Annotated in this window: 47 protein-coding genes (1 of these 47 running past the window's edge); 29 read left to right on the top strand and 18 right to left on the bottom strand. The window is 44.9% G+C overall.

From position 1 onward, the window contains the following. Positions 1-5,446, top strand: partial view of an alpha-2-macroglobulin family protein gene (locus B5X68_RS16230; protein WP_082216137.1) — the 3' portion only. 653 nt of this gene lie to the left of the window's left edge; the window shows 5,446 of its 6,099 coding nt (coding positions 654-6,099); its start codon lies beyond the left edge, outside the window; the stop codon is at positions 5,444-5,446. A gap of 23 nt (positions 5,447-5,469) precedes the next feature. Here the strand turns inward: B5X68_RS16230 and B5X68_RS16225 are convergent, their stop codons facing one another. Next, positions 5,470-6,684: a DegT/DnrJ/EryC1/StrS family aminotransferase gene (locus B5X68_RS16225; protein ID WP_082215820.1), complete on the bottom strand. Its 1,215-nt coding sequence runs from the start codon at positions 6,682-6,684 to the stop codon at positions 5,470-5,472. Between the two features lie 152 nt (positions 6,685-6,836). Between B5X68_RS16225 and B5X68_RS16220 the strand changes: the two genes are divergently transcribed. After that, positions 6,837-8,123, top strand: a complete 1,287-nt coding sequence (locus B5X68_RS16220) for a hypothetical protein (RefSeq protein WP_310588653.1) — start codon at positions 6,837-6,839, stop codon at positions 8,121-8,123. A 15-nt stretch (positions 8,124-8,138) separates the two neighbouring features. Here B5X68_RS16220 and B5X68_RS16215 read toward each other — a convergent pair whose 3' ends face one another. The 4 genes from B5X68_RS16215 to B5X68_RS16200 all read right to left on the bottom strand — a co-directional run bounded on the left by B5X68_RS16215 (position 8,139) and on the right by B5X68_RS16200 (position 15,480). Next, the gene (locus B5X68_RS16215) at positions 8,139-9,893 is read right to left on the bottom strand and encodes a purple acid phosphatase family protein (protein WP_229208450.1); all 1,755 of its coding nucleotides are present in this window, start codon (positions 9,891-9,893) and stop codon (positions 8,139-8,141) included. A gap of 169 nt (positions 9,894-10,062) precedes the next feature. Next, positions 10,063-11,781: a SusD/RagB family nutrient-binding outer membrane lipoprotein gene (locus B5X68_RS16210; protein WP_082215818.1), complete on the bottom strand. Its 1,719-nt coding sequence runs from the start codon at positions 11,779-11,781 to the stop codon at positions 10,063-10,065. A 49-nt stretch (positions 11,782-11,830) separates the two neighbouring features. Beyond that, positions 11,831-15,175, bottom strand: a complete 3,345-nt coding sequence (locus tag B5X68_RS16205; RefSeq protein ID WP_082215817.1) for a SusC/RagA family TonB-linked outer membrane protein — start codon at positions 15,173-15,175, stop codon at positions 11,831-11,833. A gap of 101 nt (positions 15,176-15,276) precedes the next feature. Then, on the bottom strand, positions 15,277-15,480 hold the full coding sequence (locus B5X68_RS16200) for a hypothetical protein (protein WP_082215816.1): 204 nt from the start codon (positions 15,478-15,480) through the stop codon (positions 15,277-15,279). A gap of 172 nt (positions 15,481-15,652) precedes the next feature. On the opposite strand from B5X68_RS16200, the gene B5X68_RS16195 reads away from it, so the two are divergent. The 4 genes from B5X68_RS16195 to B5X68_RS16180 all read left to right on the top strand — a co-directional run bounded on the left by B5X68_RS16195 (position 15,653) and on the right by B5X68_RS16180 (position 19,407). Then, positions 15,653-17,077, top strand: coding sequence for a BamA/TamA family outer membrane protein (locus tag B5X68_RS16195; RefSeq protein WP_082215815.1), 1,425 nt, complete (start codon positions 15,653-15,655; stop codon positions 17,075-17,077). A 119-nt stretch (positions 17,078-17,196) separates the two neighbouring features. Continuing rightward, positions 17,197-17,787 carry a hypothetical protein gene (locus B5X68_RS16190; RefSeq protein ID WP_229208449.1) on the top strand — a complete coding sequence of 197 codons (591 nt, stop codon included), beginning with the start codon at positions 17,197-17,199 and terminating at the stop codon, positions 17,785-17,787. Positions 17,788-17,791: 4 nt separating this feature from the next. Next, positions 17,792-18,499 (top strand): peptidylprolyl isomerase, encoded by a 708-nt coding sequence (locus B5X68_RS16185; protein ID WP_082216135.1) that lies wholly within the window; start codon positions 17,792-17,794, stop codon positions 18,497-18,499. Beyond that, positions 18,499-19,407 carry an SDR family oxidoreductase gene (locus B5X68_RS16180; RefSeq protein ID WP_082215813.1) on the top strand — a complete coding sequence of 303 codons (909 nt, stop codon included), beginning with the start codon at positions 18,499-18,501 and terminating at the stop codon, positions 19,405-19,407. The genes B5X68_RS16185 and B5X68_RS16180 overlap by 1 nt, the downstream gene beginning before the upstream one ends. A 3-nt stretch (positions 19,408-19,410) precedes the next feature. Here B5X68_RS16180 and B5X68_RS16175 read toward each other — a convergent pair whose 3' ends face one another. The 7 genes from B5X68_RS16175 to B5X68_RS16150 all read right to left on the bottom strand — a co-directional run bounded on the left by B5X68_RS16175 (position 19,411) and on the right by B5X68_RS16150 (position 25,741). After that, a complete protein-coding gene (locus B5X68_RS16175; RefSeq protein WP_082215812.1) occupies positions 19,411-20,010 on the bottom strand; it encodes a Uma2 family endonuclease in 600 nt (199 codons plus the stop codon). A 76-nt stretch (positions 20,011-20,086) separates the two neighbouring features. Then, positions 20,087-21,733, bottom strand: a complete 1,647-nt coding sequence (glgP, locus tag B5X68_RS16170; RefSeq protein ID WP_082215811.1) for an alpha-glucan family phosphorylase — start codon at positions 21,731-21,733, stop codon at positions 20,087-20,089. Positions 21,734-21,823: 90 nt separating this feature from the next. After that, on the bottom strand, positions 21,824-22,957 hold the full coding sequence (locus tag B5X68_RS16165) for a multinuclear nonheme iron-dependent oxidase (RefSeq protein ID WP_082215810.1): 1,134 nt from the start codon (positions 22,955-22,957) through the stop codon (positions 21,824-21,826). A 21-nt stretch (positions 22,958-22,978) separates the two neighbouring features. Next, a complete protein-coding gene (locus B5X68_RS28950; protein ID WP_170916664.1) occupies positions 22,979-23,134 on the bottom strand; it encodes a chryseobasin-related MNIO class RiPP peptide in 156 nt (51 codons plus the stop codon). Positions 23,135-23,281: 147 nt separating this feature from the next. Continuing rightward, complete coding sequence (locus B5X68_RS16160; protein WP_082215809.1) at positions 23,282-24,160, bottom strand: hypothetical protein; 879 nt, start codon at positions 24,158-24,160, stop codon at positions 23,282-23,284. A 90-nt stretch (positions 24,161-24,250) separates the two neighbouring features. Beyond that, positions 24,251-24,817 (bottom strand): hypothetical protein, encoded by a 567-nt coding sequence (locus B5X68_RS16155; RefSeq protein ID WP_082215808.1) that lies wholly within the window; start codon positions 24,815-24,817, stop codon positions 24,251-24,253. A gap of 159 nt (positions 24,818-24,976) precedes the next feature. Further along, on the bottom strand, positions 24,977-25,741 hold the full coding sequence (locus tag B5X68_RS16150) for a 3-keto-disaccharide hydrolase (protein ID WP_082215807.1): 765 nt from the start codon (positions 25,739-25,741) through the stop codon (positions 24,977-24,979). A 193-nt stretch (positions 25,742-25,934) separates the two neighbouring features. On the opposite strand from B5X68_RS16150, the gene B5X68_RS16145 reads away from it, so the two are divergent. The 3 genes from B5X68_RS16145 (at position 25,935) to B5X68_RS16135 (ending at position 32,439) form a co-directional block, all read left to right on the top strand. Then, positions 25,935-27,782 carry a 3-keto-alpha-glucoside-1,2-lyase-like domain-containing protein gene (locus tag B5X68_RS16145; protein WP_229208448.1) on the top strand — a complete coding sequence of 616 codons (1,848 nt, stop codon included), beginning with the start codon at positions 25,935-25,937 and terminating at the stop codon, positions 27,780-27,782. A 29-nt stretch (positions 27,783-27,811) separates the two neighbouring features. After that, a complete protein-coding gene (locus tag B5X68_RS16140) occupies positions 27,812-29,752 on the top strand; it encodes a c-type cytochrome (protein WP_082215806.1) in 1,941 nt (646 codons plus the stop codon). Between the two features lie 146 nt (positions 29,753-29,898). Further along, the gene (locus B5X68_RS16135; protein ID WP_082215805.1) at positions 29,899-32,439 is read left to right on the top strand and encodes a hybrid sensor histidine kinase/response regulator; all 2,541 of its coding nucleotides are present in this window, start codon (positions 29,899-29,901) and stop codon (positions 32,437-32,439) included. On the opposite strand, the gene B5X68_RS16130 is transcribed toward B5X68_RS16135, so the two are convergent. Beyond that, positions 32,427-33,797, bottom strand: a complete 1,371-nt coding sequence (locus tag B5X68_RS16130; protein WP_082215804.1) for a sigma-54-dependent transcriptional regulator — start codon at positions 33,795-33,797, stop codon at positions 32,427-32,429. The two genes, B5X68_RS16135 and B5X68_RS16130, sit on opposite strands and share 13 nt — an antisense overlap. Positions 33,798-33,930: 133 nt before the next feature. Continuing rightward, positions 33,931-34,236, bottom strand: coding sequence for a hypothetical protein (locus B5X68_RS16125; RefSeq protein ID WP_082215803.1), 306 nt, complete (start codon positions 34,234-34,236; stop codon positions 33,931-33,933). Positions 34,237-34,813: 577 nt separating this feature from the next. Between B5X68_RS16125 and B5X68_RS16120 the strand changes: the two genes are divergently transcribed. The 13 genes from B5X68_RS16120 (at position 34,814) to cysM (ending at position 47,590) form a co-directional block, all read left to right on the top strand. Beyond that, positions 34,814-35,539 carry a ferritin-like domain-containing protein gene (locus B5X68_RS16120; RefSeq protein ID WP_082215802.1) on the top strand — a complete coding sequence of 242 codons (726 nt, stop codon included), beginning with the start codon at positions 34,814-34,816 and terminating at the stop codon, positions 35,537-35,539. A gap of 27 nt (positions 35,540-35,566) precedes the next feature. Beyond that, positions 35,567-36,358, top strand: coding sequence for a ferritin-like domain-containing protein (locus B5X68_RS16115; RefSeq protein ID WP_082215801.1), 792 nt, complete (start codon positions 35,567-35,569; stop codon positions 36,356-36,358). Positions 36,359-36,590: 232 nt separating this feature from the next. Further along, the gene (locus tag B5X68_RS16110; RefSeq protein WP_082215800.1) at positions 36,591-37,823 is read left to right on the top strand and encodes a sulfite oxidase; all 1,233 of its coding nucleotides are present in this window, start codon (positions 36,591-36,593) and stop codon (positions 37,821-37,823) included. A 20-nt stretch (positions 37,824-37,843) separates the two neighbouring features. After that, entirely contained in the window at positions 37,844-38,263 is a 420-nt protein-coding gene (locus tag B5X68_RS16105) for a hypothetical protein (RefSeq protein ID WP_082215799.1), read from the top strand. Between the two features lie 5 nt (positions 38,264-38,268). Continuing rightward, positions 38,269-38,832 (top strand): thermonuclease family protein, encoded by a 564-nt coding sequence (locus B5X68_RS16100; protein WP_229208447.1) that lies wholly within the window; start codon positions 38,269-38,271, stop codon positions 38,830-38,832. A gap of 20 nt (positions 38,833-38,852) precedes the next feature. Beyond that, entirely contained in the window at positions 38,853-39,455 is a 603-nt protein-coding gene (locus tag B5X68_RS16095; protein ID WP_082215798.1) for a hypothetical protein, read from the top strand. Positions 39,456-39,552: 97 nt separating this feature from the next. Then, positions 39,553-40,710 (top strand): hypothetical protein, encoded by a 1,158-nt coding sequence (locus tag B5X68_RS16090; protein WP_082215797.1) that lies wholly within the window; start codon positions 39,553-39,555, stop codon positions 40,708-40,710. An 81-nt stretch (positions 40,711-40,791) separates the two neighbouring features. After that, the gene (locus B5X68_RS16085) at positions 40,792-42,183 is read left to right on the top strand and encodes a hypothetical protein (protein WP_082215796.1); all 1,392 of its coding nucleotides are present in this window, start codon (positions 40,792-40,794) and stop codon (positions 42,181-42,183) included. Positions 42,184-42,212: 29 nt separating this feature from the next. Then, a complete protein-coding gene (locus B5X68_RS16080) occupies positions 42,213-42,722 on the top strand; it encodes a GNAT family N-acetyltransferase (RefSeq protein ID WP_082215795.1) in 510 nt (169 codons plus the stop codon). A 143-nt stretch (positions 42,723-42,865) separates the two neighbouring features. Further along, a complete protein-coding gene (locus tag B5X68_RS16075; RefSeq protein WP_082215794.1) occupies positions 42,866-44,572 on the top strand; it encodes an AMP-binding protein in 1,707 nt (568 codons plus the stop codon). 116 nt (positions 44,573-44,688) lie between these two features. Continuing rightward, positions 44,689-45,420, top strand: a complete 732-nt coding sequence (locus B5X68_RS16070) for an alpha/beta fold hydrolase (RefSeq protein ID WP_082215793.1) — start codon at positions 44,689-44,691, stop codon at positions 45,418-45,420. 82 nt (positions 45,421-45,502) lie between these two features. After that, complete coding sequence (locus B5X68_RS16065) at positions 45,503-46,711, top strand: alpha/beta hydrolase family protein (protein ID WP_082215792.1); 1,209 nt, start codon at positions 45,503-45,505, stop codon at positions 46,709-46,711. Between the two features lie 6 nt (positions 46,712-46,717). Continuing rightward, the gene (cysM, locus tag B5X68_RS16060) at positions 46,718-47,590 is read left to right on the top strand and encodes a cysteine synthase CysM (RefSeq protein WP_082215791.1); all 873 of its coding nucleotides are present in this window, start codon (positions 46,718-46,720) and stop codon (positions 47,588-47,590) included. A gap of 75 nt (positions 47,591-47,665) precedes the next feature. Here the strand turns inward: cysM and B5X68_RS16055 are convergent, their stop codons facing one another. After that, positions 47,666-48,085: a cytochrome B gene (locus tag B5X68_RS16055; RefSeq protein ID WP_082215790.1), complete on the bottom strand. Its 420-nt coding sequence runs from the start codon at positions 48,083-48,085 to the stop codon at positions 47,666-47,668. A 106-nt stretch (positions 48,086-48,191) separates the two neighbouring features. On the opposite strand from B5X68_RS16055, the gene B5X68_RS16050 reads away from it, so the two are divergent. The 3 genes from B5X68_RS16050 (at position 48,192) to B5X68_RS16040 (ending at position 49,646) form a co-directional block, all read left to right on the top strand. Continuing rightward, positions 48,192-48,494, top strand: coding sequence for a DUF4286 family protein (locus B5X68_RS16050; RefSeq protein WP_082215789.1), 303 nt, complete (start codon positions 48,192-48,194; stop codon positions 48,492-48,494). Between the two features lie 227 nt (positions 48,495-48,721). Then, positions 48,722-49,099 (top strand): HPF/RaiA family ribosome-associated protein, encoded by a 378-nt coding sequence (locus tag B5X68_RS16045; RefSeq protein ID WP_082215788.1) that lies wholly within the window; start codon positions 48,722-48,724, stop codon positions 49,097-49,099. Positions 49,100-49,232: 133 nt separating this feature from the next. Then, positions 49,233-49,646, top strand: coding sequence for a MaoC family dehydratase (locus B5X68_RS16040; RefSeq protein WP_082215787.1), 414 nt, complete (start codon positions 49,233-49,235; stop codon positions 49,644-49,646). Between the two features lie 42 nt (positions 49,647-49,688). Here the strand turns inward: B5X68_RS16040 and B5X68_RS16035 are convergent, their stop codons facing one another. Together B5X68_RS16035 and B5X68_RS16030 are read right to left on the bottom strand one after the other, a co-directional pair. Next, positions 49,689-49,871, bottom strand: a complete 183-nt coding sequence (locus B5X68_RS16035; protein WP_082215786.1) for a BF3379 family histone-like protein — start codon at positions 49,869-49,871, stop codon at positions 49,689-49,691. Positions 49,872-50,126: 255 nt separating this feature from the next. Continuing rightward, positions 50,127-51,398 carry an aminotransferase class I/II-fold pyridoxal phosphate-dependent enzyme gene (locus B5X68_RS16030; RefSeq protein ID WP_082215785.1) on the bottom strand — a complete coding sequence of 424 codons (1,272 nt, stop codon included), beginning with the start codon at positions 51,396-51,398 and terminating at the stop codon, positions 50,127-50,129. A 188-nt stretch (positions 51,399-51,586) separates the two neighbouring features. Here B5X68_RS16030 and B5X68_RS16025 point away from each other — a divergent pair, with 188 nt between their 5' ends. From B5X68_RS16025 to B5X68_RS16010, 4 genes are all read left to right on the top strand, one after another. Beyond that, positions 51,587-53,092: an acetyl-CoA carboxylase biotin carboxylase subunit gene (locus B5X68_RS16025; RefSeq protein ID WP_082215784.1), complete on the top strand. Its 1,506-nt coding sequence runs from the start codon at positions 51,587-51,589 to the stop codon at positions 53,090-53,092. Positions 53,093-53,285: 193 nt separating this feature from the next. Continuing rightward, positions 53,286-54,335 (top strand): tRNA preQ1(34) S-adenosylmethionine ribosyltransferase-isomerase QueA, encoded by a 1,050-nt coding sequence (gene queA / locus B5X68_RS16020; RefSeq protein ID WP_082215783.1) that lies wholly within the window; start codon positions 53,286-53,288, stop codon positions 54,333-54,335. 82 nt (positions 54,336-54,417) lie between these two features. Beyond that, the gene (locus tag B5X68_RS16015) at positions 54,418-55,092 is read left to right on the top strand and encodes a 2-C-methyl-D-erythritol 4-phosphate cytidylyltransferase (RefSeq protein WP_082216132.1); all 675 of its coding nucleotides are present in this window, start codon (positions 54,418-54,420) and stop codon (positions 55,090-55,092) included. A gap of 38 nt (positions 55,093-55,130) precedes the next feature. Continuing rightward, complete coding sequence (locus B5X68_RS16010; RefSeq protein ID WP_082215782.1) at positions 55,131-56,207, top strand: winged helix DNA-binding domain-containing protein; 1,077 nt, start codon at positions 55,131-55,133, stop codon at positions 56,205-56,207. Here the strand turns inward: B5X68_RS16010 and B5X68_RS16005 are convergent. Further along, positions 56,204-57,346, bottom strand: a complete 1,143-nt coding sequence (locus B5X68_RS16005; protein ID WP_082215781.1) for an acyltransferase family protein — start codon at positions 57,344-57,346, stop codon at positions 56,204-56,206. The two genes, B5X68_RS16010 and B5X68_RS16005, sit on opposite strands and share 4 nt — an antisense overlap. Positions 57,347-57,671 lie beyond the last annotated feature (325 nt).

Below are 57,671 nucleotides of genomic sequence, written 5' to 3'. Positions count from 1 at the left end.
CTACAAGTTTGAAATCGACAAAGCCTCCGCATTTGATCCTGCCGCCGATTTCGTCCATCGGAAATTCGAAACAAACGACAGCTCGTCTCTGGAATTTTTTGCCCTTCAATTATATCAAAAACTGATTGCATTCCATCTTAATGATCCGCAACCCGACGCGGTTATCGACATTGATTTACAACGGCTTCAGTTTGTCCGTCAAAAATCCGTGCACCCCGACACGGACACGCTTTACTATATGTCCCTGAGCCATTTGGCGGATCAGTATCAGCAAACGCCCGCAGCCGCGCAGGCCTGGTATATGAGAGCTTTTTATCATGAACAAAAAGGAAGTTTTTTCAAAGCGGATAGCGATACGACGAACCGTTTTGAAAGAGTGAAGGCCGCCGCGATATGTGAAAAAGTCATCAAAGAAAACCCAGAGACAGAGGGTGGGATCAATGCTTATAATCTGCTTAACAGCATAAAAAGAAAAGAATTACAGTTTACAACCGAGCAGGTCAACATTCCCGACAAGCCTTTTCTTGTGTTTGTGGAAAGCAGAAATCTCAATTCACTCTTTCTGAAAATCGTCAAAGCCACAGACGAGATCAAAAAAAGCTTTGAGAAAAATAACATTCAGGAGACTTTTAAAATGCTCCATAACTCTTCCGCCCTGCGATCCTGGGAGCAAAAGCTGCCTGATACAAAGGATTTTCAGCAGCATTCGGTAGAAATTAAGGTAGATGCACTTCCCGCTGGCGAATACGTATTATTTGTCAGCCCTGACGCAGCACTCGCCGAAAGCAAGTCGGTTGTTGGTGTTAAGCTGCTGTATGTAAGCAACATTGGTTACGTTCAGCGAGGGGAAGATTTTTTTATACTGAACCGTGACACCGGACAGCCCCTGGTGGGCGCTAATGTTACTTTTCTGAATACAAAATACGACTATCAATCAAGGAGTTACATCAAAAAAAGAGAATCGTCATATGTAGCTGACAAAAATGGCTATTTCAAAGAAAAAATTAGCGCTAAGGAACTGCAATCACAGAGCCAGATGCTGGAAATCACGCATGGGAACGATCAGTTGTTTATTCAGCAGGAAACGCGCACTTACTACAACGTTTACGACGACACGGAGCCGGATCAAGACGCGTCCATGATCTATCTTTTTACAGATCGCAGCTTATACAGACCGGGACAAACTGTTTATTATAAGGGCATTGCGGCCAAAGGAGAAAAAATCCTGCAAGATCAGGCGGAGAAAATTGAGATTGAACTTCAAAATACGAATGATGAGGTGGTCGGAAAAACCACGAAAACGGTCAATGAATACGGCAGCTTTTCCGGCTCATTTGTGCTTCCTACCGGCTCGCTCAATGGAGAGTTTTCAATCGTGGCCGATGATGATCACATCGCAACATTTCACGTTGAAGAATACAAGCGACCACGGTTTGCGGTTCAGTTTGACACATTGCGCAATTCCTACAAGCTGGGGGATACCATTAAAGTAAACGGAACAGGGACTGCTTATGCCGGAAATCAGATCGACGGCGCAAAAGTGGTTTACAGGGTCGTACGGAGCGAGCGGTTTTTATATCCATGGCTTTACAGATCCCGCTATTTCCCCACTGCCGAGCCACAGGAAATCGCGCATGGTGAAACCGTCACCGACGCTTCCGGAAAATTTAATATTCAGTTTGAAGCGATTCCCAATTTAAAAACGGACAAAAAGCGCGATCCGGTGTTTGATTACAGGATATATGCTGATGTGACCGACATTAACGGAGAAACGAGAAGCGCACAAACAGCGGTTTCCGTGGGATACAAGTCTATTTTGCTGAAAGCGGACATTGCCGAAAGCGCCTCGGTTGACAGTCTTGCAAACTTCAAAATCCGCACTGAAAATATGAATGGGCAATTTGTTTCATCTCCGGTAACCGTAAAAATTACGCATCTTTCTCCTGAAAATAGGCTGATCAAACCGCGCTACTGGCAGCGCCCGGATCTGTTCGTTATGACGAAGGCCGAATTTGTCAAGGCATTTCCTAATGATGAGTATGATAAAGAAACTGAGAAAGAAAACTGGCGGGAGCAAAATGTAGTGTTTGAAAAAACCGCTCAACTAAAAGAGGATGAGCCATTTTCATTAGACAAAACAAATTTCGGCGCCGGTTACTATAAAATCGAGATCACCGCGACAGACAGCAGCAATGCGGAAATTAAAGACGTCCAATACATTGAAATGATTGATGATAAGCGCAATAATCTCCCCTACCCACAATACATCAGCGCACAAGGTAGCGCGACCATTGAGCCGGGAGAAAGGACGACGATAAAGTTCGCAACCTCCGCCGACAATGCATTCATTATTAGCAGTTCAGGCAAAAAATCGAAGCCGGACAATTTTACATTTTATAAGTTAAATGCTGAAAAGCGGACATTCGACATTACGGCTTCCGAAGCAGACAGAGGCGGATTTGGGGTTGATTATATATTTGTAAAACACAATCGTGTGCATCAATATCAGGATTTTGTAAATGTTCCGTGGACAAATAAGGAACTGAAAATTGAATATCAGACATTCCGGGACAAAACGCTGCCTGGAAGTGCAGAAAAATGGACGGTGAGGATTTCGGGTTATAAAAAAGACAAAGTGGCTGCTGAAATGCTCGCCAGCCTGTACGATGCATCGCTCGACCAGTTTTATCCGCATCAATGGTCGAAGCCAGCACATTGGCCTATTGCAAACGGGGTTTCCAGGTGGGAAAACGGGATCAGCTTTATGCAAAAAGAGGCACTGGCTTTCAATTTGGCCTATGCTCCTTACAAGAGTTTTGAGAAGCAATATGACGAGCTGATTTCTACAAATGCAGTGGGAGTTCAATTTCTGGAACGTATGCCAGGAAGGGGTGGGCGTAATGCGCGGAGTCGGGTGATGTCTATGAGCGTAGGTGTAAAAAAGAGCGGGCCGCCCTCCGAAGAAATAAAGGAATCGGTGGTTGCTCAGCAGACTGGTATAGGGCAGGATGCTGCTGCATTAAATGAAGTAGTGATGGTTGGTTACGGCGTTCAAACTAAACCCGGACCTCAAAAAGGAAAGGATCAGGGGGTACCATCCCCAAGAAAGAACTTCAATGAAACTGCCTTCTTTCTGCCGGATCTGAAAACGGATAAAGAAGGTGCTATAACCTTCTCATTCACGATGCCCGAAGCATTGACACGCTGGAAATTTCAGGCATTGGCACACACCAAAGAGCTCGCAATGGGTTATAGCAGTAAGGAAATTGTCACGCAAAAGGAGCTCATGGTGCAACCCAATCCGCCAAGATTTCTGCGCGAAGGAGACAAGATTTCATTCGCTACGAAAGTTGTTAATGTGTCTGATCGCGCATTAGCCGGCAAAGTGTCATTGCAAATGTTTGACTCTGAAAGCAACGAGCCGATTGATGCACTATTTGGCAATGCTAAAATTGAACAGGACTTTCATGTGGCTGCCGGGCAAAGTACAGTGGCGCAGTTTGCACTTAACATTCCAAAAAACCATTCAAAAGCAGTCACCTGGCGGATAGTTGCCACGACGGACAACCTTTCCGACGGCGAAGAAAATACTTTACCTGTGCTATCCAACCGGCTTTTGGTTACTGAAACTTTGCCTTTAACCCTGCGCGGAACGGGGAGTAAGCAGTTCAAAATGGAAAAGCTGATCAATTCTGCTAATGCTAAAACCCTTACAAATCAGTCGCTAACCGTAGAATACACCAGCAATCCGGCCTGGTATGCGGTCCAGGCACTGCCTTATTTAATGGAATATCCTCACGACTGCGCAGAACAAACCTGGAACCGTTACTATGCCAATTCCATGGCTGCCAACATTGTTGCTACCTCGTCCAGGATAGCCGGAGTGTTCGATACCTGGCGTAAAAGTGACACAACGGCCTTGTTAAGCAATCTTCAAAAAAATCCCGAGCTGAAATCGCTGCTTCTGGAAGAAACACCTTGGGTCCTCGCAGCAAAAACGGAAACTCAACAGAAAAAGAACATTGCATTGCTTTTCGATCTTTTGCGGATGACCAACGAATTGAGCAGCGCCATCGAGAAATTGCAACAGTTACAAAACCCTGATGGCAGCTTCGCATGGTTCAAAGGCGGGCCGGACGACCGTTACATGACGCAGTACATAGCAAGCGGAATCGGGCATTTGCGGAAGGCCAAAGCAATTCAGAAAAGTCAGGAAGAGAAGCTCGCGGCGGTAATCGAAACATCAATCCCTTATCTCGACGCGCGGATTATGGATGATTACAATGATCTGATCAGACATAAAGTTAATCTGAAAGATTACGCACCATCTGCATTAGTCATTCAATATCTGTATATGCGGAGCTTTTTTTCGGATAAGCCCATACCAGCCGCTTCCCAAAAGGCATATGCCTATTTTATGGCACGTGCGAAACTCACCTGGACCAGCCAGACGAAATTTATGCAGGGTATGACCGCCATCGCATTGCACAGGTCCGGTGATAAAATAACGCCAAATGCGATCCTGAAATCACTGAAACAAACGGCGATTAATCATGAAGAACTGGGCATGTATTGGAAAACAAACCAACGCGGCTGGTGGTGGCATGAAGCTCCCATTGAGCGCCAAGCATTGTTAATTGAAGCTTTTCAGGAAATTGCGAATGACATCGCGGCCGTTAATGATATGAAAACCTGGCTTTTGAAAAACAAGCAAACCAACAATTGGGAAAGCACAAAGGCCACCGCAGAAGCTTGCTATGCGCTGCTAATGACCGGCAATAACTGGATTGCAGATAATCGAACGGTGTCCGTTTATCTTAATAAAACGAAATTGGAGCCGGAAAAAGCGGAAGCAGGGACAGGTTATTTCAAAAAAGCCGTTGCAGGAAATAAAGTGAATGCGGAGATGGGTAACATTGAAGTGCAAGTGACCGGTGAGAAAAGCATATCTAATGCACCGTCATGGGGTGCCATTTACTGGCAGTATTTTGAAGATCTTGATCAGATAACCTATTCCGAAACACCTCTTAAACTATCAAAAAAGCTTTTTATTGAAAAAAACACAGATAATGGGCCTATACTCACACCCGTTAATGCAGGCGATATCCTCCACGTTGGCGACAAAGTAAAAGTCAGGATCGAGCTTCGCGCTGACCGGGATATGGAATATGTGCATATGAAAGATATGCGGGCTTCCGGATTTGAACCTGTAAATGTATTGAGCAGCTACAAATGGCAGGAAGGTCTGGGTTACTATGAAAGCACGAAAGACGCCAGCACCAATTTCTTTTTCAGCACATTACAAAAAGGCAGTTACGTTTTTGAATATCCACTTTTCATCAATCAGGAAGGCAATTTCAGCAACGGCATCACCACCATCCAATGCATGTACGCACCCGAATTCACCGCGCATAGTGAAGGAATCCGGGTTCAGGTTGGGAAATGAAGTGCAGCGGGGAGTTTTCCGGTTCAGGAAACTGCCCGCTGAATTTTCAATATTGCATGCGCGAATGCTTCCATATCCTCTTTCTCCCCCAGCATGGCATGCTGTAAGATCCAGACGGCGTCGTTGGCGCAGGCTTGTTCGGCAACCGGACAATATACATGACTGTAATCAACGTGGTCCGGGATGGCGTAGCACATGAAGTTTTTGTTTTGAAAAAGGGGCTGCTTGTATAAAGGGTGCGGATAACCCTTGAAGCTGGGAACCCCTTCCGCAGAAAGCATTGCTGCAAAATCGTTTCTTGAAAGCCCGCCAAATGCTGTGGGATCGTATTTAAATATATATATGTGATAACAATGTAGGGTGATCGCTTCACTGCGCGACAAGGGTGTAACGCCGTTCATATCCCAAAATAATTGATTCAAATACAAACCATTATCATTCCGCTTCTTAGTCTGCGCTTCCAATCTTTTCAACTGTCGTGAAAGCAAAACGGCTTGCATTTGCGTTATCCGGTAATTGCAGCCTGGATTGTAATGATCATACCATTGCCCACCTTCAATGCGGCCGACATTGCGCAGCGAACGCATCATCGCATACAACGCATCGTCGTCCGTAATCACGATCCCGCCTTCACCGGATGTCAGATTTTTGGATGACTGAAAGCTGAAACTGCCTACATCGCCTATCGAACCTAACTTTTTGCTTTTGTATTCCGCTCCATGGGCGTGTGCGGCATCTTCAATGACGCGCAAGCCATGCCTTTTCGCTATGTCCATGATCGCATCCATATCGCAGGCCAGCCCGCCGAAATGTACCGGAATGATTGCTTTTGTGCGCACGGTAATGGCTGCCTCAATCGCCTCAGGGCTAATATTATAAGTGTCAGGATCAATATCCACGAACACCGGAACGCAATTACATTCTATCACGGATGAAGCCGTTGTGATGAACGTATAGGGAGGAACGATAATCTCGTCACCCGGTTTTACACCGCAGGCAATCAATGCAAGGCGGAGCGAAACGGAGCCGTTTACGCAGGTGATGGCATATTTACTTCCGCAGTAGGCAGCGAACTCTTGTTCAAATTTTGCGACTTCATCCGCGCAATCAGGATTTCCCCATTTTCCGCTTTGAACAATTTCAGTGACTGCATTTACATCACTGGCATCATATACCGGCCACAAAAATTCCTTGTTGACAGCCTTAGGCCCGCCATTTATTGCCAGTTTCTCCTTCATTTCAATGTTTTGCAAAATCAGATTTGTTTGTGTGTACAACCTTTGATATTACTAAACCACGCCTTTTTCAGGCTACTATTTTCAAGAGCCAAATAGCTTTATAGTCCGCTTTTCATAAAGAAAAGTATTTCTCTCACATACCATTCACATTCATGATGAACAATCGACAACTATCTCATGCGCTACTCATTGCAGGCATGTCACTAGGCACGGCGTGGGCTGTCCGCGGACAATTCGGACATGAACAGGGAGCAGCCTGGGCTGGTGGAATCGGAGGTCTATGCATTATCTTGCTGGCCAAACGCCAGGACTGGTATGCAAAAGCTTTTCATCTTGCCCTCACTTCCGCAGCGGGCTGGGGTGTTGGGGGTATTATCAGTTATGGCATGGTGGTAGGTTATGGAAGAGGCGTGGAGTTTGGGAATGTCTACTACGGCCTGTTAATGCTTTTCGTTATCGGCGGATTATTCGGGCTTCTCGGAGGCGGACTTTTCGGGATAATGCTTTCGGAAAAGCAAGATGAGCCGATCCAATGGCCACAACTGCTTGTGGAATTGACGGTGGGTGCCATCATATTTTACTATTTGCTGATTGAGGAATTTGGCTGGTTAATGACGCCGCCACGATCAGAAGCCTGGGCGGCGTGCTTCGGTATAGCTGTCGCCATGTTCTGGTATATGCTCAGGCGCAAGTATCATGCGGCGATCAGACTGGCGATTTTTACCGGCCTGGGAGCAGGTTTTGGATTTGCGTTTGGCAATTTCCTGCAAGTATTGGGCAGTGCTTCGGAGATTAAATTCAATTTCTGGAATGTCATGGAATACTCCATTGGCTTTTTCGGAGGAATTGGTATGGCGTATGGCACTTTTACTTCAAAATGGCCGATAAGTACAACAACAGTCAGGAAAGAAACTGTGCTCGCGCCCTCTTTCATTTTGATAGCGATCATTCCGTTTGTAGTGTGGGAGCAATCTTTTGGAACGGAACGTCTGCTGAACATTCTCAAAGAAATTTCACCATTGGGCGACGGCATATGGACGGTGAGACGTGCTCAGCTGACGGCTCTTTTGCTAATGATTTCGTTTGTAATATTTTCATACAAAAGATATTATAAAAATTACCCCGGTAATCAATTTTCTATTACCGGGGCCGAATTGTGGTATTTTTTCTTAGGTTACCTCGGCATGTACGTAATGTTCAGCATGCTGGTTACCATGTCATTTTTAAGCTTTTATCGCATCGAGCAATATTTGTACGTTGTCAATGTGTTTATCGTGATGAAGTTCATCGGGAGCCACGAGCCGAAATTCTACGATCGCGGTTTAAATTATAATCGCTGGTTTGTAAACCTCCTATTTTTACTAGCCTTTCTTGCAATCCTGACGGCCGTAGCGGTGACTTCCCATGGCGAATTGCAAGGGGCGCAAAGCCGGTTTTGAGTGAATAGCGCCCGTTTATTTGCTGATCACGAGTTGATCTTTAACATTGCCTTCCGGATCATAGCACTTATATGAAAGTGAATTCCCTTTGATCGCAATGTGCTGGTAAAGTGGGCCGTCCTTATATCTCACCAGGGCATAGTCCTCTTTGGGCCAGCGTTCCTGTTTACCCGGAATGCTGATAGACATCGTGTAAATTGTACCTTGCGCAGGTGTAGAGACGGGCTTGTCGTTGAACATCGGCTTTGTTCTCAAATAGTAATGCATATGCCCGCTCATTACCATATCAACATGGTATTTATCAAACAACGAGCACCACTCTTTCATGATCTCATCATACGGTTCCTCAAAATTGTAAGGCGGGAAATGAAACATGACAAATTTCCATTTCGCATTCGAATTTTTAAGTTTCTCTTCAACCCACGCCGTTTGTGCCGGAACTGATAATGTTGCGTCCAGCATCAGAAACAATGCGTTCTGGTAATTGAATGCATAACTCATTTCTGTTGGCTGCTTCCCGGGACCATTTTCGGGTAAACTGAACATTTCTTTGTACATCCACGCACCCAAACCGTCCTGGCTGTCATGGTTTCCGGGAACCGGCATTAAAGGTTTACCAGAGAAAACGCTGTTCGAATAGTCCCATAGCTTATCCCATTCGTCACGGTGCAGTCCTGTGCTTACCAGATCACCGGCAATGGAGAAGAATGCTGTTTCAGGATGTCTTTTCAGCGATTTTTTAGCCATATCGCCCCATATTTTGGAATAATGCGTATCCCCAAACCAGATAAACGAAAAATCATCCTTTTTTGAAGGTGCAGTTTTGAATGCAGCAGCCTGCGACCAGCTGCCGTTATCTGAATTTAATGCATAATGATAGGCCGTTCCCGGTGACAAGTTTGTGAGCCTGGCCGTAAACCTGTTCACGAAACGATCATTTTGAAGGAGCCTGTCTTCCATTCTAAAAACCGAAGCATCTGCAAAAAGCGTATCCGTTTTGCCTTTCCCCCAATACTTCACCCTGCCGGATTTCACTTCCGGGCTGGTTCGCCATTGAATGTCGGTTGTCGTTTCAGGATTACCGCTCCATGTCAGCATTACCTGATCCGGATCTGCGCCCGACGGCGTATCCGTCTTTCTAAACGCATTCACTAAAAGTGCCTCCCGAGCGCGTCCCCGGACAGTTGTGAACAGGACCTGACCTTTTAATGCTTCGGGAAGCTCGGTAATAACGAGTCCATCCCAGTCATGATAAGTGAAAGCGCCCAATTCTAATGTATCCAAAGCGTATTGCGATGGCATTACATCGGTGATCTGCAACTGATTATCCTTATTCTGAGGAGCCACACTGATGAAATAGACTTCTCTGTGCTTGTCAAAGCCATTTATGCCCAATCCAACATTCCCTGCCGGAAAATCTTTCTGCCAGACTTCATAATCATACTCTTCATTTTTGACGACCATGGAGGTTTTCCTGAAACCACTTTTCTCAATCCAGAAAGGGATGACTTTCTGACCCGTATGCCGCATCAATGAAACCGTTACGGGCACATTGGCATGGAATGTCCAGAATTTGTCAGCCAGAACGTCCTTATCATTTTCTGAAAGGAATTGCAGTATATATTGATCGGAAATCGTATCCAGCTGCGCGGAATTGAGTGTTTTATAAAGTTTTGTTACTGCATTATCAACCACCTCTTTCACAGTCCGGGATGTGTCCTGATTATCCGTTTTGCATGCTGCGAAAATGACTGCTAAGCAGACTGTCAATAATATTTTTGTTAAACGATTAGTAAACATGGTCCTGATTTTTATTGGCGGAGGGTTATTTCAAAATATATGTTTCAAGTGTTTCTAAACAAAAACCGCAATAAGATAAAAGGTGCAAATGCTGCATTCCTTTTATCCTATTGCGGTTTTTCAAATGCTTACGGGCTAGTTACCAGGGCTTTCCTGTGCCTTGAACCAGCCACGGTTTCGACCATTGACTATTTTTCTTGCGCGGTCCGGAAAAACTGGTTTCTTCCAGTCTTTCGATGGCATTTTTCACACTTTCACCGTTGTTGTTCAATTCATTATTGCTGTAAATAAAGCGCAGGGGAAGTGCACGGGAAACTGGCGCTACACCAGGAACAAGCTTCGGCAAACCTGTTCTGCGATAGTCAAACCAACCTTCCGTAGCCGCTGTCCAGCTCGAAACCCATTTTTGTTCGATGATCTGAGCTTGTGTGCCGTTGTATGCAACGCCTTTTTGTTTGATGAATGCATCATATCCGTCTGCCACACCCCAGGTTTGCAATGATTGCTTGATTCCATTGGCATAATTTGCTGCTGCATCACCGGCTGCCCATCCTTTTTGTGCGGCCTCTGCCAGGATAAAGGACGTTTCAGCGGCCGAAGCCAATCTTGCTTTCAAAATCCCGCCTTTATTTCCCTGATAAGTGTAGCTCAATTGCGAAGCATGCTGATTCTGCACCTGCTGACCAGTCGTTGGGTTTTCATTGAAATAAGTCGGATCAATCATGCCGGGAGGAACGCCTACATACTCGCCCGCATTCAAAGGACCATTAAATTGTTCAGGTCGGCTGGGTTTATATGTATTTGGGTTGAAATGACGGGTATACTTGTGTCCCGCGGCTATTTTTGCCTTCAATTCCTGCTCTGTGAAAGATTTCACACCTGTAAGGATCTTTCCATCCTCACGAATAAAATCATCCATCCCTTTGGCTAATGTAGGATCGGCGACCCAGCGAACATGAACGGGTAAAAACCAAACTTTCAGGCGCGGATCGCTATTGGCAACCAGATTGTTGATCAATGTGGACGCTGGCCTTCTCCTTCTCCAGTTGGATTCGCTTACATCAAATGCAGTTGCATTTGGCCAGGAATTGTTTCCGTCGGTGCCAATAAAATCCATTACTGCATCGTCACTGGCATCTTTGATATAAATACCTGATGCATAAACACTTTCAATGCCCGCTTTGGCAACATCGGGAAGCTTGCTTGAAATGCGCATATAATAACGGAGTAACAATGTGTTTGCAAATTTCTGCCACTTCTGCGCGTTTCCATTGTAATACACATCATAAGCTGGTGCATCCCTTTCGTCGCCGGTTGAACCGAAAATCGCAGAAGCAGCTTTCAAGTCCTCAACAATCCCTTTGTAGATCACTTCCTGACTATCAAACTTCGGAAGCATTGTGCCTTCGTCCCCTTTCAATGCCTCTGTGTACGGCGCATCACCCCATAGATCTGAGATCGTTCCGAAAATGAATGCACGCATGGTTAATGCAACGCCTTCATGGAATTTGAATTTTGTTTCAACGGCGCGCTTGTAAAGCAAGTTGTTGTTTCTCAGGAAACCGTACCAGGCTTTCCATTCGTCGTCTTCTTCGTTCCAGTTGTAGTCGTTGAAACCGTCTTTCCAGGCATCTTCCTGGGTATGCTGGATCACACCGGCAATTCTGCCGTAGCCCAACCGCACATATTGGTTGGCAACGCCCGTCATCACGGTCGGCATGATCAGGTTGGGATTGGCGCTGTTTGGATCAACACCATTTGGGTTTTCATTGATCTCCGTCAGGTCTTCTTTACAAGAAGTTACGACCAGCAGCGCGAGCATGAAAACAAGTCTGGGGATATATTTTAAAATCTTCATTGCTTTATATTTAAAGTATGATGAGCGAAAGCATTTTTCAGTTGAATGATCAGAAATCGAAATTCAGCTTAAATCCAAATGGGATCGTCCACGGCATCACGTTTTGTCTTTCAATTCCCTGACGGAACCCGCCTTTGCTAGGATCGGCCCAGAATGCACGCTCCGGATCGATGCCGATCTTGGAAGCCGTCCACAACATGATATTTCTGGTGTAGAGCGACAAGTTGGCGTTCCTTACCACACCGAAAAGGTTTGGTATTTTGTAAGACAATGTTACTTCACGCAGTTTTACGAATGATGCGTCGAATGTAACCTGCTGGTTAAAGCTCCAAGGATAGACAGCGGTAATTGGAAGATATTTCGTTCCTGCTCCGCCGAGCCATTCGTGATAAGCGCCTGATTCGTCCTGCCACACGCCAGGAATAAATGCTCCGTCACCATCCGGACCGAAACCGCCGGTTGCGGCTGTGTGCCCTCCTACTCTCGGGAAGTTTCCGTTTTGCGGGATGATATATTTTTCAGGATCTGATTTCAGCATGGCAACAAGCTCGTCCGGAGAATAAAGGCTCCCAGGGATCAGGTTGTCGATCTGGCGTTGCGATTTCCAGTCAGATTCTCCGTAACGATACGTGAATGACATAAACTCGCCGCCTTGTCTCCAGTCAAAGCTCAAACCCAACGAAAATCTTTTGTAAGTCAGATTAGCCTGCATACCCACGAGGAAATCGGGGTTATAGTTACCAACTTTCACATTGTTTTCCCGGCCGCCCAAGCTTTGCCAGTCCATATCACCGCCTTCGCCATCATAGGCAATGATTGGCCAGCGATAGTAAGGTGAATCCTTATCCTGAACAGTTGCGAAGCCACGGCTGTACATGTTACCAATTTGCTCACCTACGAACGTGTAAGCGCCAGCTCCATTTTCTCCCCATTGTTCAAAATAGGGGAAGTTAGGTGCCAACTCTTTTACGGTAACGCGGTTACGGCTGAAATTAGCATTCAAATCCAGGCTCCATCCGCCCCGGTTGCTGATTGGCGTTCCGCCCAAACCAATTTCCCAGCCACGGCTCACCAGTTTACCAGCATTGATGTTCTTGCTCGCATAACCTGTTGACGGCGCCATGGGAACACTGAAAATCTGGTTTGTATTAGCCCTGTCGTAGTAAGTGATGTCGAATCTCAAACGGTTATTAAACAAATTCAGGTCAATTCCACCTTCTGTTGAAGTCGCGATTTCCGGTAATAATGTTGGGTTAAGCAAATTGTCGCCCAGGTTCGCAGTAACGAGGTCGCCCCAGTTTCCTGTTCCAAGGTTTGGATACAACTGATAAGGATCTGTATCATTACCCACCTGTGCCCATCCTCCGCGTAATTTCAGCAACGAAACCGCCGAGGGCATATTAAATGTAGTACTCGCCAACCAGCTTAATGACGCGGATGGATAAAAATACGACCGATTGCTTTCCGGCAGTGTACTTGACCAGTCGTTACGTGCAGTCAAATCCAGATAAAGCTGGTTTTTAAAACCGATCGAGCTTAATGCATACAAACTGTAAATGGCTTTCTTGTAACTGCCGTTTCCAACGATCCTGTTACCAACCGGAATATTTGAAATGTTGTACAATCCCGGCACAGAAAGGTCTCTTCCGCCCAGGTTCGAGCTGTTTCCGTGTTGTTGCATAATGTTACCACCACCCGAAATGCTAATGTCAAAGTCACCGGCTTTAATGGTTTTGGTAATCAAGAAATCCGCATTACTTTCATTACGGCCGATATTTTCGAGATAATAACCGCCTTTTGCCATGCTTTTATAGCTCCAAGGAATCTTGGTTTCGCGATCTTCATCGTACATGTCATGTGAGTAGCGCGCGAAAGCGGTCAGGCCCGGCGCGATAGTCCAGTCCAATTTGATGTTTCCGTACAAACGATCGCGTGTATACGCATTGGTCAAATGTTTGGCAAGGAAATAAGGGTTGTCGGTTTCTCCTTTTGCAACGGTCATTTGTTCAATTTCTTCCAGACCTGGTTTCCAAACGCTTTTCAGATCATTAATGTCATAACTGGACGAGTAATAAACTGCTTGCAACGGGTTACCATCCCTTTCGGAAGTTTGCGGGCGGCTGTTTGAGCTGGAACGAACAAAATTGATATTCGTACTCAGTTTCAGATTCTTAGCCATATCAAATGTTCCTGCCAGCGACAATCCATTCCGGTAAAGATCGGAATTAGGGATCAGTCCGCGGTTAATCATATTATTGTAGGAAACCCGATACGTCGATTTGTCCGTAGAACCAGAAACGGTTAGGTTATTGGTCGAAGTGATTCCCGTTTGAAGGAAGTTCTTCATGTTGTTTTTATATGATTTCAGCTCCGTAGGAATCGGATTTCCATTTTCGTCCAGCGGGCTGTTCCACTGTACTTCTTTATTTCCGACATCCAGCGGCAACCCGCCCCAGTATGCCGATGATTCATCCAGTTGGAAGGGCCTTTCACCATTTGCATACTTATAATGCAGGTCCAGATATCTGTAAGGTTTTTCAAAGACATTGGAAGTGGAGAAAGAAACACCAAGCCCTTTGCCTTTCTTACCCGATTTGGTTGTGATCAAAATAACACCGTTACCCGCTCTTGAACCGTAAAGTGCTGCTGCGCTGGGTCCTTTCAAAACAGACATGCTTTCGATATCATCCGGGTTAATGTCTGAAATTGCATTACCATAATCGACCCGGTTGCCACTTCCTTTTTCGCTCACATTAGCAAGGCTGTTTGCCAGAGGCACACCGTCCACAACAAATAATGGCTGGTTGTTTTTCAATGATGCCGCTCCCCGGATCACAATGCTGATCGACGAACCGATACCGCTGGTTTGGTTAATAGAAACCCCTGAAACACGACCGGATAGGGATGTAAGCACGTTTTCATTGGCTACGTTGGCAATGTCTTTGCCTTGAACTTTACCCACGTTATATCCCAGCGAGCGCGTTTCTCTTTTAATACCGAGGGCCGTCACAACCGCTTCCTGCAATGTTGCCACGTTTTCTTCCAGTATAACATCTATCACGCTTTTTCCCTGAACAGCAACTTCGGTTGTGTTGAAACCAATGTAGGAAAATACGAGAACTGCGTCATTGCCGTCGGCATCAATGCTATATTTTCCGGCCGCGTCGGTGGTCGTTCCCAGCTGGGTTCCTTTTACCAATACGTTAACACCTGGCACCACGGCACCGTCTACCGCGGACGTTACTGTTCCCCGGATTCGGGCTACGGGTTGGTCCTGCCCGGCATTTTCAGGTCTTTCGCCAGCGAGCACGGAAGCTTCCGTTCCGGTAAATAGCAGCACTGCGAGCAAACACCAAAATACCCGTCGCATACTAATAATAGAGATTGGATCCATAATCTTTGAATTTTAGGTGATTGTCATTGGTCATGATACAGGAGAAAAAGTCATTGTGAATTTGAACAGCGTTTTTCAGTTACATTACTTGGGAAATTTGCTTAAGTACTATCATTTTCGCCCTTTGAATGGCCGTTTGGTTGATTTTGCCTGAGCAGATAATCAAAATAAATTTCCAGCGCGTCAGAATATTTTTGCTGGTCCTTTTCACTGTTAATGCCTTCCAGCAATTCAGACAGTTCTTCCCCAGTGAGTTTGTTACTGATCAGTTTATTAATCAAAGTTTCAGCCCGGGAAAGTGACATAGTAATAGCTGTTAAGTCTTTGTAGGATACTCGCTGAGTTTGTGAAAAGACTATCTCTGTTATATGTTTTTTTAAATGCGCAGCTATGTCAATTCAGATAACCTTATTTTTACCAAAATTTCACCATATTCAAGGAAAGTATCGTTTTTAAGACGAAACCTGGCAGTGACGAATGAACCCAAAAAGACACTATAAGAAGCTATACTTTCCGCTATTCGTATTACTTTTTATCCAAACCGTTTACGCGCAGACAGTTGAAACCGATACGGCTGGTAAAGTCGAGATAGGTGACATTCTGGTGGAAGGAAACCACCGCACCCGGGCGAACATTATCCTGCGCGAAATGGCCATTAAAACCGGAGACACATTGCGCGCGGGCTCCTTTGCCGAAGCGCTGGAAATTGACCGCAGAAAAATTGTCAATACAAATCTCTTTATCACGGTTGATCTCATTCCAAAGAGCAATGCGGATTCTGTCCGGACCGACATTAGAATTGTGGTAAAAGAACGTTGGTATCTTATTATTGTGCCCGTTTTCCAGCTCGCCGACCGGAACTTCAACGAATGGTGGTATGAACGAAAACGTGATCTGTCGCGGACCACTTACGGCATTTATATGAGTTATGGGAATGTGACTGGCCGGGCTGATAAGCTGCGTTTTCTGGCTGAGTTCGGTTTTATTCCAAAATTTGAAATTGCTTACACGTTGCCATACATTGATAAAGCCCAAAAAACAGGCATTACAATCGGTTCCTCCTATTCGGTTAACAAGACAACGGCTTTCAGAACCTGGCGGGATAAGCTGCAATATTTTAATAGTGAGGACATTAACCGGGAAAGATTTTATTCCTATGTGAGCATTAGCCGACGAAACAAGTATTACACATTCCACACGGCCGATCTGCGGTGGAGTTACAGCAAAATTTCCGACACCATTGCGACCCTCAATCCTAATTATCTGCTTAATGGAAGGAGTATCCAGCGTTATTTTCAGCTGACTTACACATTCAGTTATGATAAGCGGGATAATGTTCAATATGCATTGCGGGGGCAAAGCCTTGCTTTACAGCTCTCTAAAATCGGGTTGCTGCCTACGGACGATGTCAACATGACCTATTTCTATGGCTCTTACCGAAAATACATTCCCATTTCTAAAAGGTGGTATTTTAATACAGGCGTCCGGGGAAGGGTGTCATTGCCTAAGCGACAGCCTTATCTGCAAACAATCGGCTTGGGTTACAGGAATGACCTGGTGCGCGGCTACGAGCTATATGTAGTTGACGGACAAGACTATGCACTGCTGAAAAATGAGTTGAAATACAAGCTCTTTTCATTCCAGAAGCATTTCTCTTTTATCCCGATCCGGCAATTTAATACGCTTCCGTTGGCAGCTTATATCAACACGTTCGCTGATGCCGGTTATGTCAAAAACAGCTATCCCGAATTTAGTAACACCAGGTTGGGTAACACCATGTTATATGGCGCTGGCGCGGGCCTTGATATTGTTACTTTTTACAATATATTGGCAAGATTCAACCTCACTTTGAATGGAAAAGGCGAGCGAAGATTCTTTTTTAACGTTTCCCGTGAATTCTGAAATCATTTTCAAAACAGGCAAATATGGCTACATTGCACATTTAATAGCCCTTTTGAAATTGAAAGGCACGACTATTGTAACATTAATACGAAAATTGAATGAAAAAAACCTCTACACGCATGAAACGTTTTAAAACCGGGTTTGCCATCATCTTTTTTGCGTTAGCAATCTCAGGGTGTGATACCAAAACCAATGAAAAAACAGAAACTGAAACCGATTCCCCAGCGGTTGAAGCGCCGGCGAAGAACGATCTGAACAGCGATCAATCTGCATTACTGAAAACGATTCTCGGAGCTGAACAAGCGGAAGGCACCGTTTTGCGTGGTATTTCCTTTGGCGATCCGGTCAGTAAAATCAAGGCTTCCGAAAATTTCGAAATGTTTGAAGAAACGGCAGACCATCTGGGTTATACGGCTGAAACTCCGCAATTGGAAACCATTGACGTGCAGTATTTCCTGACACCCGACAAAAAAGTGAACCGGATTACCATCGACGTTTATCTCAACAGCGCCGAAGCGACCAAGCAGCTTTGGAATGCAGGCAAAAATTACTTCACCAAGGGTTACGATGCGCCTAAGGAAGAACCTAACAAGGTTACCTGGAACAAAAAATCTGTTCGGGTTAATATGGAAGATGTTTCAAAAGGAAAGGATTTTGGCTTGAAATTCCAGTTTGTCCCAACCGATAAAAATGTACTCGCGGCAAATTAAATTTATGAAAAACAAAAAATCATTAGTACTGGCAGTATTATGCCTGTTTTCTGTGGGTGTTTTAGCCCAAAAAAGCTCCAAAAAGGATGAAGTTGTAACAATCAAAACGGATATGGGCACTATCCGGGTGATCCTTTTTGACGAAACGCCAAAGCATAAGGCCAATTTCCTTAAACTTACCAAAGATAAATTCTACGACGGCCTGCTTTTCCACAGGGTTATCGACGATTTCATGATCCAGGGTGGTGACCCGAATTCGAGAAACGCGAAGCCCGACGATATGTTGGGAAAGGGTGATAACGGCTATAAAATCCCTGCGGAGTTCAGCCCCAAACTCTTTCACCAGAAGGGTGCATTGGCCGCAGCACGCGACAATAATCCCGCAAAAGAGTCCAGCGGATGCCAGTTCTACATCGTCCAGGGGCGGAAGTGGAGTAAAAACGACTTGAACAAACAGGCCGCCCGCGCTGCCCGAAAACTGACTGATTCTCAAAGGAAAGTTTACGAAGAAATTGGTGGAACTCCCCATTTAGATGGCTCCTACACTGTTTTTGGTCAGGTAATTGATGGAATGGAGGTAATTGACAAGATCGGCGCGGTGGAAAAGGATGAGCGCGACAGGCCGGAGAAAGATGTTTCGATGAAAATGTCTGTCAAAAAAATGAAGAAGAAAAAGATTACCAAAAAATACGGCTGGCAATACGAAGCTTAATGCATAAAAAACGAATACTGATCACCGGTTCTAATGGCCTGCTCGGCCAGAAACTTGTGGATTTGCTGGCTGGAAATGAACATTTCGAAACGTTTGCCACTGCAAAAGGCGAAAACCGGTTAAGCGTTTCCGAAGGTTATGCTTATCTCGAAATGGACGTAACCGATGCTGCCCAGGTGGACGAAGTTCTCACCCGGGTTAAGCCGCAATTTATTATCCACACAGCCGCCATGACCAATGTAGATCAGTGTGAAATGGAGAAAGACGCTTGCTGGAAGCTGAATGTGACAGCAGTGGAAATCCTGATCAATGCTTGCAAAAAACACAACATTTTCCTGGAACACGTTTCCACCGACTTCATCTTCGATGGGACTTCGGGCCCTTATCAAGAGGAGGACGAGCCTAACCCGATCAGTTTTTACGGTTGGAGCAAATTTGCGGCGGAAAAAGCGGTCATGCATTCAGACATTCAGTGGGCCATTGCGCGTACTGTGCTGGTTTATGGCATCGCACACGATATGAGCCGAAGCAACATTATTCTTTGGGTTAAAAAATCATTGGAAGAAGGCAAGGCGATTAAGGTTGTTACAGACCAGTTCCGGACACCGACATTAGCAGAAGACCTCGCTATGGGATGCTTTTTAATCGCAGACCAACGCGCAGAAGGCATTTTCCACATTTCAGGTAAAGATTTTCTGACGCCTTATGAAATGGCAATCATGACTGCGGATTATTTTGCGTTAGACAAATCACTCATTTCCCCCACAGACGCCTCAGCATTCACCCAACCAGCCCGCCGCCCGCCCAGAACGGGTTTTGACCTAAAAAAATCCCGGAATGTCCTCGGCTACGAACCGCGCACATTCCGGGAAGGAATTGCCTTACTGGCAAAGCAGATTGGTGTTTAATAGTCAGGACTTTTCAATTGCAGAAAGATCAAGGATGAAGCCGGGAAAAACCGGATCACCTGTGAGCTGAATATCAAGACTTCTTATAGTTCTTACCTCAGTGCCTTGACTGTAAATAAACACCTGCTCCTTAAAATGGTCAATCAGCCATGCAAGTTGGCAACCGTTATCAATGTATTCCTGCATTTTATCTTGCAAGTATCTCAAACTATCTGATTTAGAGCGTACTTCAATGATGAAATTTGGGCAAACAGGTGCAAACCTGTCCCTGTCTTTTTTTGATAAACTATCCCATATCTCCCTCGGTACCCAGGATATATCAGGTGACCTTACAGCACCATTAGGAAGTGTAAAACCAGTTGAAGAATCAAATAATTTACCTGCGATTTTGTGACTACTAAGCCAAACTCCAACTTCTAAAAGAATATCAGTTGTAAAACTTCCTGTTGAACTGCCGGTCGGGGACATAAAAATGATATTTCCGTTTTTGTCCCGCTCCAAGTTCAGCGTATCGTTCATCTGGCAGAACCGGAAGAACTCATCTTCACTCATGATGTCCCCCACTTTGAAGGTCACGGGCATTGTGATCAGTGATGTATCCATGATGAGTATGTTTAAAGAAGCAATTTAGCAATTTCTTAACGCTTAATGAAGCCGGCAAATTTTTGAAAACGACCGATTAATAAAGCTTTTCATAATACTCACGAGCCATCCGGTCGGAGTTGAATTCAACATTGACGTCGTTCATGCTGTTGAGCACCATTTCCTGCCACTTTTTTTGGTCGGTATAGTACGTTGGGATTACTGTGCTTTCGAGCTTGCGCATGAGATTGTCGCAGTCCTGCTTGTTAATGTCGTCGCCTTCGGCAACTGGGAGCAAGAACGAGTTTTCTCCGTCTTTAGAGAATTCGCAGATCCAGCCATCAAATGTTGAAAGGTTCAACGAAGCATTCATCGCCGCAGTCATTCCGCTGGTCCCGGAAGCTTCGCGGGTTACAACCGGGGTGTTAAGCCACACATCAGAGCCATCTTTCAGCAACTTTGAAAGTGCCAGTTCGTAACCAGTCAGCACGGCCATATTGGGAAAATGGTGACTTTGATAAAACAAATGGTTGAATGTATTAATAGCGCCTTCGTCCTTCGGATAGGGCTTACCAGCCCAGATCACCTGAATAGGCTGCTCCTTGTTCTCCATCATTTTACGGAACCGTTCCAGATCCCAGATAAGCATATCAGGCCTTTTATACGCAGCAAACCTACGCGCCCAGACGATGGTAAGTACATTTGGATCAAATATTTTACCGCATTGGTCAGCAACTGTTTTGAATAAAACCTTTTTCAGCTCTTTTTTGCGTTCAGAAATCCTTTCAGAATCCTTCGTGATCCGGGCACTTTCCAGCTCACTATCAACCCAATAGGTATTATTTTGCGCATTGGTAATGTGGTCGATCTCGGCAATGTTCTTATGTGATTTCCACATATTCCGGGAAACTTCACCATGGAGCCTGGAAACACCGTTGGCTTTTCTGGTAAGGCTCAATGCGGCCAGTGAATGGTTGAATGTATCATCCTTAATCCCGCTGATCTTTCGAACGGTCCCAAGGTCCAGGCCTGAAAAGAAACCCAGCTTTTGCAGGAAATGAATGTCGTGTTTCTCATTCCCGGCTTCTTCCGGCGTATGCGTTGTGAAAACGACCCGCTTTTTTACTTCAGGGACCTTCTTATATTTCTTGAATAAATGAAAAATGGCGGAAACTGCATGTGCTTCATTAAAATGATACACTTGAGGCTCATAGCTCAGCTCCTCCAAAAGTCGCGCGCCGCCAATGCCGAGCACCATACATTGCGCTACTTTATAAGTAACATCCGCATCATATAATGAATAGCTGATCGCCCGCGTCGTCTCATCATTTCCGTCCGTATCGGTGGTGAGCAGGAACAATGGTGCCGATTGGAAAACGTCCGGCGGAAGATAGTAGGCTGCCACCCAGACATTTTTGCCCATTACCGGAATCTGGAAGCGGATTTTTGTATCAACAAGAAAAGAATACATTTTCTCCCGAAATTCGGGCTGCATACTGCCGTCTTTCTTCCGGCCCTGATCATAATATCCATGCTTCCAGAGCATTCCGACACCTATCAAATTCTGCTTCAACGCATATACGCTGCGCATATGCGAGCCGGCGAGAAACCCAAGACCTCCTGAGTATATTTTTAAAGCCTGATCGACGGCAAACTCCATTGAGAAATAAACAACTGACTTTTGGTATTTTTTGTCCGGAACAAATGGATGCTTATAAGGAAGTGAAAATGTTTGTTGTGACATTAACAGGCAGATTTTTAGTGGAAAAACATAAAGTTAAAAAATCAAGCCATGAATCATTATAAATCAGCATATTAGTAACAAAAGCATTTTCTACGCAAAGCCATTTTTCCATTTCTGGGCGATGGAAATGGCTGTTTGAAGCATGTAAGGAGCCCATTTATCAACTTCCCAGGCAGTATCATGTAAGTCCGAAGACCGCAGCATTGCCTGCGCTTCGCTTACACTTCCGGCTGTTTCCAGGATGTGCGAAAGTTGGAGCTGCTGCCGGTGTAACTCCTGATCTTCCAGGGGAATAGTGCCCGCAGATCGGTTTAAGAGGCCAAATGTGTTTGTAATTTTTGGATCAAAATCAGTTTTTATTTCTTTGATAATGTTGTCCATCCGAAGAAAATCAGACTGAAACACTGCCTGTCTTTCAGCTGTGTCCAGTGCGGTTCCCATTTGCTCCATCACAACATATTTCAGGTTAGGACATTTTGGAATTGCCTTTTGTAAAAGCTCAAAAACAGCCTCAGGAACAGCTTCGTCATGTGTATCTCGCCGGACCTGTCTGCCCGGACCAACCAGCGTTTCGTCCCAGCTCCCGCCTGAGATGTGCATTTCCCTTACCCTGCCGAGCGGATAAAGCTTGATAATCTCATCGAAGTCAATGTTGAAGTTATGAACCTGGCAGTAAATGTTATGGAGATCGAGAATGATGAACCCGTTGACACTTTCTACCAGTTGGGCCAGAAAGTCCCCATGTTTTTTCACTTCATCCATTGAATATGAAAATGCCAGATTTTCGAGCCCGACAGGACATTTACATGCATCCTGGATCCTTTGCAGCCTGTCTTTGCCCAACGCAAGCGTTTGTGGCGTGAAGGGAACACTAATGGGAGCGCCCTTATGGAAATCCTCCCCGGTCATGAAACCGAAATGCTCCGTGATGTGATCGAATTGAAACTGCAAGGATAATCCTTGAAGCTTATCAAGCCATTCCTGTTGACCGGAAGTCCACTTTCCCGAAAACAAAGAGAAATAGACGCCGTGCCCGATCAGCCGGCTATGGTCACTGAATTCACTGACCAGGTCGGTAAACCAAACCGGTATTTCGTTGAATTTGAAAAGCGTGTCAAAAGACCATTCGATGGCTTCAACTTTTTCCTGCTCAAACAATGGCAGCGATGCCTGTAAAATTTGGGCATCCAGATTGCAAGCAATGGAAGAATAGATTTCGGGCATGCTACTTTTCCAGTTCAGAGATCAGCCCATGCCGCAAGCCGGGCAACTGTCCATGGTTTTCGTTTTGCTGGTTTTTTCGCCGTTTGGCTTAACCGAGCTGTCTGTGCAAGCCGTAGCAAGTGCGGTAACAGTAACTGCCACGGCAACTGCCTGAAGAACTGATTTTGAAATTTTCATGACGATTATCCGTAAGGTGAATTGAATTACATTAGAAGGATTCAATTCAAATTCATTTGGTTGTAACCGCTGATATTAAATTTAATGTAAACTAAAAAAACCTGTCGGAACCGAATCTGACAGGTTTTTTTGCTAAATTAAACCTCACTATTTCCCGAACAACCTTGCCCAGAAACCTTTGGCTTTCGTTTTTGTTTCAACAAATTTTTCAGAAGCTGCTTCTTTCACCTCTTGAAATTCTTCTGCGGCTTTGGCTCTTAGTTCGTCAGCTTTAAGCTGCGCTTCTGCCAGTTTTTCCGCAGCAATAGCTTTTGTTTCTTCAAATGCTTCATTCAGATCTTCTTTCAAATCTTCATACTTGTCAATGGCAGCTTCTTTGATGTCTTCATACTTTTCCTCCGCAGCCGTTTTCATATCGCCGGCCTTATCGGTCAGGTTTTCGTAGATCTCTTCGGCTTTTACTTTTCCGGCAGCAATGTTCAGTTCAACCTCGTTTTGCAGTTGCTCCGTTTTCTGTGCAAAGCCAGACTTCACTTCTTCGGCTTTTTCAGTTGCCGCTTCTTTTACTTCTTCCGTTTTTGCTGCCGCTTCCTCTTTTATCGAAGCCACAATTTCTTTCGCTTCTTCGGTCTTATCAGCCGCCGCCACTTTAAAATCGTCAACTTTATCCGCGGCAACCGATTTTACCTCTTCCACTTTATCCGCTGCTTCTGCTTCCAGTTCAAGCGCTTCATCCTTGGTCTGATCAAATTTCGATTCGCCTGCCGCTTTCAGATCATCCAATGTTTCGTAAACCTCAGATTTGATCCCATCCGCTGCGACGCCGGCCTCATCTATTTTATCGGCCGCGGCTGCTTCCAGTTCATCAACTTTTTCTGTCTCAAATATCGCTGCATCCTCATTAATCTCCTCCGCACCATCCACGATCTCCTCCTTTTTTTCAGCAGCTTGCTCTTTCAGCTCTTCAACTTTCTTTTGAAGCGACTCGGTCACTTCTTCGGGTGTGGGTTTTTCGTTTTCGGCCATTGGAAAGAAATTTAAGGTGGAAATTGTAACAGTTGATTTCGAAAGCTACAAAGGAGTTGGCAACGTTGCAAGCAACAACACGGCTTTCTCCTACTCTAACCTTCTAATCATCAATTTTTTAATAAGCTCATAGAACGGCTCAGGCTGCAATGTTCGCCAGTTGTTGAGCTGTAATGTTCCCCCAAAATTGATATAATAATCGAGCCGGAATTTCTTCCATTGTTCCTCCACGTGCTCCCTGAAATTGACGGCTGCAATCCAGCCGTCTTCGATGTCATCAAACCATTCGGCATAATAATCATCCTCGCTTCCGTGGAAATCCAGCACATTCTCGCCAAGCAAAATAAACTGGTTAATACCCTGTTCCACGAGCGGGTCTACGACCTGGCGTTTCAGGAACATGATATCGTTGTGCAAGGCATCATTCCACTCACCAAACATTTCGATGATCGCATAATGTTTGTTGTAATCAGCGTATATAATCTTCACATACAGCGTTTCAGAACCTATTTCGTCCCATAACGGATGGATATAGTAGCCGTAGATCGCATTTTCGTAATAATCAAGATTGTAAGTGCGGCCATAAAAAGGCGATTTCTCGTCATGGCTCGCTATGTAATGTTTTTCCCAATTGTAATAAGGCTCGATTTCCTGCATGGCAACGGTTCTTAATGGCAAAATTAGTAATCCAATATAATGATAATGGAAAACAAAAAAGGCTTAAACGATGTTTCAAATCGCCTAAGCCTTCAATTATTATACCTGAGACAGATCACCGGAATGCCGGATCACCGGTCCGCCGGGTCGCCGGAGCGATTACAATTCGCGGATCCAGATGTTGCGGAAGCTTGTTGTATTGTTGTGGTCCTGTAATTTGATCGGGCCTTTTCCATGTGGCTCAATCGTTGGCTGTCCCACATAAGGAGTCGTTCCCTGGATCATGGTGTGATTTTGAACTAAGACACCATTGTGGATTACGGTGATATAAGGTGGAATGGTCATTTGTCCGTCCTTATTGAAATGTGGTGCTGTATACACAACGTCATAAGTCTGCCACTCGCCCGGCCCAACAGTTGCATTCACCAAAGGCATCGTTTGCTTATAGATAGAACCAGCCTGCCCGTTTGAATAAGTTGGGTTGTTATAGCTGTCCAAAACCTGCAATTCGTAAATGCCCTGCATGAAAATACCGCTGTTACCACGTCCCTGGCTGTTTCCTTCCACTTTTGCAGGTGTGCGCCATTCAATGTGCAGCTGGTAATCTCCGAAAGTTTGTTTGGTTTGTATATCTCCCGATTTCGGTGCAACAGTCATAGCACCATCTCCTACTGTCCAGGGAGCAGCTGCTTTGCCGTCTTTTCCCGAAACCCATGCATCCAGGTTTTTGCCATCGAACAAAACGATCGCGTCCGAAGGTGCGGTAAAACCGGAAACAGCAGCAGAATTTTTACCTGGCGTCACAACACGGGGAACCGGGCTCCACAATTCACTTGATTCGGGCGTTTGCTTGGCAGGTTGCAACTGAGCATGCGCAGCAAATGCCGTTGCAAGGCTGAAAGCGGTTAGGATTAGTTTTTTCATTTTAAAAATTAACTTTTTAGTCTAATAACTATTGAAATAATATCAAAACACAACATTAAGTAAAAAGCATTAACAAACGCGGTTCTCACCTAATTAAATGTAATTTTTCGGATTCTTATCACGTAATTTGCACCCGCGTCGACCGATGGCCGGGCAGCATTTAAAATAAAACCGATATAAGCTTACTTCAAGTATGTTTAAAATTAACCGTTCTTTTTTTCAACTCTTTGCGGGTGGAATTGCGGCTCTTGCTATGCAATCCGCTTATGCACAGCAACCTATCCCTCTAAACGACCTCAGCGCGTTCACAACCAAATCCGACAATTGGAAGATCGTCGGTAATGCTGCAGCTGATATTTCCAAAGAAAATGTACTCATCACATCACCCGGAAAAGGTGTGTTGGCGTGTACACACGAAAAAGGAAAGTATGGCAATCAATATGAACTGATCTCCAATTTCAAACACGGAGATCTGGACATCGAGCTTGATTTTATGTTGACCAAAGGATCTAATTCCGGAATCTACTTACAAGGCAATTATGAAGTGCAGCTTTTCGACAGCTGGGGCAAAAAATCCGCCAAATACAATGATAACGGCGGAATTTACGAGCGTTGGAATGACTCGAAACCAGAAGGCGAAAAAGGTTACGAAGGCTATGCACCTCGCTTCAATGTGGCCAAAGCACCTGGTTTGTGGCAGAACATTAAAATTTCCTATCAGGCGCCTCGCTTTGATGCAAATGGCAAAAAGACCTCTAATGCAGTGTTTCTTTCTATTGTGTTAAACGGCGTTACGATCCATGAAAATGTGGAAGTAAGCGGTCCTACACGTGGTTCACTAACGGGCGAAGATGTGGCCATGGGCCCTATCCGCATCCAGGGCGATCACGGATCATTGGCTATCAAAAACATTATCATCAATAATTTTGATAAAAAGCCGGGAACGTTGTCGGAGCTTAGTTACAAAACCTATTATGGTGCTTTGTCAGAAACAGAAGATCTTTCAAAACTGACTGCTGCCGAAACAGGCAAAGCAGAAGCATTGAGCTGGGAGATCCTGAAAGAAAACAATAATTACTCTTATGTGTACACAGGCCGCTATAATGCAGCCACCGAAGGGGATTATAATTTCAAATTACAGGCTTCCGGAAATTCCTATTTGAAGATCGATGGCAAGAATGTGATTGAACCGGCGTGGAAATCCAACAGCGAGTTCCGTGAAGGAAAAGTGAACCTGAAAGCAGGTGACCATACCATTGAAATATTTAATAACAAAAAAGACGGCTGGATGCGCCCTGTGCTAGGGCTTTGGGTTAGCGGTCCTGGCTTCCGGGAAGTTGCTTATCATACCAAAAGCTCGGCGATGGCTGGTGGCGTTAATGACCCTATTTTGATCTCGGCAGGAACAAATACGATCACACGCAGTTTCATGGATTTCAAAAAAGGCGGTAAGGGAAAAGGACAACGTGTAGTGCATGCAGTTTCGGTGGGAAGCCCTACTAATCTTCATTATACTTACGACCTCGATAAAGGAACAGTTTTGCAGGTTTGGCGCGGTGAGTTCCTGGACGCAACCCCAATGTGGCACGACCGCGGCGACGGCTCTTCCAAGCCAAGAGGCAGCGTGACATTGCTAGGAGATGATATGTTATTAGGCAAATCTGCAAAAGGCAAATGGCAGGCGGATACAACCGGCAGCGGTTACCATCCAAAAGGTTATGTTTTGGATGATCAGGATGTCCCTACATTTCAGTATCAGGCATTCGGGTCCAATGTAACGGATTACATTTCGGTGGTTAACAATCAGTATTTTGAGCGGATCGTGAAAGTAAACAATGCTGCGAAAGACCTGGTTGCGAGACTGGCTGACGGCGCGAACATTGAGAAAGTGGCAGACGGACTTTATGCGGTTGACAACAAGTCGTATTACATTCAACTGGCTGATAAAAGTGTTAAACCTGAGATCAGAACCGCTGACGGCATGCAGGAATTATTGGTGCCGGTTACAAATGGTGAAGTGAAATATTCGATCCTGTTCTGATTTAAATCCCTATTAGACTTTAATATATAATGAAAAAAATTGCTCAAATAGCCTTTGCTCTTCTGGCAACGATGTCGATGCTGCAAGCGCAGGAGTCACCGAAAGAAGAAGACTTTTACAAGATCATCACCCCGCCCATCCCGGAAGGCATTATCCTGGAAGTGGGTGGATTAACAACCATGCCGAATGGTTCACTGGCGATTTCTACACGCCGTGGAGAGGTTTGGATTGTTGATAACCCAACCAGCCGGACGCCTTACTTTAGAAAGTTTGCGACCGGTTTGCATGAAATCCTGGGCCTTGCATATAAAGAAGGTGCATTGTATTGTGCACAACGCGGCGAGCTTACCAAGCTGATCGATAAAAACGGCGATGGCAAAGCGGATGTTTACGAGACAGTTTACGCATGGCCTTTGTCAGGACATTACCACGAGTATTCTTTCGGACCAAAACTGGCGCCGGACGGAAGCTTCTTTGTAAGTGGTAACGTAGCATTTGGCGACGAAGAATGGTGGAGAGGGGAAAGCCGTGTGCCTGGCCGTGGCTGGATTTTTCACATTACCAACGACGGAAAGTACGAACCATACGCAACAGGCGTGCGCTCTCCTGCGGGAATCAGCATGTTGAATGGTGAATTGTTTTATACAGACAACCAGGGCGACTGGATGGGAACAGGCGGAATTTTCCAGGTTAAAAAAGGAAGTTTCATGGGCCACCCTGCTGGTTTGAAATGGGCTGGATTACCAAATTCACCTGTTAAACTTACAGAAAAGCAATTCTTCGCTGAGCGCGACAACCGCCAGAACAAAGATGATAAAGGACGTGCGATCAAGCCGGAAAATACTGGCAATGAGACGCCTCAGTTTCTTTATCAATTAAAAGAAAAATACGATATGGTGCAGCTTCCGGCTGTTTGGCTTCCTTATGGTGTGCACGGAGTTTCTACTTCCGAGCTGATTTTAGATAATACGCAAGGCAATTTCGGACCATTTACCGGACAGGTTTTTGTGGGTGACCAGGGACAAAGCAACATTATGCGTGTGGTTTTGGAAAAAGTGAAAGGGGAATATCAAGGCGCGAGCATTGGTTTTCGTAGCGGTTTCCAGTCTGGTGTTTTGCGTATGGCCTTTGATAAAGACGGTTCTATGTTCGTGGGTGAAACAAACCGCGGATGGGGTTCGGCAGGAGATGCTAACCAGGGCTTGCAGCGTTTGGTTTGGAATGGTAAAATGCCATTTGAAATGTACACAGTGAAGGCGCAGCCGGATGGATTTGAAATAGAATTCACAATGCCGGTTGACCGGAAATCAGCAGAAGATCTTGATTCTTACAATGTTAGCAGCTATTTGTACAAACATTATCCCGTTTATGGAAGCCCTCCTATTAATACGGAAACTGTGAAAGTGGTGGGTGTGAAGGTTTCGGATGATGCAAAGAAAGTTAGGATCGTTTTAGATAACATGCGCCAATATTATGTGCATAAAATCCAGTTGGAGGGCGTTCGCGCTGCCACAAACAGCTGGTCACTCGTTCATACGGATGCTTATTATACATTGAACAACATTCCTGACGGTGAGAAGCTGAAAGTATCTGATCTTAAAACAACCCGATCAGGAAAAGCGGTGGCTACGGTTTCTGAACCAGAAAAAGAGCACGTTTCTCCCGACGGAAAAGGCAAAGCAACAACTGCAAAAGCAGGTGCAGCGAAAGCACCGACCTGGGCGGAAGTAAAACCACTTTTGGAGAAAAACACCTGTCTGGCTTGCCACGCGGCTGAGAAAAAAGTAGTTGGGCCTTCGTATCAAGATGTTGCAAAACGTAAATACAGCAATGAGAAGATCGTTGACCTGATCTACAATCCTAAGCCCGAAAACTGGCCGGATTATGCAACACCAATGGCTCCTATGCCGCAAGTTCCAAAGGCTGAGGCTGCGAAAATCGCCGCATGGATCAATTCTCTTGCTAAATAATACAGACATTTCGGTGCCATAAAATGCACTTTGAAAAATCCCGGAAGGGCTGCCCAAATATGACGGGCAGCCTTTTTTCGTTATATTCACGTTACAAATCAGAGAGATGCAACTGAAATTGCCAACTTGCATACCATTAATCCGATATGTCCGCTCTTCGTGACCTTTTTTTCTTAAAGTCAGTCAAAGGCAAAGTCTTGCTTGGATTTCTCCTGGCGTCGCTCGCTTTGGGCACGTCGTGGATTATCAGCAAGAGGGCTTTTGGAGATATGCTTATCAAGCTGGAAGTAATGTCCACGCCAAATGACAAGCTTCGGCTGGTAAACAAGATATTCAAGAATATTCTGCAACTCGACCATTTGCAGAACACACGAACATTAAAAGGCGATGAAAAGAACGAGCAGGTTCTAGCCCAATCCAAAGAACTCATCGCAACGCTGGATTCCCTGAACGAGTTGAGCATCGGGGATGATATGCAGATCATACGCATCGATTCCATGAAAACGCTGCTGGAAGAGCGCGACAAAATTTATGGAAAATATGTCAAAGTGCGCTCTAAGCTGGTTAACAATAAAGATCTCGAAGATGAGGTAAAAACCATTTCGGGACTCATCACCACCAAGCTGAAACCCGATAGCACGGTCGTAAAAACGGAAAAAAGAACTACAACAACGACGGTTTATACTGAGTTGCCAGATTCGGTGCAAAAGGCCAGCGAGAAAAAAGGGTTTTTTAACCGCGTCTTTGGCGGATCAAAAAAAGCACGTAAAAATGCGCCGCCGGAACCTGCTAAGGTGGTCCAGAAGCAGGAAGTGAATGTGCAGGTGGACACAATAACCGTCGCACAAGAAGACAGCACCATTGAAAAGGTGGGAGAAGCTGTGCATGCCATCGAAAAATCCCAAAAAATCAGGACAACGAGCTTTGTAGACCGGGAGCAGGAACTCGCAGCAGCGGGAAATTCGCTGGTCCAGCAACTTTTGGATGTGATGCAGGAAGTGGAAGGCGAAGTCCTCAAAGAGTCTGATCTGGAAAGTTCGCGCTCCAAGAACATTGTGACCGGCAGCATTAACACATTGGAATACATTATGCTTGGCTTCTTTTTCCTTACGGCCATGCTTGCCTACCTTATTTTTACAGACATTACTAAAAGCAACGAATATCGCAGCCAGCTCGAAGAGGCTAAGGAGGAAGCGGAATATCATAGCATGGCCAAGCAGCGGTTTTTGTCCAACATGAGCCACGAGATCCGCACGCCCCTGCAATCCATAATCGGTTATACGGAAGCATTAAAAAAGGACGAAAAACCAAAGCGGCAAGACCTCGAAACATTGCATTCGGCCTCGGAACATCTGTTACATCTTGTGAATGAAGTGCTAGATTACAGCCGCATTATCTCCGACCGCTTTACATTTGAAGAAAGAACATTTGCTATTACGCCGCTCCTCAATGAAGTAGTCCAGATGCTGCAGCCGACCGCGACTTCCAAAGGACTTTTATTAAAACTTGAAAACGGGCTTTCTCCAAAATTATATCTCAATGGCGACCCGTTCCGCTTGCGCCAGATCCTTTATAACCTGCTTACCAACGCCATTAAGTTCACCGAAACAGGGGAAGTGGTTTTGCAGGTGACCGCTTTTGAGAGTGACAGTGATCTGGAAATAGAATTTCAGATTTCGGATACAGGCATTGGCTTGTCTCCCGAACAGGTTCAGCGCGTTTTCAACCAGTTTGAACAGGCCGATCCTTCCATTTCGCGCAAATATGGCGGCACCGGACTTGGCCTCAGCATTGTAAAGGCCCTGGTAGAAGGCATGTCGGGCAACATTAAAGTCAAAAGTACGCTGGGTAAGGGCACGACTTTTTTTGTAACCACCCGTATGAAAAAAGCTGAAACACTGGAAATAGCACCAGAGGATACACACGAAAGAAATTATAATGTTGCCGGGAAAGTCTGGCTGGTCGATGATGATGCTTTCATCCTTAAATGGTGCGCGTCTGTTCTGGAAATGAATGGCATTCCGCATACTTGTTTTTCTTCCGCGGAAGAGGTCTTAAGCAGACCCTGGGATCCGCAAGTCAGGTTTGTGCTCACGGATATGCGTATGCCAGGCATGAATGGTGCAGAGCTTTGCAAACGCCTCCGCCAGTCTGCTTCGGAGCATACCAAATTTTTTGTGTTAACCGCGCAGGCACTTCCCGAAGAGCGAAAGGGCTTGCTGGGGATGGGTTTCGACGGTTACCTGATGAAACCTTTTCATTCCAATGAACTGCTGGAATTACTGGAAGCTTCGTCCTCAAAACATGAAATTCCGCTGAATATCCCAATTGCAAACCCCGATACGGAGCTTGATTTTTCAACATTAAATGAAATGACCTTTGGCGACGAAAGCCTGCTCAGGGAGATTTTGGATCAGTTTGTAAAAGATTCCAGAAAGGATGTCAGCGATCTCGACACTCATATACAAAACAACGAATTCGAGAAAGTCCAGGAGCTGATGCACCGCATGGCAGGCCGTACGGGCCAGATTGGCGCCCGGGAGCTTTCTGGAAAATTCAGGCTTTTTGAGATCGCTCTGCGCGAGGATCCTTCACAAGTATCAAAATTAGAAATGCAGCAGATTGTGAAAAACGCTGCGATTGTGGTTGAGCAAGTAGAAGAAAGAGCCCTGGCTTACTCTATATGATACTTTTCTATCTTGTAGTAAAGTGTTTTCCTGTCAATGTTTAAGAGTTTTGCAGCCTTGCTCTTATTGTAACGTACTTCCTGCAAAACTTTCTCGATCATTTCCTTCTCGTGCGTTTCCTGCAGAGCTTTCAGATCCGAACCAGCGGGTTTCTGCTGGTCCTCCATGGCTGTGATCATTTCAGCAGGCAGTGCATTCAATGTTGCCACTTCTTCTTTTGACAACAATACAAGGCGTTTGATCACATTGTTCAACTCGCGCAAGTTTCCCGGCCAGTCGTATTTATGAAAAACATCCATCACTTCTTTGGACAATTCCCGCACGTTCCGGCCTAGTTCTTCGTTCGCTTTTTCTACAAAATGTTGAATAAATATGCCCAAATCCTCACCTCGTTTTCTGAGCGGCGGCACTTCGATTTTAAATTCATTCAATCTGTGATAAAGGTCATCGCGAAAATCACCATTGGCAGCATTGACCATTAAATCCTCATTGGTTGCCGCTATAAGCCTAACGTCCACCTTTATTTGCTGGGTTGCACCTATCGGCACAATAATACGCTCTTGCAAAGCGCGCAAAAGCTTGATCTGAACATCATAACCCAGGTTACCGATCTCGTCCAGGAACAATGTGCCGCCATCGGCCGCCTCAAACTGGCCGATCTTATCCTGCAATGCACCTGTAAACGCACCTTTTTTATGACCAAACAGTTCGCTGGCTGCCAGTTCTTTTGATAAAGAACCACAGTCAATAGCGACAAACGGGCCGTTACTACGTTTGCTCATTTTATGGATGGATTTCGCAACGTGCTCCTTCCCTGTGCCGCTTTCTCCCTGGATGATCACGGACATATCCGTGGGCGACACCAGCCGGACATATTCGTAAAGCTGTTTTGAAATCTTGCTTTTCCCCTCGATAAATTCCAGCGACTGCTTGTCAGCCTTCGCACTGGTTCTGGTTTTGGGGGCCGCTTTTGTATCGGCAGATTCGGCTTTATTAAGTGCTTCTCGTAATACCATAAGCAGTTCTTCCGGATTAACGGGCTTGGTTATGTAATCGAAAGCACCGATCTGCATGGCTGTAACAGCCGTACGGACGTCGTGGAAACTCGTCATGATAAACGCGGCAGTACGGTTTCCTTCACTTCTCAGCGCTTTCAGAAAATCAACTGAATTGCCGTCGGGAAGACGATAATCCAGCATTAACACTTCAAACGGTTCGTTGGAATCACTACTTTTCAGTGCTTCCCTTGCTTCTTTGATATTGGAACAAACTTTAACCTGATGGCCATGCTTACCAAGAAAATTACTTAGCAGCTTTGAGAATGTTGTATCGTCTTCAACGAGGAGCAGGTGAGCCATGGATTTTTTAATTATCAAAAATAAATTACTAAGTAACGAGCAGGGGAAATGTAAAATTATAAAAACAAACGCCAAAAAGCCGGAGAATTCTCCGGCTTTTCATTTAGAGCCAACAAATATATCCAGAAACGCTTTAATCAACTTTCTTTCCGTATTTATCCAAATTAATAACCGTAGACTCTTCTCCCTTTTTTGCATTTATCTCAAAATATTGAGAATTGTCCTCCTTCGTGACCAAAAAAGCGCTGGTAACCTGCCAGCCTGCGTAAGCATCTCCGGACAGCGTGTTTTTAACGGCTTCCGGCAAATCATCCGGCCTTACGGCCACCTTGTCCTGTGATCCGATCCATGAGCCGGTTCCCGCTTTTGTCGTATTTGCCTGCATTTCTGTTGCGCTTAAAAAGCTCAGAAACAGGGCAGACAGTATTAGTTTCTTCATATCGTTTGATCGTGTAAGGTAACTCGTTGAAATAGCAAGAAATAATATAATGCCACTGTAAGGGCTATACAAATTAAGTTGATAATCAGATATTAACAAATCTTCTAAGACCCTTCATTATGATTCTGCATGCACAATGTTTCAACAAGTTGTAGCATTAAACGTCAACCGTACAATGCTTTACGACCGAGAATATGCCCTGCAATCAGCTAGAATAGATTCTTAAAAAAAATCCAAATTTTTTCGTGCAAAATTTCTTGAAAAACAACATATTAACTTATATTTGCGTAGTAATATTAAACAATAATTGTAGTATTACAACTACAAGTTGTGCATTAAAAATTGTTTTACCCAAGAATCATTTCCTGCAAAAATATATTTACTCAGCGTTATTTTTTCAAATATCGGTTTAGTCTGAAAGCATCAGGAGTCTAGTAATAGGCTCTTTTTGCTTTTCTGGCCCGTTCCAGAAATAAGATCCTTTTTTCTGTTCATTGATCTAAAGTAAATAAGAGGTCGTAGGTCTGTAAAATCTTTTCGATAACCGAAAGGAAAAGTCAAGAAACCTTTTATTGCTATGAACAGACTAATGAAATCAAAAAACAACTCCGGAAAGGAAGAGGGAGAAATCTCGTCAGTATTAAACCGACGTTTATTTTTGCGTTCTGCCGGATTGGCCACATCTCTGGGGACCATTGTAATTGCCGCTGCATGTAATGATGACGATCCGGATCCGATGATTCCCGGAACAGGCGATGCTGTGGAGCTTGGCTCAGGAGATGTAGGTGTATTGAACTATGCATACGCACTGGAACAATTAGAAGCGGCATTCTATACACAGGTCATTGCTACACCTTATTCAGGAATGACTGATGCGGAAAAAACAATCCTTACTGATATCCGCGACCACGAAATTATTCACCGCGACTTCTTCAAAGCTGCATTGGGTGACAAAGCCATCAAAGGGCTTACACCAAACTTCGCAGCCATCGACTTTACAAAACGTGATGCAGTTTTAGGTGCTGCCAAGCTTTTTGAAGATACGGGTGTTGCTGCATACAATGGTGCAGGAAAGCTGATCAAAGACGATGGTTATTTGGTGCTTGCCGGAAAGATCGTTTCCGTTGAAGCGCGTCATGCTGCGGTTATCCGTGATCTGATCAATCCTAAATCTGTTGACTTTGCAGGTGATGATATCATCAATGGTGACGGATTTGACAAAGCCGTTGCCCCCGCTGATATCCTTGCTGCCGTTAAAGGTTACGTAAAGGACACGATCACAGGTGCTAACGTAGGTAAATAATTTAAACATTAATTTGATTCAGAAACAATGGATATTTTCAAAATTATAGATGATTTTCAAAGAATTGACGGAGATGCAGCGGGCCGCCTGGAATTTGCTACGCGTCGTCATTTCATGAGCAAAATTGGCAGTAAACTGGCAACAGTTGCAGTTCCTACTGTGTTCGCCTCAATCGTGAACAAAGCATTTGCACAGTCTGCCGCAGCAGTTGATGTGTTGAACTACGCACTTACGCTGGAATATCTGGAAGACGAGTTTTACAAAGCCGGAAATGCAGCTGCCAACTTGATCCCGGCTTCGGATAAAGCGATCTTCACACAAATTGGCAAACACGAAACGCAACACGTAGCATTCCTTGTGAAAGCTTTGGGCGCTAACGCGATTAAAAAACCAACATTTGATTTTAAATATGGTGGCGCTTTCGGTGATGTTTTTACCAATTATAAAACATTCGTAACGGTTTCGAGCGCACTGGAAGACACGGGTGTTCGTGCTTACAAAGGACAAGCCACTGCACTGAAAGCTGATCCGCAGATTCTTGAATACGCGCTCCAGGTTCACTCTGTGGAAGCACGCCACGCTGCTGTCGTTCGCAGACTTGCAGCAACGGTAACGGCAAATCCTGCCATGAAAGGCTGGATTACAGGAAAAGAAGGCGCTGTTGCGGCGATTTATGCCGGTGAAGACAATATGACACAAGGCGGCGTAAACCTGAAAGGTCTTGCGTCGAAATCGGATGCCGCTGTTACAGAAGCATTTGATGAACCTTTAACAAAAGCAGCAGTGCTTGCCATTGCGGGTCCGTTTATCAAAGCATAGTCAGTTTGCAAAGCATAATGTAGATTCTCCCTGTTGAACGTATACATACACTTAGTTTAAGTGAGTAATGTTCTAAATGTCAGTACACACTATTATCCTGAAACGAGAGGTTGTCCTTAGGACAGCCTCTTTTTTTATTAAATATCCCTTAAATCGGCAGGATCGGGTGCTATAATAATATGGTTTACGTAAATTCGACCGTTGATATTTTGAACTATTTCTGAACCTCGTAATGAATTCTGCATTTGACAGACGTGACTTTTTAAAGCAAAGCAGCATGGTTGCACTCGCTGCGGCAATGGGCACGAACATTGTTTTTGCCAGCAAAATGCCCAAAGGCTATGTCCCGCTTCTATTTGATGAAAAGGACGCATTGAAAGGCAAAAACCTGGAAATGATCGTGCAGGGAGATAAGCCCTGGAATGTAGAATCACCTGTTCATCTGCTCGACGACCGAATTACGCCTGTTGACAAAATGTTCATCAGAAACAACGGACTTATCCCGGAAACGATCGATGTTGCTTCCTGGACACTCACCATCGACGGTGAGTCGGTGAAAGCGCCGAAAACCTATACGCTGGCAGAATTAAAAAAGAAATTCAAGCCTTACACTTATCAATTGGTGCTTGAATGTGGCGGTAACGGTCGTTCCGGTTTTCAACCGCAGGCATCGGGAAATCAGTGGGGCCAAGGCGCTGTACATTGCGCAGAATGGACAGGCGTTCGCTTGAAAGATGTGCTCGCCGATGTAGGCATCAAAGGAGATGCCGTTTACATTGGTTACCACGGGAAAGATCAGCATTTGAGCAAAGACCCTAAGAAAGAAGCTATTTCGCGCGGTGTGCCGATGTCCAAAGCCCTGGAAGATGAAACCATTATTGCGTGGCAGTTGAACGGTAAGGACATTCCTGAATTTCATGGTTATCCTTTGAGACTGGTTATTGGCGGCTGGCCGGCGTCTGTTTCGGGCAAGTGGCTCAGCCGGATTTCAGTTCGTAATAAAGTGCACGATGGCGCCAAAATGGAAGGCCACAGCTATAAAGTGCCCAAAAGCCCCGTTTCGCCCGGCGAAGATGTGCCGCAGACGGATGAGTATTTTAAGATCATTGAGTCAATGCCTGTGAAATCACTCATTACATTTCCGAAATCGGGTGCTATGATCGCTTCTGATGCTGAGCTGGCCTTACGTGGCCATGCATGGGCAGGCGATCGAGCTATTAAGAAAATGGAGGTTTCGATTGATTTCGGCGCAACATGGAAAGATTGCAAACTGGAAGCCCCTGCGAACAGATTGGCGTGGCAACATTGGAGTGCAAAAGTGAAATTTCCTTCAAAAGGTTATTACGAAGTGTGGGCGAAAGCAACCGACGATAAAGGAAATGCACAGCCAATGGTTATCCCAGCCTGGAATCCGGGGGGTTATCTGAACAATGCTTGCGAGCGGATCGCGGTTAAAGTGGGTTAAGGACTGAGAAAAATTCTTCGATGCAATTGATAAAAAATAAAAACTTCTGTTTGCTGCTCTGCCTGCTCCTTTTTGCAGGATTGGTCTCAACTGCTTTTCGTTCTGAAACGGGTGTTGGGAACAATGCAGGATGGGTTAGCATGCCTCTGGATACCACCAAAACTGATAAAGAAACCGGATTGGTGACCGACCCGAACCTGTATATGGTGAAAGCGCAGTGTACAAGCTGCCATTCGTCCAAACTAATTATTGCCAACCGGTTCACAAGAGATGGCTGGAAGCAAAAGATTCGCTGGATGCAGGCTAATCATAATTTATGGGACTTGGGCGAAACCGAGAAGCAGGTGCTCGATTACCTGGAAAAACATTACGCTCCTACGGTGACAGCCGCCCGCAGGAAGCCCCTCAATGACATTAAGTGGTACAAGCTTGAAGAATAGTAAAAGTGAGTAGAGTAATAGTGAGTAAAGTAAAATTCAATTTCCTGATTGCGCTGACAGCGATATTTGCGCTTTCATCTTTTAATAATGATCATGCTGTTCGCCTTCAAAATGGCAGTATCCAACAACATTACGATTTACCAAACCCGTTAAAGGCAGAAGTTATCGGGATTCAGGATGGTGACACCATTGAGCTTAAATTTCTGTTTTCGGGCAAGAAAGCGGGACAAAGAACAGGGAAACCGATCAGGATCAGGCTTTTGCATGTAAATTGCCCCGAACGCGGCCGACCTTATTACAAAGTTGCCAAGCAATATACAAGTCAGCAATGTTTCCGGAAAACGGTTCAGATACGGCACGCCGGAAATTTTGATAAATATGGCAGGTTACTGGGTGAAATTGTCCTTCCTAACGGCCGCATTTTAAATAAAGAGTTGGTGAAAGCAGGGCTGGCTGTACATTTCAAAAAATATTCAAAAAGCCAGGAATATTCCAATCTTGAAGTCCAGGCTAAGAAGCAAAAACTGGGTATCTGGAGCCAGTCATCTACTTTTTTTGGTCAACTATAATTAAGGTTTAAAATACGCAAATGTCTTCATCGTCGGCGCTTTTCCAGATCTTATATCAAAACGAAACATTGTTCCGGGTTGGAGGAATTGTTGCGCCGGACGTTGTGGAAACACCCATGGTAGGAGAACCTCAATCTGCGCCCGCAACGCCGGAATTGCCTCAGGTCGCTGCGAAAGCAATTCCTGCAACACCTGTCATCAAGCCCGTTCTGACGCCAGCGCCCGCTTTACCCGTTGCGGACTTTCCTGCACTGCTGCATCGTGTTTTAATCCTTATCGATGCGCCAAAACAAAAGGAAATGGCTGAATCTGAATCATTGTTCCTGGACAACATTCTAAAAGCGGTTGGACATTCTGTGGAAAAAGCGGATGTATTGAATTACAGTTTTCTGAAAGGTCCCGACGCGCGAAAAGTTTTGTCAGAAAAGAAAACCAATTTCTTCATCACCTTCGGTGTTCCGCTTATCAAGTTGCATCTGGACCTGTTACTGATGCCTTACACACCCAAATTGGTGGACGGCGTCTGGTTCCTTCTCACCGACTCCCTGGCAACAATCGAAGCCGACAGAAATCTCAAGAAAAAATTATGGCAGGCTTTACAGAAGATGTTTGAAATGTCCTAATTACGAGGATCTTACGTTTTTTAATAGCCGGTCATCACAATAATGTAGCAATTTTCTCTGTTTTCATGGATAATCGCAGGTTAACCCATGAAAAAATATGGCAAAATTGACTGAACTGATTGCGAACTGGTTCCGCCCCAACGCGTCCGACGCGGACCAATACTATGATGATGAGGCTGTTGAAAATGAAACGGCTCCAACCGCTCCCTCCGATTATTCTCCCTTAGTCAATCCTGTTGCACCGGTGTCGGAAATCCGCCCTAATGTAATTCCCGCTACTGCTGTGCAAGCACCTCAGCCAGCTGCTGCCGACATTCCCGAAATGCAAAAAGTGGAAGTGGCTGTTCCTTACTGGCTTGAAGACGAGGATACATTGCGCGACGAAGGCGTGCTGTTCGGTCTTTCGGAATCTGACCCGCACGAAAAGACGGACATTATCCATAAATATTTCTCCAATCTCGTTGCCGGACACATGGCCAGCATTGAGCAGCATAACGAACGCATTCAGGAGCTTAACCTCTTTATCGGGCAGAAAAATAACCGGATTGAGGAATTAAAGGACAAACTTAAAAACCCGGTAAATAATGCTCAGCGCGAGCACCATTTACCCCGAACGCTGATCGGCATAACCCTTTGCATTGCCATGTGCATCGGCAACTTTTTCCTGATAAGGGAATCGCTGAAACCCGTTTTTGCCGACAATTCGTGGATCGCGCTGGGTGTTTTCCTGGCGGGAATGTTTAGTCTGTTTGGAAAAATTTCTCTTTTTCATGACACCGAAGTCCGCGTGACCTGGAAATCGCTTTTGGAAGAGATCGGCCTTCCGTTTGCAGCAGCATTGTTTGTGTTCGCGAACGTGATCACGCACCAGACCTGGTGGCAGGCGTTTGCGCTTTTTGTCTTCGTTTTCTTCCTTTTTATGTTCGCAGGAAAGCTTTTGCTGAGCAACATTACGGTGTTGCGCAATGATATGCAGGCCTGGCTGAACATTCGGAAAGACAGCAGGAATTTTGCCGACAACAACTACAACTGGGAGACGGAGTGCCAGACCCTGCAAGAGGAAATCGACCAGTTACGGGTTAAAAAATGGCAGATCCTCCGTGAACAAAGCACAGCAGAAACCGAACGCGACCGGCTTTACGCAAAAAGGGATATGCTGGTCAAACTTTTCGAAAGTGAGTTTTACCTGGCCAGAAGGATGAAAAATGAGCTGACCACGAGACAGTTGAATTTGATCCAAAAAAGCAGGGAATAATGTTGACAGGCATGGCTTTTTCGAAAGTTAACCTGATAAATTACTAAAATTGATTTTCGATCATACAAAATATAGAACGTCATGAACGAGCAGAATCCAAACCAGGGTGGTGACTTTCAGCACGGATATTCCAGTGGAATTGAAGGCATTGACCGCCAGGTGTACGAAGCTTACCTGTCCAGTAATGTGAATCACGACTGGGTTATTGAAAGAATCAACACCAAGAAAGAAGAGCTTTTTTCGGTAAAAAATAAGCAGCAGGAAACGATCCGGCAGCATAAAACGGCCTACGACAAGCTGCAAAATGAGGTGATGGGCCTCAACAACACTGCTAAAAAGGTGCAGGATAGTGAAAAATTAATCGCTGAGATTGACACAATGTCCGAAGAACTGAGGGAGAAACGTGCAAGTAAGGCGCCATCCTACTCTTTGATAGCAGGGCTCATATTCCTGGCAGCCGGCATTTCTTTCATCGCGGGTGACCTGATCATCTCGCACGAAATTGTGGCTTACGCATTGAACATTCGGAATTCGAATGAGGCCTGGGCATTTGCGATCGGTTTGGCCATGTTGTCAATCCTTTTGAAACCGGCCTATGACCGCTTGGTGGAAGAACCCTATCATAAGAATGAGACGCCGAAAGCTAGATCGCGTTATGCCGGCTTCAAGCTAGTCCTTTCTATTTTTGCCATTGTTACATTGATCATTCTGGGGTGGTTCCGTTATGAGGCTTACCGGACTGACAAATTGAAAGAAGCGATCAATAAATCCGTTAAAAACCTGCAATTGAATGCGGTGGACCCGCTTACAGGCGCGCCGGTTAACAGTCCCGAACTGACCAACAAGATTGAGGAAGCGCTTCGCAATTCCGATCAGCTGAACCTGGATCTTGTAAACAGTCCATGGGCGTTGCTTTCGTTCGTACTAAGCGGTGTGCTTTTCGCGATCGCGGGTGCCGTTTCACTGGGCATGGCGTTGCCGGTTTTACAGGGTTTCTGGTATCGCTGGTTGCAAATTGACCCTAAATTATGGCGGTTAAGGCGCAGAAGAAAGCGCATTTTGAAACAAATGGAGCCGTTACAGGAAGCGCTTACTGCACATTTGACCCAAAAAAGCATTCTTGAAAATGACATTGCGGTAATGCCTGCCCTGGAAGAATTGAAACAGGAAGAAGCAGCAATCAAAGCTGAGATTAATAATCTGGAAGCAGAACGCAAGCAAACATTAACCGACAGCCGCGTCCATTCCTATGGCGACGGTTATGCGCACGGCCAGGTCAGCAAGGATGTGATGAGCGAGGAAGAGTATGAGGCATGGCGAAACAGTCATTTAACCGTTTCGAATCTTGCATTACGCGCCAAATCCAATGCTTCCGCAGACAGGGCGGTTCCACGTTCACGAGCTACCGGAATGCGCCCGCACCAGGCGATCCGGAAAGCAATAACCGACCGATTTGACGAAAACAACTCATAATGTTCTAAATTGGGGGTTAAATTATTGATATGATTCTAACCCCCAATTTAAGGATTGTACCCTGCGACGACACGCTATTTGACGCCATTCGCATGGGTAATAACACATTAGCCCGCGTAATGGGTGTTAATGTTCCCAAAAAGTGGACCGAGTTCCGGGATACTTTTACACCTTCCTATCACCGCTGGAAAGCCCACCCTCCATTGAGAGACTGGTGGGTTTATTTGATTATACACATTCCCGACAACATGCTGATCGGTTCCTGCGGCTACAAAGGCGAGCCTGACGCGAACGGAATGGTGGAGATCGGTTACGAGATTATGCCTTCCCACCGTTTGAAAGGCTTGGGCGCGGAAACGGCCAAAGGACTCACCGACTACGCATTTGCACAGCCTGGTGTTCATAAAATCGTTGCGCACACGGCCAGGGAAGAAAATGGCTCCGTGAAAATCCTTGAAAAAATAGGTTTTAAGCAAACCGAGGACATTAATGATCCCGATGAGGGGCCACTCTGGAGGTGGGAACTGGCACGAAAATAATTCTTTGTGCACTTGTCCGTTATCATTAAGTAATTATTGTTTTTCAAAAAATTTATTGGACTGGATCAATATTTTCTTTGGTTATTGATTACCTTGATTTTTAGAAAACGCACCTATTTTGCACCCTTTTCCCCTTCCGAATTATGATAGCTATATCAAAGGACACCTATCCGTGGCTGAAAAATTATCCCGAAGGCATTCCCTATGAAATAAATCCCGATGCATACGGCTCTCTGCTGGAAATGATGGAAATAAGTTTCCGTGAAAATGCCGACAAACCTGCCTATACCAATATGGATAAGCAGCTTACATTCGGTCAGGTTGATGAGTTATCCAGAAATTTCGCGGCTTATTTACAAGGACTTGGGCTGGTTCAGGGCGATAGGATTGCTATTCAGATGCCTAATCTGCTGCAATATCCGGTGGTCATGATGGGCGCATTGCGTGCGGGATTGGTGATAGTCAATACTAATCCGCTTTATACGCCCCGGGAGATGCAGCATCAGTTTAAAGATTCGGGAGCCAAAGCAGTCGTGATCCTGGCAAACTTTGCGGTGAACCTCGAAAAAATAGTTGCGAATACGAACATTCAACACATTATCATTACAGAAATCGGCGATCTTTTGGGTTTTCCCAAGAAACAGATCGTGAATGCGGTCGTGAAGTATGTAAAAAAGATGGTTCCGAAATACAATGTTCCTGAAGCGGTCTCCCTTTCAAAAGCATTGTCCATAGGCGCAAGCCGTGAATACAAACGGCCCGTTATTTCAGGGATCGACATTGCATTTATCCAATATACAGGCGGCACAACTGGCGTTTCGAAAGGTGCAATGCTCACACACCGCAATCTGATCGCGAATGTGGAGGGCATTAACGAGTGGCTAATGTCTAAGATGAGGCGCTCGCCAGCAACAGGCCAGCTTACCATTGTGGGCGCGTTGCCATTATATCACGTTTTCGCATTAACAATTAATGGGTTATGCGGCATTAAATGGGGGGCATTAAATATCCTCATCACTAACCCCAAGGATATTCCTGCATTTGTGAAAGAACTGAAAAAATTCAGTTTCCATATTTTCCCCGGCCTGAATACATTGTTCAATGGCCTGCTTAACAATCCCGATTTCGCTTCCGTTGACTTCTCGGAGCTAAAAATAACCATTGCCGGAGGAATGGCTTTGCAAAAAGTGGTGGCGGAACGCTGGGAAAAAGTGACAGGCTGCCCGCTGGTTGAAGGTTACGGATTATCCGAAACTTCGCCGGTGCTTTCTGTAAATCCGTTGGATGACCACCATAAATCCGGCACGATCGGACTTCCTTTCCCGAGCACGGAAATGCGCATTCTAAAGGATGATGAATCCTGGGCTGCTTTGGGAGAAAGAGGAGAGATTTGCGCCAAAGGGCCTCAAATTATGTTGGGTTATTACAACCGTCCTGATGAAACCGTGAAAGTGATCTTTGAGGATGAGAGCGGCAGGTGGTTCAAGACGGGTGACATTGGTTATGAGGACGAAGACGGCTTTTTCAAAATAGTGGACCGGAAGAAGGACATGATCCTGGTTTCCGGTTTTAATGTATATCCAAATGAGATCGAAGAAGTCGTCTCCCAATGCCCTGGCGTATTGGAAGTTGCGTGTGTGGGTGTTCCGGATGAAAAGTCCGGAGAACTAGTGAAAATCTTCATTGTGAAAAAAGATCCCGCGCTTACGGAAGAAAAAGTGAAGGCATTCTGCAAAGAAAATTTAACCGGATATAAGATTCCCCGGCGCATTGAATTCAGAAGCGAACTGCCCAAAACCAATGTTGGTAAAATTCTCAGAAGAGCATTACGAGAAGAGGAAATGGCTTAGGCAAAATAGCCGAAACAGGCGCTTGCAACACAATCTATTCGCTTAAAAAAGCCTGGAAAGCCTTAGGTTTATGTATATTTAGCCAAACAAGTTCTCAACCTTGAAAGCAAATCTATATGAATCTACACCGGAAAACTTTGGTATTGTTACACGGACATGGCATAGATGATACGATTTGGGACAACCTTGATGCCGCGCTTAATGAAGATTTCACAATAGTCAGGCCCAATATTTCCTTATTCACATTCTGCCAGTCCGTTGAAGATTATGCAGACGAATTGCACAGGTTCCTTACCAATGCAAACATTACAAAGTGCACGCTGATCGGCCACTCGATGGGCGGTTACATTGCCCTCGCATTTGCTGACAAATATATGGACATGCTCGAAGGCTTCGGGCTGTTTCACTCCACGGCATATGCCGACGATGAGGCAAAAAAACACCAGCGCAATCAGACCATTGAATTACTGAAAAATCATGGCACTGAGGCTTTTGTAAAAAATACGGCCGGAAACCTTTTTGGAGAGCGTTACAAAGAACTTTTTCCGGATCGCGTAAAAGAGCACATTATCCATTTCGGCAAACTTCCTGCGGACGCGCTTATTGCAGGCATTATCGCCATGCGCAACCGCCCCGATCGCTCAGCCGTACTCACGCGTATGCCCTTCCCGGTCTTGTTTATTATCGGGATGCAGGATAAGCTTATTCCCTTTGAAAGCGTGATCACATTGTCGGAATTTCCGAAGCAAAGCTACCCGTTCATCCTTGCCGAAGCAGGACACTTGGGAATGGTTGAACGACCGGATGCATCCGCACGGATGATCAACTGGTATATGGGAAAAATTTAAGTCAGAAAATTCACAGTTTCACGATCTAAAACAGGTCATCGTTCGTTATCTACACTTGAACGATGACCTGTTTTCCAAGATTATGCAAAAATTTACGATCGTAGTGTTTCAAAGAAAATTATCCTTCCTGCTTGTCTGGAGTTTATTGCTCCTTTATTCGTGCAAGGACGACAAGCCAGAGCCCATTGACCCGCCGGTAGAGAATCAATATCTCGAGGAAAGCACCGTCATCACCGAGCTGACGAAAGAGCAGGTCGCGCAAAAAGCCAGCGATCTCAATCCGATTCTGGTGGGTTATGTCAAAAACGGCATAAAAGTTTATAAAATCACCTATAAGACCAAGAATACGGACGGAACCGATATTACGGCTTCCGGCGCGTTAATTTTGCCTGCAACGTCCAGTCCGGCATCAATAATCAGCGTACAGCACGGCACGATCCGCGAGGACGCATCTGCCCCTTCCAACTTCCAGGATGGCGCCGAGGCAGCATCATTCGGCTCGTTGTTTGGCTCAATGGGTTACATTATCGCTTATCCGGATTATATAGGCTACGGCGCTTCCAAAGATCTTCCTCATCCCTACGAGCACCGGGCAAGCCTGGCGTCGGCTTCACTGGATATGCTCCGTGCGGCTAAAGAGTTTCTGAAAGGGCAAACGGATGTGAAATGGGATGAAAAATTATACATCGCAGGATATAGCGAGGGTGGTTATGCGACCATGTCTTTGCATAAAATGATCGAGGAAGAAGCGGTCGGCGAATTTAATTTAAGGGCTTCCAGCTGCGGCGCGGGCGCCTATGATAAAACCGCCTTCATGGAACACGTTATTAATACAAAAACGCATGGAATTGCTTCTTATAATGCGCTTTACACCTGGGTTTTGTTGACATATGACCGGATTTACAATCTGAACCGCCCGGCGTCCTATTATTTCAAAGAACCATTTGCGACCAATATTACGGCTAATGGGATTTCAGCTCCTATTAATCAAAGTTTTGACTCTGCTTTGAATGAAAGCTTTAAGACAGATCTGAATGACGGGAAAGACAAAAAGTTTATCGACGCTATTGCGGATAACGATGTCTACAACTGGAAGCCAAAAGTACCCGTGCAGCTATATCACGGCGATAAAGATGATTTAGTCTTTTATTTTAATTCCGTGAAAGCTTACGATACAATGAAAGCATTGGGTGCGAATGTGACGCTGACGACGATTCCGGGTGGGACTCACGGCAGTTCTGTCTCACATTTCCTGATCGGCACCCTTGCATTTTTTACCAGTACAAAATAATAATACATGTTCTCACTTCTAGATCTGGTTGGTAACACGCCCCTTGTTGAATTAAAAAAAATCAATCCCAATCCAGACGTAAAAATTTTTGGTAAGCTGGAAGGCAACAATCCTGGCGGAAGCGTAAAGGATCGTGCTGCATTCAGTATGATTAAAGGTGCTATGGACCGCGGAGAAGTAACTTCGGGAACCAAGCTGATTGAAGCCACGAGCGGAAATACGGGCATTGCGCTGGCCATGATAGCCCGTTTGTTTGATCTCGAAATTGAGCTCATTATGCCGCAAAGCTCGACAAAAGAACGCGTGCTGACAATGGAAGCTTATGGCGCAAAAGTAGTGCTTTCGGAATCTATGGAAAGCGCCCGGGACATTGCTGAGGAAAAGGCAGCAGCCGGTGGCTATTTTATGCTGAATCAATTTGCAAACGCCGATAATTGGAAAGCACATTATAACACAACCGGACCCGAAATATATAAGGATACCAATCAAGCCATCACGCATTTTGTATCATCCATGGGCACTACGGGCACTATTATGGGTGTTTCCCGGTATTTGAAAGAACAAAATCCAGACATTCAGATCGTAGGCTGTCAGCCCACGGACGGATCGAGCATTCCGGGCATCAGAAAATGGCCCGTTGAATATCTGCCCAAGATATTCGAAAGAAACCGCGTAGACCGTGTTATCGAAGTTACCCAGGACGATGCAGTCCTGATGACCAGGAAACTGGCGCGGGAAGAAGCCGTTTTTGCGGGAATGAGCAGTGGCGGTGCAACATGGGCGGCCGTGGAGCTTGCGAAGGAGTTAAAGGAAGGCGTAATCGTTTGTATCATCTGCGACCGCGGCGATCGCTATCTGTCGAGTGATTTGTTTGGATAAAAAAAAACGGCTTTCTAAATGCCGGGATCATGCTCCGAACTTAGAAAGCCATTATATTAAACGAATTCTTGCTGATCAGAACCAGCCTGAACCAAGGTTTCTGAAAGGCCAGGGAATAGCGACGAGAATAATGATCAGGCCCATTGCGTAAAAGTAAAGCACTGTTCTGTGTTTGGCCGGGCCAGTCAGTTTCTTCGACCTTATTCTCCCTACTGTTATCAGCACAATGGCGATCAGCATCATGAATATGTGCTCGATAGAATAGAAACGGAAGACCTTCTCGCTGATCAGATCAAAATTCACTTTTGCGCTCATCGTGTAAAGGATCAGCCCTAGCAGCAACTGCGTATGGGTAGCAATGAATGCGAACAGATATATTTTGCTATCGCCGGAAGCGCCTTTTTGCCAATTGGAATAAGCAGTAAATATCGCGGCAATTAAGAGTGCCAACACTACATAACGGAGGCCTGAGTGGGCACGTATAAGCGCGTTCATATCAAATCAGTTTATGGTGAATAAGTAAAAGTATGCAAATGTAACGCTCAATCGGGCATTATGCTTGATATTTGCACAACAAAAAGTCTCAAAAATTTAAAATATCATGATCATATTTAACATTACCGTCAACATTAGTTATGCCGCTGAAAAGGATTGGCTGCATTATATGAAGACGGTTCACATCCCCGAAATCCTGGCGACAAAGCTGCCGCTCGACTGTAAACTTTTACGGTTACTCACAGAAATCGAAAACGAAGGATCGACTTACACATCGCAATTTTTATTTCGGACTATGGAGGATTTTCTGGCATATCAGACCCACTTTCAGGCGGATTTACAGGAGAAACATCACGCCCGTTTTAGTGGTCAATATGTATCATTCCGGACACTTTTAGAGGAGGCCTGACGGATTATTTCTACACTTTTGAGGTAAAATAAATATATTTAAAAACAACCGGGTTTACTTGACATTACCCTATTATTTCCCTTTATTTAATATACCGTTAAGATCAAAAATGGTGTTTGGAGGGGGTTTTTAGAATTGGGTTGAGTTGATCTGAACTGTAGTAGCTGCCCCGGCATACATGTTGATAGAACGGTTTAAAATATGTTTTACCTTAAAACAAAGTGCTTATGAGACTGCAAATGCAAGCAATTCATTTTGACGCCGATCCTAAGTTGTTGAGCTTTATTCAACAAAAGTTAGATAAACTTGATACGTTTTATGACCGTATAACCAGTGGAGAGGTGTTTTTGAGATTGGATAAAAGTGACAATGCCAAGTTACAGACCAAACTTCTTGAAGTTAAACTTTATGTTCCGGGAGGAACCATGTTTGTGAGAGAGCAAGGGACGACATTCGAGGAAGCAACTGATTTAGCGATTGATACATTGAAAATGCAGGTTAAAAAGTTTAAAGACAAACGTAACAATGCCAGGGCACCGAAGATTATTGAAGGTGTAGCATTAGAAGACGGCGTTACGGTTATAACGGAGGAAACAGAAGAGTAACAACATATATAATAAGCAAAATAAGCCGCCCCGATCCGGGACGGCTTATTTTGCTTAAGGCCAACCGGTGTGTTTGCAACAATCGGATAATTGAACGAATTTTAAGCTTTTCTTACTGTAATAACGATTTATTATGAATGTTGACCCCGTTGTAGATAGTAGTTTTGAACAACCGTTCCGATTGACCCAGGAAGAAGTTCAGCGCTTCGCAGACCTGACTGGCGACAATAATCCAATCCACCTTGATGCCGAATATGCTGCCACGACGTCTTTTAAAAAGCCGATCATTCACGGCATGCTGGGCGCCACTATTTTCACGAAAGTATTGGGAACGCAATTTCCTGGATTTGGGTCCATTTATCTGAAACAAACATTGGAATTTCTTCGCCCTATGTTCGTGGAAACGGACTATAAAGCAGTGTTTACTATTAAAAGCATTAATGCGGAAAAGCACATTGCGGAAATTTCCACGGAGATTGTGGATGCAACGACAAAGAAGGTGGTCACGCGGGGCGTGGCGACAATGATTAATACAGAGAAGTTTTGAAATAAAGAGCCCGGACTCGATACCCGGGCTTTTATATCAATGTTATGCGTCTCCGGTGTTCTTCTTGTTTTGAACTTCGGCGCGGATATCCTGAGCCAACGTTTTCAGGTCCTGCATGCCTTTACGAACACGCGTTCCAGCTGCTTGGTTGCCTTTTGCATAGAACTTATCGAAATCGCCTTCAAGCGAAAGGATCAAATCTTTGACTTCATCAAATCTTGCCATGTTTGTGTTTGTTTTTTAGTTTAAAAAATGCCTTCTACACGCTAAAAACGCATGTTTTGACCGAAATTTAGTAATTAAAAGCATTTCCGCAATCCAAAAAACAAAAAAAAACACTTCTAAAATACAATTAATTAATTGCAAACACATAAACATCTATTAATCAGACGATTACTAATTATTAAAATTTCAAAATAAAAGCAAAAAAAAGAGGGCCTTTTTAAAAAAAGCCCTCAGAAAGCAAATAATGCGGATTTCTTATTCAACAACCTCCTGTACGTCCTCAATTTGGTAAACCCTGTTTTTTAATTTGTCTGCCAAAGTAGTAAAGGCATTCAACGTATATTCCACATCTTCTAATGTATGTGCAGCGGTAGGAATGATGCGCAACATGATCTGACCTTTCGGTACAACCGGGTACACAACGATCGAACAGAAAACACCCATATTCTCGCGCAAATCACGAACCATCCGGGTCACTTCGGGAACACCGCCTTCGCTATGAAGGAAAACAGGCGTAACCGGTGATTCTGTTTCACCGATATTGAATCCTCTTCCTCTTAAACCGTCCTGCATTGCCTTAACATTCTCCCAAAGCTTTGCACGCAATTCAGGCATTGTCTTGATCATCTCCAGACGTTTGCGGCAACCTTCCACGTAAGGCATCGGAAGCGCCTTGGCGTAAGTCTGCGACCGCATGTTGTATTTAAGGAACATTATGATCTCGGGATCATCGGAAGCAATGAAAGCACCGATAGCAGCCATTGATTTAGCAAATGTAGAGAAGTAAAGATCAACCTCTTTTTGCACACCCAAAAGCTCCCCCACTCCCGCACCGGTTTCACCCATTGTGCCGAAGCCATGCGCATCGTCCACAAGCAGACGGAAATCATACTTTTTCTTCAACTCAACAATGGCTTTCAGATCACCAACCTTACCTGACATCCCAAAAACGCCCTCGGTAATGACCAGCACGCCGCCGCCTTTTTCATTTGCAAGCTTTGTAGCGCGGATCAGGTTTTTTTCCAGGCTCACCATATCATTATGGTTAAACTTGTAGTATTCACCCAGTTTCGCTTTGTGCAGGCGGATTCCGTCGATAAGGCAAGCATGTGATTCGGCGTCATAAACGATTACGTCGCGGTGGTCACAAATACACTCGATCGCTGACATTACGCCCTGATAGCCGTAGTTCAGGAGGAAAGCATCTTTTTTGCCGACAAATTCAGCCAGTTCTTTTTCAAAAGTCTCGTGGAGCGTTGAGTTTCCGGACATCATTCTGGCGCCCATTGGATATGCAAGGCCCCATTTCGCAGTTGCCTCAGTATCAGCTTGTCTAATTTCCGGATGATTGGCCAGTCCCAAATAATTGTTCAGGCTCCAATTCAACACCTCACGACCCATAAATCTCATGCGCGGACCCAACTCTCCTTCCAACATGGGAAAAGAAAAATAGTGGTGACTGTTCAGCATTTTGGCTGGTGTTCCGATAGGACCAGAGTTGTTGCGCAATTTCTCGAAAATATCCACTCGCTTTTATTTTATGTGGGTAATCAATTAATACAAAAATGTTAGATAAATGCAAAATTAAAAAAATTTGCGCTTACTTTAATACTATATCAACATTAGGATAAACTGTAAGTTAGCAAAATAATAAAAATGCTACTTTTCGGGAAGCCCCTGATTTCATAGCTTACCACCAAATTCTGAATCATTTCATGCGCTCAATACAAAAAATCCTGGTTGCCAATCGTGGAGAAATTGCCTTACGGATCATGCGGACAGCCCGGGAAATGAACATTGCGACGGTTGCCGTTTTTAGCGAGGCTGACAGGAAATCTCCGCATGTGCGTTATGCGGATGAGGCTGTGTGCATAGGCCCGGCGCCGTCTTCTGATTCGTATTTGAGAGGTGATAAGATTATTCAGGTTTGTAAGGATCTTCATGTTGATGCTATACATCCCGGATATGGTTTTTTGTCCGAGAATGCGGCTTTTGCAAAGATGGTGCAGGAAGCGGGCATTATTTTCATCGGGCCTTCGCCGGAAGCGATTGAGATCATGGGTAGTAAGCTGGCCGCAAAGCAGGCTGCAGGCCAGTATAACATTCCAATGGTTCCCGGCACGGAGACTGCCATTACAGATCGCAAAGATGCCAAAACACGGGCCAGCGAAATTGGCTATCCGATCCTGATTAAGGCATCTGCCGGAGGCGGCGGCAAAGGCATGCGGGTGGTTGACAATGAGGCTGATTTTGATGAACAAATGGATCGGGCCGTTAGCGAAGCGCAAACTTCTTTCGGCGATGGTTCGGTGTTTATCGAAAAATACATTACTTCTCCCAAACACATTGAAATTCAAATCCTGGGCGACCAGCATGGCAACGTTATCCATTTATTTGAGCGGGAATGTTCGATCCAGCGCCGCCACCAGAAAGTGATCGAGGAAGCGCCTTCTATTTCTATTACCAATGAAACCCGGGCAGAAATGGGACGCTGCGCCATTGATGTAGCCAAATCCTGCGGATATTATGGAGCGGGAACGGTTGAATTCATCCTCGATGAACAAGGAAACTTTTACTTTTTGGAGATGAACACGCGGCTCCAAGTGGAACACCCGGTTACAGAACAGATTACCGGGGTGGATTTGGTAAAACAAATGATCTTCATTGCAGAAGAAAGGCCGCTCACCCTGAAGCAAAGCGATTTGAGCATTAAAGGACATGCCATCGAAGTCCGCGTTTATGCCGAAGACGCTGCCAACAATTTCCTGCCGGACGTTGGAAAGTTGCATACATACATTAAGCCGGACGGAAACGGGGTGCGCGTCGATGATGGGTTTGAACAGGGCATGGATATCCCGATTTATTATGACCCGATGATCGCAAAGCTGATCACTTACGGCGCTGACCGGGAAGAAACGATTCAGAAAATGACCCGGGCCATTGATGAATATCAGATCTCAGGCGTGCAAACCACATTGCCTTTTTGCAAGTTTGTTATGACCCACCCTGCCTTCGTTTCAGGAGAATTTGATACGAATTTTGTTTCAACTCATTTTCAATCCGAAATGCTAATCGGAGAAATTAAAGAGGACGCTTTGAAATTAGCAGCCATTATGAGTGCCCATTTGTTGAGAAAAACGGATCAGGGAACTGGCATTGTGACTGCCTGTGAAAATAAAAAACCTTCATCCTGGAAGCTCCGCAGCCTACGCAATCTTTAACGCCTGGCGCTCTTGCATTTTGCCCGAAAATTGCCTACTTTTGCGGTCTTAATTTTTTGGAATGTTGGATTGCATAAAAATTACAGAATTTGGAATAACTATGCAAGTAATCCAGCCCTCAACATTTCTTTCATAAGAAGTACACTATTGCCTTATTGGCTCACGACTAAAGAAATTCACAGAATATTCAGCTATGAAGCTATCCGAATTTAAGTTTGATCTTCCCCAAAGTTTAATTGCACTTCATCCTTCAGACCGCGGCGAATCCCGCTTAATGGTTGTTCATCGTAAAACAGGAGAAATAGAACACAAAACCTTTGCCGACCTTATCAATTATTTTGATGACGGTGATGTAATGGCGATTAATGATACAAAAGTATTTCCAGCTCGTCTTTATGGTCAAAAAGAAAAGACAGGAGCAAAAATAGAGGTCTTCCTTTTGCGTGAACTTAACCGCGAAATGCGCCTTTGGGACGTTCTGGTTGATCCGGCACGTAAAATCCGGGTTGGTAACAAGCTTTATTTTGGAGATAGCGACCTGGTTGCTGAGGTAATTGACAATACAACCTCACGCGGTCGTACAATTCGTTTCTTATATGATGGCGATAATGATGCTTTCATGAAATTGGTAGACGAATTGGGCGAAACACCGCTTCCTCCCGAAATTATTTCAAGACGTAAAGTTGAAACTTCGGACAGAGAGCGTTTTCAAACCATTTTTGCTGAACATATCGGCGCAGTGGCCGCTCCAACGGCTGGTATGCACTTCACGAAGGCGATTATGAAGCGTTTGGAGATCAAAGGCGTGAACTTTGCTCCCGTAACATTACACGTTGGTCTCGGAACATTCCGGACTGTGGATGTGGAAGATCTGACAAAGCACAAAACGGATTCTGAAAATTACAGGATCACACAGGGAAGCGCTGACATTGTCAATGCAGCCATAGATAACAAAAAACGCATTTGCGCGGTTGGAACGACTTCGCTGAAAGCGGTAGAATCATCGGTTTCTGCAAGCGGACATCTGAAAGCGGTGGAAGGCTGGACTGATAAATTTGTATTCCCGCCTTACGATTTCAAAATTGCTAATGCATTACTATCAAACTTCCAACTTCCTGAGTCGATCTTATTGATGTCAGCTTGCGCATTTGGGGGTTTTGACTTGGTTATGAAGGCTTATGAGCTTGCTATCAAGGAAAAATATAAGTTTTTCACATACGGCGACGCGATGTTGATAATATAAGTTTAAATAAAATTTAAGATGGTCATTTGTGGTCAAGGATTTGATTTCCTGATGCATAAATGACCATTTTTTTATGAATGCTATGCAAGAATATGCCATAATAGTTGCCGGAGGAAGCGGGAATCGCATGAAGAGCGAGATTCCGAAACAGTTTTTAAGGATCAACGGTCTTCCTATCCTGATGCACACCATTAACGCATTCAGAAAGTATTCTGAAGCAATAAATATCATTTTAGTGCTTCCCAGTAACCAAATTGCCTTCTGGACGCAGCTTTGTGAAGAACATTTATTTTCAATCACATATACATTGGTTGCTGGCGGAGATTCCCGGTTTGCGTCGGTCAAAAATGGCCTGCAAAGCATTCAAGGAAATGGTGGCCTCGTTGCGGTGCATGATGGCGTAAGACCGGTGATCAGCAATGAAATTATTGCAGCCAGTTTTACAAAAGCTGCTGAACAAGGCAGCGCAGTTACAAGCGTCCCGCTCAAAGATTCTATCAGAAAAGTCGAAGCAAATGGAGAAAACGCTGCCATGGACAGGAGCGTCTTCCAATTGATCCAAACTCCGCAAACATTTCGCCTGGACTGGATGCAAAAAGCTTTTGAAACGGGTTATAGCGATCAATTTACTGACTGCGCAAGCGTTTTGGAAGCAGCAGGTTTCCCGATCCATCTGATCCCCGGCTCTTATGAAAATATAAAGGTCACTACACCGGAAGATCTGCGTTGGGCTGAAATATATCTGCAAAAGCCTTAATTTACGGCTATTATCCTTTCAAAATTTTGATCATTAATATGACCATCGAAGACATCATATTATTGCGCCTTCATAATCAACAAATCTCTCATAACCCTTCTAACTCCCCGGAGGAAGTTGTCGCATGTGTGGGGGCTATGCAAGCGCAGGATTATGCAGGTGCGAAATGGTCGTTAGGATTACGGTTGCCGAGAGGAACAGAAGCGGATATTGACGAAGCAATCGCACGTAAAGCGATTGTAAGAACATGGCCTATGCGGGGAACATTGCATTTCGTTGCCGCGGACGATGTCAGATGGATGTTAAAATTGCTTACGCCGAGGATTATTTCAGGATCAGCAGGCCGCAATCGTCAGCTGGAACTCGATGATGCAATCTTCAACAAAAGCCAGGATTTGCTAATTGCAGCAATGGAGGGAGGAAAGCAGCTTATGCGAAGCGAGGTGTATGCAATTTTGGAGAATGCTGGCATTACAACTGCGGGTCAAAGAGGAATTCATATCATTAACTATCTTGCGCAAAAGCAGGTTATTTGTCACGGTGTGCACAATGAAAAGCAACCGACTTATGCCCTGCTGGATGAATGGATTCCTGTTTCCAAAATCTTGGAAGGGAAAGAGGCGTTGGCAGAGTTAGCATTACGATACTTCAAAAGTCATGGTCCTGCAACGCTGAATGATTTCGTTTGGTGGTCAGGATTAAAAATTTCGGATGCAAAAGAGGGGTTGAATTCTGTTATGTCTATGTTGGAGCAAATAGAAGTTGAAGGCAAAATTTATTGGATCGAAACGGGGCGTTACGAAACGAATGCAATCCCATCGACCTTTCTATTGCCTGGTTTCGACGAATATATGCTTGGATATACAGACCGGACATTAACATTAGCGGCGCAGCACGCTCCCAAAATTGTGCCCGGTAATAATGGAATGTTTATGCCAACCATCGTTGTGGACGGAAAGGTTAAGGGTCTTTGGAAACGGGTTTTGAAAAAAGATAAGATCTTAATCGAAATTTTCCCATTTGAAAAATTTACAAAAGCAAAAATCAAGTCGATCACATCAGAAGCCAAGAAATACGGCAATTATCTTGGCAAAAACGTCTCACTCGCTGACTAAACTTTCACAAATATTTTCTTTCGGTAAAGAAAATACAGGAAGAGCCAGACGATAATAAATCCTCCCAGCGCATTAAATACTTCATGCCATTTTTCGGGAGCGTACTTGTAAAATCCCTCGAAAAGTAGTTTCGAAGAAGCATTGAAATCAATAAACCGAACGGCGAGGTAAATGACGAGAGAATTCATTCCAATTACTTTAAAAGCGAAAGCCCATTTCTGGAAGCCCTTCACATCAATGATCCAGTAAAATATGGCCAGCATAGTGAATGCCATTCCGGAGGTAAGCATGATGAATGAGCTCGACCAAAGATGTTTATTAATCGGAAAAACAATATTCCATATCAAGCCAATAACGATCCCAATCACGCCGTAAAGGAAAAGTTGCTCCAACTTATCTCCGACAACCGGAGTGCGGAGCAAGATGTCACCTGCAATGGTTCCGAATAACGTTAAGCAAATGGCCGGAAACTGAGTCAATAGTGCCAGCTCATCGTAAGTGCCTTGTTTTAGTTTTCCCGGCATAAAATTCCTATCAAACCAGCCAACAAGATTTCCTTCAAAAGAAAGGTCGCCCGAACCATAACCTGGAGCCGGAATCATAATCAGTACCAAATAGTAGAGTAATAATGTGGAAACCGCAATCCAGATTCTGTTTTTGAACGAAAAATTCAGGTAAAGAATGGCTCCAATGAATGTTGCAAGGCCAATTCTACCCAAAACACTTCCGTAGCGAATCTGAGCAGGATCAAATATGTCGATCGGCGCATTTTTGTCAAGTATCCCTAATGCAATAAGGATTAACATTCGCTTGAATGTTTTACTGATCAATTCAGATTTAGCAATTCCCTTCGAAAGGCCCCCGGTCAAGCTAAAAGATAGCGATGCGCCCGCCAAAAAGAGGAACAAGGGAAAAATGAAATCGTAAAATGTGAAACCATGCCATTCCGGGTGAACGAATTGAGCAGAAATAGCATCAACAGCATCAAGACCCGTTTTCCCACCCAAAAGATAAATGAAGGCGCCACCTCCTGAGATCATCAGCATATCAAAGCCACGAAGCGCGTCCATTGAGGCAAGCCTTCTTACATTGCTTGCTTTCTTTTCATCCGTCGTTACATTGACCGAAGCAGTTTCCATATTTGTATCTTAATCACCAGATCAAAAAAGCCAATCGCTTTAACTTTTTACTTAAATACTAAAAGCAAAGCTCTTTAAACGCAAAAAAGACCTGGGTGCCTAGCCTGGCAAAGGTGAAGACCAGGCACAAAAAGCCTTACATTTCTGCAAGGCTTTTGTAATAGTATTGTGGCGACTAGACTGCGCGTCCCGCCAACTTTACCAGGTTTGATCCGCGCCGCGTAGGCCAAGAGAGCGTCTCCCGGTATAATCGGCGGTTCTGGCCGGGCTTGCGTTCAAGCGGGGCGCCCCCGGCTTGGGCAGCCCCGCTTGGGCAGCCCCGCTT

It is taken from the genome of Dyadobacter psychrophilus (genome assembly GCF_900167945.1).
GTDB lineage: Bacteria > Bacteroidota > Bacteroidia > Cytophagales > Spirosomataceae > Dyadobacter > Dyadobacter psychrophilus.
This window is presented reverse-complemented; position numbering and strand designations above follow the sequence as displayed.

Coding starts and splice junctions, on each gene's coding strand:
- B5X68_RS16110 (WP_082215800.1), top strand. CDS start 36,591: ATGAATTCTGCATTTGACAGACGTGACTTTTTAAAGCAAAGCAGCATG.
- B5X68_RS16090 (WP_082215797.1), top strand. CDS start 39,553: ATGGCAAAATTGACTGAACTGATTGCGAACTGGTTCCGCCCCAACGCG.
- B5X68_RS16195 (WP_082215815.1), top strand. CDS start 15,653: ATGAACCCAAAAAGACACTATAAGAAGCTATACTTTCCGCTATTCGTA.
- B5X68_RS16125 (WP_082215803.1), bottom strand. CDS start 34,236: ATGAAGAAACTAATACTGTCTGCCCTGTTTCTGAGCTTTTTAAGCGCA.
- B5X68_RS16115 (WP_082215801.1), top strand. CDS start 35,567: ATGGATATTTTCAAAATTATAGATGATTTTCAAAGAATTGACGGAGAT.
- B5X68_RS16165 (WP_082215810.1), bottom strand. CDS start 22,957: ATGCCCGAAATCTATTCTTCCATTGCTTGCAATCTGGATGCCCAAATT.
- B5X68_RS16045 (WP_082215788.1), top strand. CDS start 48,722: ATGAGACTGCAAATGCAAGCAATTCATTTTGACGCCGATCCTAAGTTG.
- B5X68_RS16065 (WP_082215792.1), top strand. CDS start 45,503: ATGCAAAAATTTACGATCGTAGTGTTTCAAAGAAAATTATCCTTCCTG.
- B5X68_RS16185 (WP_082216135.1), top strand. CDS start 17,792: ATGAAAAACAAAAAATCATTAGTACTGGCAGTATTATGCCTGTTTTCT.
- B5X68_RS16130 (WP_082215804.1), bottom strand. CDS start 33,797: ATGGCTCACCTGCTCCTCGTTGAAGACGATACAACATTCTCAAAGCTG.
- B5X68_RS28950 (WP_170916664.1), bottom strand. CDS start 23,134: ATGAAAATTTCAAAATCAGTTCTTCAGGCAGTTGCCGTGGCAGTTACT.
- B5X68_RS16175 (WP_082215812.1), bottom strand. CDS start 20,010: ATGGATACATCACTGATCACAATGCCCGTGACCTTCAAAGTGGGGGAC.
- B5X68_RS16120 (WP_082215802.1), top strand. CDS start 34,814: ATGAACAGACTAATGAAATCAAAAAACAACTCCGGAAAGGAAGAGGGA.
- B5X68_RS16210 (WP_082215818.1), bottom strand. CDS start 11,781: ATGAAGATTTTAAAATATATCCCCAGACTTGTTTTCATGCTCGCGCTG.
- B5X68_RS16145 (WP_229208448.1), top strand. CDS start 25,935: ATGTTTAAAATTAACCGTTCTTTTTTTCAACTCTTTGCGGGTGGAATT.
- B5X68_RS16205 (WP_082215817.1), bottom strand. CDS start 15,175: ATGGATCCAATCTCTATTATTAGTATGCGACGGGTATTTTGGTGTTTG.
- B5X68_RS16055 (WP_082215790.1), bottom strand. CDS start 48,085: ATGAACGCGCTTATACGTGCCCACTCAGGCCTCCGTTATGTAGTGTTG.
- B5X68_RS16040 (WP_082215787.1), top strand. CDS start 49,233: ATGAATGTTGACCCCGTTGTAGATAGTAGTTTTGAACAACCGTTCCGA.
- B5X68_RS16105 (WP_082215799.1), top strand. CDS start 37,844: ATGCAATTGATAAAAAATAAAAACTTCTGTTTGCTGCTCTGCCTGCTC.
- B5X68_RS16220 (WP_310588653.1), top strand. CDS start 6,837: ATGATGAACAATCGACAACTATCTCATGCGCTACTCATTGCAGGCATG.
- cysM (WP_082215791.1), top strand. CDS start 46,718: ATGTTCTCACTTCTAGATCTGGTTGGTAACACGCCCCTTGTTGAATTA.
- B5X68_RS16085 (WP_082215796.1), top strand. CDS start 40,792: ATGAACGAGCAGAATCCAAACCAGGGTGGTGACTTTCAGCACGGATAT.
- B5X68_RS16095 (WP_082215798.1), top strand. CDS start 38,853: ATGTCTTCATCGTCGGCGCTTTTCCAGATCTTATATCAAAACGAAACA.
- B5X68_RS16035 (WP_082215786.1), bottom strand. CDS start 49,871: ATGGCAAGATTTGATGAAGTCAAAGATTTGATCCTTTCGCTTGAAGGC.
- B5X68_RS16080 (WP_082215795.1), top strand. CDS start 42,213: ATGATTCTAACCCCCAATTTAAGGATTGTACCCTGCGACGACACGCTA.
- B5X68_RS16025 (WP_082215784.1), top strand. CDS start 51,587: ATGCGCTCAATACAAAAAATCCTGGTTGCCAATCGTGGAGAAATTGCC.
- B5X68_RS16050 (WP_082215789.1), top strand. CDS start 48,192: ATGATCATATTTAACATTACCGTCAACATTAGTTATGCCGCTGAAAAG.
- B5X68_RS16190 (WP_229208449.1), top strand. CDS start 17,197: ATGAAACGTTTTAAAACCGGGTTTGCCATCATCTTTTTTGCGTTAGCA.
- B5X68_RS16150 (WP_082215807.1), bottom strand. CDS start 25,741: ATGAAAAAACTAATCCTAACCGCTTTCAGCCTTGCAACGGCATTTGCT.
- B5X68_RS16070 (WP_082215793.1), top strand. CDS start 44,689: ATGAATCTACACCGGAAAACTTTGGTATTGTTACACGGACATGGCATA.
- B5X68_RS16075 (WP_082215794.1), top strand. CDS start 42,866: ATGATAGCTATATCAAAGGACACCTATCCGTGGCTGAAAAATTATCCC.
- B5X68_RS16160 (WP_082215809.1), bottom strand. CDS start 24,160: ATGGCCGAAAACGAAAAACCCACACCCGAAGAAGTGACCGAGTCGCTT.
- B5X68_RS16200 (WP_082215816.1), bottom strand. CDS start 15,480: ATGTCACTTTCCCGGGCTGAAACTTTGATTAATAAACTGATCAGTAAC.
- B5X68_RS16135 (WP_082215805.1), top strand. CDS start 29,899: ATGTCCGCTCTTCGTGACCTTTTTTTCTTAAAGTCAGTCAAAGGCAAA.
- B5X68_RS16140 (WP_082215806.1), top strand. CDS start 27,812: ATGAAAAAAATTGCTCAAATAGCCTTTGCTCTTCTGGCAACGATGTCG.
- B5X68_RS16005 (WP_082215781.1), bottom strand. CDS start 57,346: ATGGAAACTGCTTCGGTCAATGTAACGACGGATGAAAAGAAAGCAAGC.
- B5X68_RS16180 (WP_082215813.1), top strand. CDS start 18,499: ATGCATAAAAAACGAATACTGATCACCGGTTCTAATGGCCTGCTCGGC.
- B5X68_RS16155 (WP_082215808.1), bottom strand. CDS start 24,817: ATGCAGGAAATCGAGCCTTATTACAATTGGGAAAAACATTACATAGCG.
- B5X68_RS16225 (WP_082215820.1), bottom strand. CDS start 6,684: ATGAAGGAGAAACTGGCAATAAATGGCGGGCCTAAGGCTGTCAACAAG.
- B5X68_RS16015 (WP_082216132.1), top strand. CDS start 54,418: ATGCAAGAATATGCCATAATAGTTGCCGGAGGAAGCGGGAATCGCATG.
- queA (WP_082215783.1), top strand. CDS start 53,286: ATGAAGCTATCCGAATTTAAGTTTGATCTTCCCCAAAGTTTAATTGCA.
- glgP (WP_082215811.1), bottom strand. CDS start 21,733: ATGTCACAACAAACATTTTCACTTCCTTATAAGCATCCATTTGTTCCG.
- B5X68_RS16010 (WP_082215782.1), top strand. CDS start 55,131: ATGACCATCGAAGACATCATATTATTGCGCCTTCATAATCAACAAATC.